Here is a 57,671-nt window from a genome sequence, read left to right as displayed (position 1 = left end):
CAATATGCTTAATGGTCACTATCAAGAAAATAATACGGACCGCTTACGTGATATTGCAGAGCAGTACGAACTTGCTGGTGGCGCGATTGCCAATGTGATCCGCTATGCCGCTATCTCTGCGGTGCAATCTGGTGAGCAGTGTATTGCTTTTGATGATCTCAGAACGGGCATCGACAAGGAGTTACGTAAAGAAGGAAGGACTATTTAATGAATATGGGTCACTTCCTTTATAGGTTTAATGGGTTATGTTTGCTGCCTCTAGTCATGACATTATTGCTGTTTTGTGGCCAGAGCGAGGCTGCATCTTCGAGTCAATCATGCCAGTCACAGATAGATAAAACCAAGCATGATCCTATATTAAAAAGCAGAATATTCGGCGATCTAGTGCAGGGTAACCTAGCTGTTATCTATAAAGAAAATACCTCCTATCAAGCTGACTATAAAAGCCCAGGCGAGCTACTTTCTGATGGCAAAGTGGGACGAATAACCGAGAAGTGGCTGAGGTATTTCTGTGAGGAGTTTAATCAAGCCAGCAAAGTGACCAGTAACAGTGACTTTGTCACTAATATGCTTAGTTCATTAGTCACTGTGGCGCAGCTCACCGAAAATTATCCATTATGGCGTCAAGCGTTAGTGAGTGATGTGTTTCAGTTATGGCTCTCACAGCAGGTCAAACTCAACATCATTCGTGAGCCAAGCTGTTCACTCTCGCCTGCCTGCTACGGTACACCGATTGAGCTACACAGTATATTCGATAAATACTATCTACAGCAGCAGGAACCAACACAAGTTATAGCTGAGCCGAGTTACTACACGCCTGCGGTAAAGATTGAGGACAACTATTATCTTTTGGATAGCAGTGATATTGAAGCCTTAACTTCTTGGAGTAAGCAGGGGAGCCTATTACAAGCTACGACCACAAAAAGCTATAAGACTGACAGTGAAATCGGTGCGGTACTTACGCCTATCGTAACGAGTTTAATTGGCGAGCTTGCCAGTGACAAGATGGAGAGTGAGCTAACTAAGCTGATCACAGTCACTCCAGCTCAATATAAAGTGACTGAAACAAAAGATAGTAGTGCCGCAGTTAAAGCTAATACGGCGACCTCCAAGAGCACTGAAGAGTCAGCTACTAAGACCTCAGCTAAAACAAAAGATAGTAGTGCCGCAGTTAAAGCTAATACGACGACTTCCAAGAGCACTGAAGAGTCAGCGACTAAGACCGTAGAAAACAAAGATGAAACCAAAGCTGCAGATAACAGTTCTGCTGAATCGTCGGTGCAACCTAGTAGCGTTACAACTAAACAGCTTGTGAAACCTGCCAGCTATGCTGTGACTAGTGAGGCCATTGCTCAGCTTTATCAGCGCTACTCAATCGTAAGCCTTTCATCTGATCAACTTAAGCTACTGACGCCACTTGCAGACCAGAGCTTTGCCGACCTTTATCTTTTTAAGGTTGCGCTAAAGGATCTTCTGCTAATTTATTCAGCCAGTAAACAGCTTAATAGCCAAGGGCTTAGCGACCTCTATCAACTCGCTCAAAAACCGGGAAAGGTGCCAACTGAGATTAACAACCCACTGCAATGGAATGCTACACCAGGCTGTGGTTGTGCCGAAAATATCTCATTAGAGGGGCTAAATACCCGTTTCTATTACGGGTTCTACCAATATTGGCAACAGAGTGAGTTAACGATTGATTACAGCAAGTTGACACGTCTAGCTTATTTTTCGGCATCGATTCAGGGTAATAAGGTGACGACTCCGCCAAACTGGCAAGCTGACAAGCCAAATTCACAATTTATTGTCAATGCCCATAACCACAGAGTGAAGGTTGATCTGGTGTTCTCAAATGGTCAAGTATCGTCATCAGGGGAGGAGGCATTGATACTATTTAATGATGATCTTATCGAGCAGATTGTCGCTAGTGTTAAAACTCCGCTAAGGGGTTATGCCATCAATAAATTTAAACCCATCATGAGTTTAGGTGAGAGCCCAAAAAGAACCATGGCAGATGGCGTAACCTTGAACTTAGATCTGAGTTCACTTAAAACCGTGGCCGATTTTGAGCGGTTTATTGGCTTTATTAAAAAGTTAAAGCAGCAGCTGTACCTATCTGAAGCATCGGCAATGGCAGAAATTGAAGATCCTTACTATCTCAATATCTTGGTGCCTGCTTACGATCTCATCGATAACACTTCTGGCTTTTACACGATAGATAACCTTAATCGCATCGAACCCTATATCAATCTGTTTATCATGAACTTCGAGTCTTTAGCCGTTACAGAGCAGCAATCGGTTAACGAGCAGCTCCATGATAAACAGGTGTCTGTCGAGGCACAGCCTGAACCTGTATCTAACTCCGCTAATGTCGATAACCAAGTTTCAAGCTCTACCACCTATAAGGTCAGCCTGCTGAAAGCCCTAAGAACTCAGTTAGGTGATAAGCAATACTCTGATATTGCTGGGAAAATATTTATCAAGACGATCCCCTTGATCAATGTTGATGATAAATTTCAAGAGTTAGAGCAAGTTTTAAATTACAGCAAGTGGAGCTATCTCGGTGCCGCATTTTGGTCTTATCCACTCTCATCTGAGGTGTCTAAACTGATTAACAGCACTTACTTTGTCCCCGAAGAGATTGAGTTCTCGGCCTTAGTGCCTGCGGTAACACTAGCCACAAAAGTGTGTAATACCCTCTGCCCTTTACGTTGGCCATTACGAGTGGCTATTTATTGTCTTATCGGGTTAGTGCTTTTCTACGCGATAGCATCCATCTGGGCATTTAGGCTAAGGCAACTTTTTAGCCGTTGGTACTTCCTATTATTTATGTTGGCGAGTGCAATGTTCATCATGTTGGTATTTAGCTGTGACCCCTATTGGAAGGAGCAGCAACAGTTGTTTCTTTTTATTTTTATATTAATCGTCTTTGCGGCAAATGTGATTAGGCAAAGAGAGATAAGTAATCGCAGTAATTTACCCTAGGTATTTAAGCCATGTGAATGACTTTGAGCCATAGAGAGAGGCGTTTTAATGCACATAATCAAAGGCGAACAATCTAAGTCAAATAGCGATGTAAATAACTAGGCAAACAACTAGGCAAGCAGCCAGCTAAACCAGCTGTAAGTCGAATGATTAATAGAGGGAGTTTCTATGTCAGTAAAGCAAGGGGTAGAGCAAAAGCAAACTGAGCAAGCTAAAACATTGTCCCATAAGCAAGTGGACAGTAATCGGACCTTGCAAGCGAAAACTCGGCTGACTATGCAGGATAACCGTCACACTAGTCAGCAGATAAAGCAACTTAAGTCAGCGCTTGATGAGGAGGGGGTTTCCCAACATAAATCGGTAACAGCATCCCACTCAATCAATGCAACTAGCACTGAGACAACGCTGCAAGCCAAGAATAATACTGGCCTGCCCGATAATCTCAAATCGGGTATGGAAAACCTATCTGGTATGCCACTTGATGATGTAAAAGTACATCGCAATTCAAGTAAACCTGCACAGCTTCAAGCCCATGCATACGCGCAAGGAACCGATATTCACTTGGGACCAGGTCAGGAAAAACATTTGCCACATGAAGCTTGGCATGTGGTGCAACAGAAACAAGGACGAGTTTCCCCTACCAAACAACTTAAAGGTAAAGTGAACATCAATGATGACTCAGGTTTAGAGAAAGAGGCGGATGTGATGGGAGCTAAAGCTTTACAATTTGTGCTGAAAAATCCCAACGGAGATACAATTCAGAAAAAGAATATTCCGACATCAACTAAATCTATGAACACCATGGTTATTCAACGTAACCTTGACAACCATGTATTAGCCGGAAACGGGTCTGGTATGTTAGGGAATGTTTTTGGAACGAGTACATTCTCTAATATCCATAAAGCACTTGGTGTATACCAATCTATAGCTAGCTCCCAATCTCAAAAAAAAGAAGCGTTGTCTAAAATAAAAAACCTTGGAAGTAAGTGGATGTCAGACAATAGCAAAAAAGTTGATGTCAATTCAGTAACGAAAAGAACAAGTCTCAAACAACTTCTATCTCTAGTTGGAGATGAATTATCTAGAATAAATGACAATTCATTGTTACAGAAAGGGTCCATAAATTTTGAGAAAAACCTTGGGCTATACACTTTCAATGAGAATAGATCTAAAGCTGCGGCAACAGGGGCAATTAATAAAATGAAACAAGTAATGGGCGTTCAAGCGGACAGAACCATTGCTGGGGAAATATTTGGTGGAGATTCTTCTAAGTATGCAGGAGTTGTAGGTAAAGACGTTGATACTGTAATAGATGCCATTGATAATGGTAATTTAAGAGAAAAAATGACCGGTTTTTACAATGCTGCGTTGGGACCTTTTAAAAAGATGTTAGATGAACATATTAAATTAAAAGGAGCAATGAATGGTCATGACTGGACAGTGTCTAAAGCAAGTCTTGGAACAAAAGGTATTAACGCTACTGGAAGAGATGCAATAGAAGAACGTAAAAATCAAATTGAATCCTATGACAATACTAGCTCTACAGACATTATTTATAATGGAGCAAAGGCAACAGGTAAGATTGATAAATATAAGGATGTGTACATGGCTCCTTTAGATCCCATTTATAGGGATGGAGCAGATGCTTTAAAACAAGGGCAAAGGGGAGTCATTGCATCTGAAGGTAGAATGGATGCAATGGATGCAGCATTAAAATCTCCAGGTAGTTACCACTTCAATTGGGATTTAGTCAATTACGGTATCGCAGACCTAGAGGGTACAGCTAGTGGGATATTTGATAAAACAAGTACTTTTAAAACGGTTCAAACTGAGCTAGGAATATTTTTATCTGCCAATAGTCAGTCAAATGAAAAAATCATTTCATACAACAAACTTAAATCATCTACAGAAAAATGGTTAAAGGATAATGATTCTAAAACAGACCAAAACTCTCTAACCAAAAAAGCTAGTTTACAAAAGCTAGAAACAGAGCTGAAAAAAGTATATGGATCGAGTGATCGAGCTGATGCCGATTTAACTAACGGAACACATAGTGCCCACCTCAGCAATCGCGAAAAAGCCTTTATTGCCTCTCAACGAGTCGATTTAAGTAAGCAAGATGATAGTAATATAGCTACATTTAAAAGACTAATAGGAATGAATGTTCCAAATGTTTATGATCCAAGTAAAAATCTTCCTTGGGAAGAGGGAGGAACCCGATTCGCTCCTAACCCGGACAATGCTTGGGTTAATAAAGCCATTCATGAATTAAAAATGCCTGTTGTAGCAGGACCATCTGGAACCACAGATAGAATGTTGAGAGCTCTTAAATTTCTGGGGAATCCAGTATCACCAGTAAACTTCCGACTATCTCTTTTAGGTTGGATGCTTACCAGTAATGATCATAGTTTTCATGAGATTATGGCCGTATCAAAATCATTTGGATTATCTTATGACGAAGGAACTTACGCATACCATAATATAATGCCACTTTCTATTCCAGACTTAAGGCAGCATGTTTGTGACAACCGCATGTTTCCAGATGAGCTCGTTTATTATTCACATTTAAATGACTTTATTTTAATGCAAGACTCTATCGATCAACCATTATTAGGGGATTCTTTTGACCCTCAATCAAAATTTGCAACTCTTGGAGGAGGTTTAAATCAACAAATGAGTCCAGCTTCTTCTGCCTCAATAGCTTTGTATACAACAGCTTCTTATCTTATTCAAAATCCTGCAAAACAAAACTCTGAAATGGTAGCAGGAATAAAAATAGGCTCTCATTTAAAAAATAAAGATGAGCTAGCTACCTTAAAAGGGAAGCAAGATGCTAATCCTGAACAATTCTCTATTTCAAAGCTAATCGCGGAAGGTAAAGTGCATAATGCAGCTTTGGAAAATGCGTTAAAAGACTTACCTGATACAGCTCATAATCCAGTTTATAGAGGTCAGAATGATGGCATTCTATCAAGTTATAAAACGGGTCAAACTATTAGCTATAATAAATTTATGAGCACGTCGTTACAGATTGGTGTGGCAGATGGCTTTATGAATGCTCCAACTAAAACCAATACTCCAGTTCTTTTTAAAATTGATGTCAATAAAGGGAAGGATATAAGACCATTCTCTAAATACGCAGAAGGCGAAATTTTATTAATGCCTGGAACCAAATTAAATATAACTGCAATTTCACCAAGTCAACCAGCAGGAGGAGGTATTTCTAAGGTCCATACTAAGGTTGATTGTACTCAAGTATAATATTTAAAATATTTGATTGAGAGTGGGCTATCAATCTTGTTGTTTTTTTAAGTACTGCCTTCTAACAAAGCTAAAAATAATTAACATGTTTTTAGCTTTGAAGGTCGTGAGTTAATTGTCACTTCAAGGGGATGCTGTTTTCATGTAATGTATATGAAAATAATAATAAAAGTTACCAGATATTGAAATTATCTTGGTGCTGGCAAGGAACTGCTGTCCCATGAAATCCACCATTTGTGTCATTGCGTTTTCTCTTTTTAGTTGTCAGTTATTCGCAGCTGATTATGAGGGCAAGTCCAATGCTGAGCTTGCCCGAGAGCTAGCCAACCCGAATACGCCGCTTACTAGCCTTAAATTCAAGACTCAGTATCGAACTTACACGGGGGATCTTGATAGCGCTTCGGAGCAATCAGGCACCAGAGTTATATTTCAGCCGACCCTGCCATTTCCTATGGCCAGCGATAATACCCTCTATGTTAGGCCTGCTTTGCCGCTATTGATAAGCTCACCAACCTTGAATAGTAATGATTTAGGCTCGCCTTTTTCTAGTGAAACAGGCTTTGGCGATATCACTATCGATCTGCAATACGGCGATACAGAAGCCAGTGGTTTTCTCTGGTCTTATGGCGCCACGACCACTATGCCTACGGCAACGGAGGACAAGCTTGGCGCTGATAAGTGGACCTTAGGGCCAGGTTTTCAGTTAGGTAAGGTAAGTAAAAGTTATGTGGCAGGTGGTTTCTTTAATCATCAATGGAGCGTGGCTGGTTCTGGTGAGCAAGATATTAGCTTATCGACGTTACAGTTGTTTGGAGTCTATCTGCCGGGTGGCGGCTGGAGCGTGGCAACATCACCGATAATGACATACGATCATGAAGAAGGTGGCGCAACCATCCCAGTAAATTTTGCTGTTGGTAAAACCGTAAAGCTCAATGGTCGTCCATGGAAATTCGCCGTGGAAGTGAACTACTATGTCGAGCAAGCCGATCCCTTTGGGCCAGATTGGATGATAGGGGTGAATGTTGCGCCTGTAGTCAAGAATATGCTGGCTGAGTGGTTATAACGCTCTGGGTTATGAATCGACTCCATGTTCACTGTAGATTAAGAAGTTAGTATGAAAAAAACGAGAATGTCGGGCTTTACCCTTATTGAGCTTGTCGTGGTGATTATCATTTTAGGTATTTTGGCTGTAGTGGCAGCGCCTAAATTCATTAGTCTGACTAGCGACTCAAAAGCTGCAGTGCTTGAGGGCATAGGCGGTGCTATGGAGAGTGGCCTGGCTCTGGTATACAGCAAAGCTGCGATAGAGGGCCAAGAAAACGGTGATGGCCTGATAGATATTGCTGGTACTTCGGTGCCACTTTTTGATGGTCATCCGGCAGTTGATGGCAGTGATAGTTTTGATGAACTCAATGCACAAGTTCAAGCTTGGTTAGAGATAGACTCTGTATCGCTTACGGCAATTGAAGCAGATAATGATGCCGCGCCCTTTTTTATTGATAAATCGACCCGGCTAAATCGTATCTATATTTTCTTTGCTGAAGACCTGTCTCAAAAGAGCGTTCGCTTTAACTGTCATATTCGCTATACCAATTTAGAGTCAGCTACAGGTCCTGAGGTGATAGTCGAAACCGAAGACTGTTAACGCTGATAGAGTGTCAATGTTGGGGAAAAAAAGGAGAGCATAAGCTCTCCTTTTTGATCGTGCTAATTAGTACCTCACATCCACAAGGTGCGCTAATCTACCCAGTGCAATACATCACGTATGATTGACCAGCGAGGTTTCACCTCACTTGCGCCTTGTCCAAGCATCCAATAGTTATAGATCCGCTCTTGATGGCCATCAACCTTACGTAGCTTCTGCCAGTTGTTGACATAATTGAGCAGTGATTGATTGTTTTGAGCGACGGCATAAGCAACAGGGTAACGAGAGGTCGCTTCAGGTATCGCAATACCATATCCAGGGAAGAATAGCGTCCATGCAGAGCCTGCTTGGGCACTAATGACAACCGCATCATACTTAGGTTTCTTCTGCCTAAAGAAGTTTTTATAACCCGAAATTTTTACAAATTTAAGGTTAGGATACTTCTTCTGAGCCTCTTCGATAATATCCCCATGCTCCACATAGGCAACAGTGATATTTTCCATCTCTAAAATGCTCTCAGTCTCTTTAAACTGATTAACCATATGGTCACGAGTGGCGATGGCAAGGTTGAGTTCAAGTACAGGCTCGGCGTAACTGAGTTTGTCCATTTGCTCGATATCCATAGCCAGCCCAGACATGGCAATATCGAAAAATCCAGCTTTTAAAGATTGAGCTAACTGATCCTTTTTAAAGGGAATAAACTCAATTTTTAGCCCTAAATCCTCAGCCAGTTTAGAAGCCATAGCGCTATCAAACCCAACGAGCTGCCCAGCATTATTGTAATAGCTAAAAGGCACATTGCTGGGAATATAGCCCACTCGTAGCGTGCCACGGTCACGTATCATATCTAGACTTGCAATCGGCGTACTGGGCGTTACCCCAAGCTCAGGAAACTGCCTTTTCACCTTAGTGGGGACCTTATCGGCCACTTGCATATTGGCGATAACACCACTGGTTACCTCAGGGCTATGGATAAACATGCCCATGCCAACGCGCAGTACAATAATCGTTAATACGACACTGGCGCCGATACCCACTCCCATCTTGATAAGTCTAGGTGGACTTAGCTTAAGGCACTTGTGGAATAGAGCAGCGGTTAAAATTGTCAGTACAAACAGGTTCATCACAGCGGCGATAGAGTTAAATTTACCAGTGATAAAGCCAGACATCACAAACAGCTGGAAGAGATCTGAGGGGAGGTGAACCAGATCTAACATAAATGGAATGGCAACATAAACACTGCCAAATAGCGATAACAGACCACTTATTGATAGCGAGGGAATAGTGCTTAAATCAACAGGTGTGCCATTAAACCAGCCTGCAAAAAATACAAACAAGATAACGGTTAGCTTACCGATATTGGGGAAGGTAAAGGCGATTGGCACTAAGATCTCTATCAAGGTCGCGCCATCTTCGCTGAGCTTGTCATGCTCACGCATGATCTGTTTACACTCTTCGATAATCACTGGAATTACGATAAAGATATTACCAGTAGCAAAAGCGGTAACTAAGCTGGCTTTGGAGATACTTAATGCTTGGTGGAAAGTAATAGGTGTTAGTGATGCGACAATCCAAGGCAGTATCCAGAAGGTTAATAGCAGGCAAAGTACGAAATAGCTGATCAGATAGACCTGCATACTGGCAAACTCATCTACCCCCATGGTGCCAGCCGCAGAGGCCGACATGGCAAAAATGCCGATAGGTAGCACTTTCACTAAGCCACGAGTAATGCGTGAGAAAATCTCGCTGGTGGTGTGCATAAAGGTCAATATCTGCTGCTTATGCTCGCCCTCCATACCGATAAGGGCTAAGCCCATGGCGATACTGAATACCACCATGGCTGGCACGTAACCTGCTGCCATCGACTCGAACGGATTCGAGGGGATATAGAGTTTGAAATAATCTATGGCCGCCGAAGGCTCTATGCTGCTCGTGCTAAAGAAAGAGGCGGATTCAACAAAGGGAAATGATAATGGCATCAGGGCAATAACAACCAGTGCTAATAACCACAGCATTAACATGATCACCCCAGCTCGACTGAAAATGAGGGTTGCAGTGCTCTTTTGTAGCTTGCCAATACCGCCTATCAAGGAGACGAGAATATAGGGCAGTACCGTCATCTGCATCAGCAAGATAACCGCATTACCTATGGTGCTGAGCCAGCCAACAGATTCACCGAAGAAGATACCGACGCCAAAGCCGATAAACATGGCGACCAACATCTGCGAGGAGCTGGTCATAGAGATTAATTTTTTTACCACGAGCGACATCCATATACAAATTATACGACTACAGGGCCCATTAAAGTCTTTGGCAAGATTGGGCGAAAAGTACTGAGATTTAACAATGTTATTTGTAAATAACCCCAATATTCTAACATGTGTTTTATCTGTTTATTGAAATTAGTTTAGCAACATTTGGAGGAGTATTTAGTTGTTATATAGATAAAACATGGAGTGATTAGCAGAGTGATAGATAAGGGGAAAAGCGAGCCTAGGCTCGCTTTGTGAACAGCAAATGAATTATCCCTTAATCATCAATCTCGCAGTTATAAATGGTGCTGCCATCAAAATCGCAATCAGCTTCTACCCATTGGCCGTTATAGCTTGTAAGTGAGTTGTCACTCGCTCGATAGCCCCAAAGAGAGTTGTCGCTGACAGGGCCTTCAAGTTCAAGCTCATCATCTTTTTCTTCACGCTCAATCTCTTTAGCGATAAAGCGATGGTCAGCTTGTAGATAGTTCCCTTCAACCTCAACCCACACACCATGCATGTTATCCAGCGTTAAGCCATCGTCGAACTCAGTATTAGTATCAGTGCCTATGATGATGCCATTGATTGACAGTTCACTACCAACGACTGAAGCATAACCTTCAACCTCGAACTCTTTTCCTGTTGCGCCTTGGCCATCTTCAAACTCAATCTCATCGGCATAAAGGCCATTGTTGCGTTCAATGAGCTCCACTTCCACCCAGCGGCCAGAGGCTAAGTCCTCACGTTTACCGTCGTCAAATTCTGTCTTTTCGTCGACATCAAATTGAATACGGCCATTGAGTTCAACACGGGTAAAAGTGTTGTTGACCCAAGTGATCACGCCTTCAATCTCTGCCTCGTGATAGTCACCTTCATCTTCAATTTCAACTTTTTCCGCTTTGAGTTGCCCATTAGTGAATTGACCGAATGCTTCTACCCAAACTCCCTCTTCTAATACCTCACCGTTATCGGCATCGATAACAGCATTCGAGTAATCAATTAGCACATTACTGATTTTAAAATGGGTGCTGGTTAAATCGGTAACCTTGCCTTCAAGCTCTACAAAAGTGATCTCTGGCACTTTTTGCACAGAGGTCACTTCAACACTACCGTCGGCGTGATGGTAAGTGGTTACCATCACCCAATCACCGACAGATAAACCTTCAAGCCCAGCAGCAAAAGTCAGTTTCATGTTGTTAATGGTAAAATCATTGCCATTAATATGGGAGATCTCACCGGTAATAGAGGGGTCGAGTTCAATAGATGAAAATGCCTCACCTTGTGAACTTGCTTTGATGCGCATACCGGGCGCAATATCCGATAAGCCTAGTGTCTCGCCTTGATAACCAATAACCGCTTGTTCAGCCGATGCGGTATAGCCATTAACCGAAATGGTTTGCTGACTATCGGAAACACTCTGAACCTGACCGCTTAATTTAGCGGGAAGGTTAACTGGATTGCTGTTATCGCTGTCACTACTACTACCGCCACAGCCGATTAAAAACAGTGCGACCGAACTTGCTACTAATGTTTTCTTCATGTGTAGACCCACCTAATAATTATTTACTCTTTTCCCATGCTAAGAGACATGGCTTAGAGTCATTTTTGTGAGTGGGATAATCAGTGCTGAATCTTAATTTAGCCTTAAGTTTTTATCAAAAAACCTAAAAGTGGCCTGTAAATGCCTTAATGTTAACTAGGCTTCATCTGCTGGAAAGGTGTTCAACAGTTAAATCGATAAAAGCCCGCACCTTAGGGGATAAGTGCTTACGACTTGGGTACACCACAAAGACATCGATATCTGATGCAGGAAGCTCATCGAAAAGGACCTCTAGCTGACCAGATGCAATAGCTCTTTCGCTATAAAAGCTTGGAAGGCGGCATATTCCATGACCAGCTATCGCCATATCGAGTTTCATCTCACCACTATTACAGAGCACCTTTTGTCGAACATCGACAGTAAAGGGCTTCCCCTTTTTGTCGGTATACTCCCAGCGGTTTGGATGTTTTAAATTGGAGTAACATAAGCAGTGATGCTTGCTCAGCTCCATCGGGTGGTGGGGGCTACCATGGCGCTCTAGGTAGGCTTTGGATGCCACGGTATAAGCCTTGCTCGTGTATATTTTACGGCAAATAAGGCTAGACTCATCCAACTGTTGAGAGGCACGAATCGCTAAGTCAAACCCTTCAGATATCACATCTGCTCGACGGTCATTCATATCTAAATCTAGGGTGACATTTGGGTAAAGTGACATATATTCACATAATATGGGTTTTAGATAGAGGTTGGCAAAACCCACAGGGCAACTGATCTTCAACTCACCTTTTGGGGCTAGATCTTTATGCGTTATGAGGTTTACAGCAAGTTCTGCACTGCCTATCAATTGCTGACATTCAAGATGAAAAGCCTTGCCCTCAGGGGTTAAACCGATAGAGCGAGTCGTACGATTTAGCAATCTGACACCAAGTCTTGCCTCCAGTTTATTCACCTCTTTACTGATAAACGAGGTGGAGTGCCCCAGTGCTTCAGCCGCTGCTGAGAAGCCACCACTTTTAATTACTTGATCAAAAATGATCAAACCGTCAAAAAGTTTATTCGAAGTCATATGGAAACAATCTTTGTCATTTTAGGTTATTAATCTTTATATGGGTTAAATATACACTGGTTGTCATTGAAATACAGCGTGCTTGTAATACAAAGCATCAGATTAAACCAGATATGGAGATAGACCATGAAACTATTAGCCTTTGCAGCAAGTAACAGCACAAAATCGATCAATAAGCAGCTTGCCACTTATGCAGCATCACTGGTGGAAGGGGCTGATGTCGAGATACTCGATATTAATGACTACGAGATGCCTATCTTCAGCCAAGACAGAGAAGAGGAGCTAGGTCAGCCAGAGCTCGCGCAGAAGTTCTTTGCCAAGCTAGGCGAAGCCGATGGCATCATCATCTCATTTGCCGAGCATAATGGTTCATACACAGCGGCTTATAAGAACCTGTTTGATTGGACTTCACGCATCGACATGAAGGTGTTCCAGAACAAGCCGATGGTGCTGCTTGCTACCTCTCCTGGACCTGGAGGCGCACAAACGGTACTAGGTGCAGCCACTGGGTCGGCGCCTTACTTCGCTGCAGATGTGAAGGCGAGCCTCTCTATCCCAAGCTTCTTTGACAACTTCGATATGGAAACGGGCAAGTTGAGTAATGAGGAGTTAAAGCAAGCGCTTACTGAAGCGGTATTTAAACTTCATGAAGCATAACTATTGCCCTAGTGTTTAGGTTCTAGCTTCTATTTCATAGGCGCTAGAACCTCAACGTCACTCATCTTTCGGGAAAGGCTTACCGGGCTCCCAATCGATATAGACACTGTCTTTGACCTCGCTGTAGGGCGCCTTGATAAATACTGATTTGAATGATTTATCACTCTCGTTTCTAAATAGGTGCGACTCGCCAGGCTCACAGCGTAGGTAGTCGCCCTCTTTGATAACAACGGGCTCGCCATCAACATACACAGTACACTCCCCCTCAAGCACCAAAAAAGACTCCTCTTGCGTGACATGTTTGTGGCAAGGGTGGGTTTCACCAGGTGTTATCACCACAATGCCAAAATCGACTCTTGGTCCATTAGTGAGGTATTTAGGTCCATACTCGCCAAAACGATATTCATGTTCAGATTGATTAGTTAAATACATAGCGGTTCCTGTTTTTGTATTATTTGCTACGAGCTACGAGCTACGAGCTAGATGTACTATCTCGAAACTCGAGACTTTCTTTGCTCTGTCTTGCGCTCGCAACGTCTTTAAAGCCCTGGCGCTTGCCACATTGAGCTTGTTAATCCTTTATCGACCAGTTTGAGTTGCTGCTCGTAAACCTGTATCCAGCGTGCTTTTAAGCTTTGGTAGTGCTGGTAGTTTTCCATATTGGGCTGATACTCTTTTTCCCAACGTACAATTGAGTCAGCGGCTTCTTTGATGTTGGCAAAGATGCCCACACCAACGCCAGCAGCCATGGCGCAACCTAAAGAGGTGGCTTCTTTAACTTGAGGTATCTTCACTCTTTTTCCTGTGACATCAGCAAGGATTTGTGGCCAGAGAAAACCTTTACTTGCACCGCCAGCAAATACAATCGTCTGCTCATTACTCTTTTGGCTAGCGCTCTCTTGGCTAGCGCGACCGTCTTTGAAAGTGCGACTTTCTGGTTGGCTAAATGCCTGAATACTTTCAAGGTTAATCGCCGAAACAATACAAGCATTCTCCTGTAAGCTACGAAATAGGCAAGCGGGGTTGCTCTTTTCTGCGTCCAGAGACAGGTTGATAAATGAGGGCGCGGCGTGATACCAGTGGTCGTAATGCATCGCATCAGAAAATATTGGCAAGATATCATAGCTACCAACTGGAACCTGTTGAGCTAACTCCTCCATATAAGCATAAGGGTCAATCCCTGACTCTATGGCGAGTTGCTTTTCGAGATGACAAAACGCGTCGACAAACCAGTGCATCACTAAGCCACTAAAAAAGGTGATCCCCTCGGCTTGAGACAGCCCTGTAATTACATGGGGATTTACTCGGATCGACATATCTTCAGGTGGTGGGGTTTGTGCGTCGATATTGACCACTTGTTGCCAAAAGGTGCCGCCTAAGACCGCGATATCGCCAAGGTTGACCACGCCAAGGCCTGCTGCGCCAAGTTGCACATCACCGCCCCCCATCACAACCGCAGTACCAGCACTTAGACCTGAGTCTCTTGCTGCTTGCGCTGTGACTTCACCTATTTTTGTACCGGTTTCAACCACGGGAGGAAAGATAGCAGGATTAAGGCCGACCTCCTTTGCCATCTCAGGTGCCCAGTTGCGTGAAGCCAGAGAGAATATACCTGTGGTGCCAGCATTAGAGGGGTCGGTGGCAATCACGCCGCTGAGTTTAGCTAGTACCCAATCGCTCAGCATGGCAACCGATGCCACTTGGTCATACAATTCAGGGTGATGCTCTTTAAGCCATAACAAGCGGGGCAGAGCACCAAGAGCAAAGGTTTGCCCAGACTGTTGATAATCTCGATATTCAATATCGGGGGAGGACGCTTTTAAGGCGGTGACCTGTTTAGATGCGCGGGCATCGACATTGGCAACCGCCCAGATCTCATTACCATTTTTATCGAAGACCACAATGCCTTCACGCATACTGGTCGCTGATACTGAGATAATTTGTTGAGGGGTTACCTCAGCGTTATTGATCGCTTGTTTGATACAGCGACATAACAGCGGCCAGTCGTTATCAAAATCAAAGCCCATAGAGTTATCAACGCCTGCCTCGGCTAAGTGTTGCCACTCCTCTTGCCCCACTGAAATTTGCTTTCCTTGCAGATCAAACAGCACTGCACGGCCACTGCCCGTGCCTGCATCTATGGCTAACAGATACTCTTCCATTATCACTCCTTGATTAAGAAATTAAACTGCTGTTATCTCTACTGTGGGCCCTGAAACACGTTCAGGGTGACAGATTACTTTTTCTGTTCAGTTTTGTTCTGTTGCTCTCGGCTCTTGAGTTGTCTTTACCTATCTTTTTCTCGTAACTCGCAACTTTCTCAGCTTTTTCTCGCTGCCCACTATTCGAGACTGTGTTTGATGCGCTTGTAGCACTAAGCATTAGACACTAAGCTGTAAGTGATGAGTAAGTGCAGGAAGATATCAACGCTGTACTTACAACTTTTGACTCACCACTTATTTCTAAAATTTCTCAGCCCTTAAACCGTCACTCCCTCTTCATGGGGGACATAGTCTGTCGATAGCAACATAGTGATAGCGCTGAGTAGATTAAATACGCCAGTTTGCGGGTGCTCACCATTGGTCTTTTGCGTGGCTAACATTGGGCTAGCTGAGCAGTTTAGATGCAGTACTTTAATACTGTCATCACTCATAATGGGCAAAGCACCGTGGTTTACGCATAATACTGTGGGATTGATACCATGAATTAAAAAGGGCTCACAGGCTTTGAGTAACATCAGGTTAGCGGGGTCATCACCAAGGCATAGCACCATATCGAGCCCGCCATAATCTATGATGGCGGTTTCGGCGGCTTCCTGACACTTATCTAAGCTATCAAATTCCAAGCAGTCAAACGCCAAGTGCTCGCCTAGCTCAACGACATTGGCGCCTAGGGTTTCTAAATGGCTCACCACGGCCTGGCCAACGTGAGTTGAGGCTGTGGTAACCATGGCCACTTTGCCCAGTAGCGGTTTATGGTCTAAGCTCGCACCTTTTTTCAGCTTGGCTTGCTCAAGCTCCCAATATTCCACGGAAAATATCTCCGCGGGGCTCAAGGCTTGGTAGCCCCCAAGTGCTTCTGCGGTCAATATTGCATCGAAAGTGTGGCTGGTGATATCTTCGATAATCAAGGCCTGATCGACGGTTTTTCCGAATGAGATAGCTGCTCGGTTCTGCCAGATAGCGAAGTTAGGGGCGTAGTTAAGCATGGTTTGGCCGCTTTGAAATTTTTCAAAATACTCAATATACGCTTGAGCATAACGACCAAGCTCATTATCGAAATCTTCATGTAAAATTGCGGGAATACGTTTAGTACGAATAACGTGATCGGGAGTGAGTGGCCCGCGACAAGCTATGCTGTTTAATTGAGGGTGTGAGGCGATATGGCATGAGCCCTTACTACTGTTTAGCAGTGCTATGTGCGCCGCGCCTTTTTGCGATGAAACTAGCTTGCGGATCTGAGCCAGCTCAATCAAATCAATACTGACCTCATCATCAGAGTACTCAATTGCTTGCTGATCATCCTCCTCTCTTGTTTCAGCATTAATGCACAGGTTTGCTTCGATAAACTCTTCAGCTTGAGTGACCAGTTTAATGGTGTTTTCGTATGCGGTTTTAGCATCATCACTGAAGGTGAACAGGCCATGGTTCATTAACACCAAACCCTCTATCGAGTGCCAGTCGATAGCTTGGGTCAACTCATAGACGAGTTTTGCCAGTGCAAATCCGGGCATCACATAGGGGATCACTAATACACGTTTACCGAAAAGTTGCTCAATATAGGCTTCGCCTTCGGGCGTATTGGTTAGGGTAACTATGGTATCGGCATGGGTATGGTCGACAAAAGCAAACGGGATAATCGCGTGCAAAATGGCTTCAACAGAGGGATTCGGTGCGTTTGGGTCTATCATGGCGGCGCGCTGATACTTGACCATATCACTGTCAGTCAGTTCAGGTAACTTGGCCATATTCAGTAAAACGTCCATCTTAACCGGCGCAAAGCCCGCCGCTTCGATTGTTTCTAAATCCCAACCACTGCCCTTAACAAATAGTATCTCTTCGCTATCTCCAAACAGGTTGTTAACTTGGGTTTTTACTGAGGTGTTGCCGCCACCGTGAAGAACCAGCGAGGGCGCTTGGCCGAGCAAGCGTGAGGTATAGACACGCAGATCAACTGCAGTAGTGAATTGACTGGCGGTTTGTTCATCCCACAAGCTTTGCATAGACATTCCTTTTTAGTTTTAAAAAGGCCCTCAAGCTCAAAGCTATTAATATAAAGCTAAAAATCTAAATGCTTCGTACTTGAAACCATACTTAAAATTTAGCACCTGCAGCATAAAACTGCGCTTGGTGTGTTAGCTGCCAGTAAATAGCGGCAGGTCAGCCTGGGATGTTGCTGAGGTCATCCCTGTATTTGTACTTGGATCTGCATCCTCTGGCTTTGAGTAAACAGTAATGCGGTTACGGCCGTTGTGTTTAGACTGATACATCGCTTCATCAGCATCGGCAATCAAGCTCTCTAAGGAGTAGCTCGAACGCATTGTATCGGTAACGCCAAAGCTGGCGCTAACACTAAAGTCAAAACCTGAGCCTGAAGAGTCGATACGCTCAATGACCTTGCGGTACTCCTCTGCAATCTTAGTCGCTGTGAGTAGGTCACAGCTTGGTAGCACGACGCAAAACTCCTCACCGCCAAGCCTTGCAAAGATATCATTATTGCGTCCCTGTGCTTTACACACCTCTGCGACCCGTTTCAGTACCCAATCACCACAGGCATGACCATAGCTATCATTGATGTTTTTGAACTTATCCAAGTCAAACAAGATACAGCACAGATACATATCGGTATTAGCACAATATTGAAGGGCACTTTCGGCGACTTGAGTAAAATGGCCACGGTTTAAAATGCCTGTCAGTGCATCATATTCAGCCAACTGTTTAAGACGTTTTTGGGTCATCCACGACTTATAGGCCCAAAACAGCAGCAAGGTGATGATTGCAATTAACATGGCAATAAATAGACGATTATTCTCAGCCTCTGTGGCCGACAGTTTCTGTTCAACTTTAAGCAGGTTGTTCTGCTTATCTAACAGCTCGATGCGGCTCTTCTGCTCAGTGGTCTGATGCTCTGCTAACTGGAAGGCTAAATGCTTAGTCTTGATATCATCCAGATAAGCTCTATCGGCCTCGGCATACTTCTTATGATATTCAAGTGCCTGCTGATGTTCACCACGGGATTCAGCTATTTGATAGAGGACTTTGTAGGCGATGACTGTGGGCTTATTACTACCGATATTTTGAGATTTTTCTAAAGTCTCTATTGCATATCGCTCAGCTTGAAAGCTATTGCTATCTTGTAGATATGCATCTGCAAGTAATGAGTAATACCTTGCAAGTGCTGGTACGTAACGAGTCTGTTCGATAGCCGATAATTGTTCGTTTAAGGTTAAAATCGCTTTCTGAGGGTTATTGTTCTTAAGGTGAAGCTCGGCCAGGTAACTATAGATGGCGCTTTCCATCACCACTTCATTGCTCTGCTGGCAGGCTCGTATCCCCTCAAGGATCTGCGGATCATCTTCTTTAAGTAGCCCAAGCTCGAATTGAGATTCTAGTTTTAGGTTGTGGGCTACACAAAGTGTTCGACCTTCAATAGGTTCATGCAGAAGTTTATTTGCGAAAGATAGAGCGAGTTGATATTGACCAAGTTGGTTATAAAAAAGAGCTGCTGAAGCAATGCCTAACTGTCTAACAGCATCATCTTTTATTGTTGGTGTTAGCTCTATTATAGTGGATAAACGGTTTAGACCTACACTCCAACTCTTAGAAATAGCATAAATGTTAACAGTAGATATAGTAGCTTTATATTTTAATAAGTTAGTACTTTTATGAGATTGAATAATTTTATCATAAGCACTGATTGCTTTTTCAAACTCTCCTTTAAAAGATAGCTGGTACCCAAGTAAATATTCTAGATGTAGCTTCTGTGTTGGTGAAAAAGGTAGATTTTCATTACTCAGCTCAACTAAGAGCTTATTAAATTCAGCTGGCGAAGAACTCTTTATGCTTTCAGCATAAATTAGAGTTTTATTTATATCTAAGTTATCAGCCGCAACAGTACTGCTGATATCAACAATTAGGCATACTACAATTATATTGAGTATGCCTTTGTTAATATATTTATACACTTGATGTGATATTCTTAAGCTGCTTTGTTAGTCGATTTGTCATCGACTTTATCCGCTTCTTCACTATCCTCTTTTTCCTTTTCTTCATCTTCAGCTGGTAGCATAATACAAACAACATCAGGACAAACATCGAGTTCGCGTTTAAGATTAATTTCATCTCGGTTTAGTAGAGATTGTTTGAGCTCACTAGTGAGTGCAGACTCTTGAATCGCTTGCTCAAAGCTCTGCTCTGTTTGAAGCTCTGAATCTTGTCCCATACGCTCTAGCAGTTGAATAATGTTCGACATTTTCTATTTCCTTTTTTAGTTGTGCTTTTTACAAGTGCCGCTCAGGGCTGGCTTTTTATTAGTGCAGCTCAAGGCTGTTTACAAGAGCCGCTCAGGGCTGTCTTTTTATTAGTGCAGCTCAAGGCTGTTTACAAGAGCCGCTCAAGGGCTGTCTTTTTATTAGTGCAGCTCAAGGCTGTTTACAAGAGCCGCTCAGGGCTGACTTTTTATTAGTGCAGCTCAAGGCTGTTTACAAGAGCCGCTCAGGGCTGTATTTTTATTAGTGCAGCTCAAGGCTGGCTCTTTACAAGTGCCGCTCAGGGCTGTTTACAAGAACCGCTCAAGGCTGACTCTTTATACGCTCAGGGCTGACTTTTTATAAAATCCGCTCAGGGCTGACTCTTTATACGCTCTGCGCTGTTAGGCCACGATGCTCAAAGGGCTGCTCTCTACATCGGTGCTGTCATCTTCATCTTCTTCGTGCGCAACAAAGACACAGTAAATATCTGGGCATACATCTAACTGCTTCTCGAGTGAGATTATATCTTTATTGATTAAGCTCTGCTTGAGCTCATTGTCTAAAGTTGATTCATTAACGATCTGCTCAAATTCGGCTGTTGCTTGCAGGCTGGCATCTTGCCCCATACGTTCTAGCAGCTGAATAATGTTTGATGATTTCTGTCTGTTCACAATTTGTTCCCTCAAAGTTATGTGTCTTATTGTTCTGGTTAAAGTCCGTTATTATTAGCTACGAGCTACGAGCTACGAGCTACGAGCTATGAGCTTTTCGAAGCTCGTGACTCGCAGCTTTCTTTGCTTTAGTTCTTAGCAAGTTCGCTTTCAGCTTCTAGCTCTTTTTCAATTTGTGCCAACCTGTCTAATACAGCTTGGTTGGGCTGCATCTTCTGGCTTGGCGGAATAACTAGGGTGGTATGCATATAGATATCAGCATCGGCCAGTTCAGCCAGAGTCAGTGTCTGTTTACGTACTGTGTCTATTGGCAGTACCGCCGCTTCATATAAGATCACCTGATGATCGAGCGGATATTCAGTAGATAGCAGCTCTATTAATACTTGGCGGTGAGCGGCGCCTGTCGCAAACTTGGCCATACTCTTATCGCCTGCAAGTCCTATCTGCCATAGCACTAGATAACTCGATGGATCGAAGCGGCGCTGATAAAACATAAACTGGCTGGCTTCAAACTGCTGACAGCCATATTTGCCAGGGTCGATACCAAGATCGGCAATGAGGCAGTCTTCGGCAGAGATGCCAGGTACCATGACGGCATCAAAACCTTCGGCTTTAGCAAGTTCTATTGATTTGTGCGGGGCGTGGGCGAAAACCCCCGGATGACCATAAAATGCGCCGACCACTTTTTTGCCAGCGCGCACCTCAGTTAAGATGGCGTCAACCATCTCACGATAAGTAATATGGCGGGATTTACCCTCTTTGTAGTAGACCTGCAGTGAGCGTACATCGCTGTGCATCTCCTGTAGCCATAGCTCGACAATACCATTTGAGACACCTGAAAAGACCACATCGGCTTGTTCGATATAGCTCTTAGCGAGCGGGCAGATATGTGCCCCCAATGTCATCCCTATACCCACACAAGCTAAACTACCAGCCATTTTCAGTCCTTTGTAATTGTTTTTGTTGGACGATCTCTTTTTACGCTTTTTCCTTCAATACCTGCTAAGTCACTCAGTATAATGAGGTTTAAGCTAATCAAGGCGAACATTCACGAAGATAACAGTTATCTTGTCATTTTAAAATGGGGGTGTTGCCTTAATGTTGTATAAATGTGTCTTTGTATTGGGTTTTAAGCATGTAGCAGCTTGCTTGACCTGTATTTGGCAGTAAGTTGTCCATATCTATCTTGTAATTGAGCTTTTGCGCGATTCTTAGTATTGCTTTGTTTTCAGGTAAAAAGTTGGAGTACATCTTGACTAAATTAAGGTGTTTTAAACCGTATTCAGTGAGAGCGCCAATTGACTCAAAGGCGACATGTTTCCGATAGCTGCTCGGCACTAACATGATGCCGAACTCGGCTTGCTGTAAGTTACTTTTATCTCGACTGATATTTTGAATCCCCAAGGTTTCACCGCTATTTTTATCGGTGATCACCCAGACATATAAAATCGGTTCGGGTTTGTTGGTCATCTTTAAGCAGGTAGCGAAGCACTTCTCAGCTTTCTCTTGTGTCAGTGCTTTGCCGATATTTCTCATGACCACATCGTCTGTATAAAGTGCGCAATATAAAGTTTTATCTTGGACGTCTATGGGTCGCATCGACAGGCGCTTAGTTTCAAATCTATGCATCTATTTCCTCTTTCCTTGCTGTTCTTCTATTCTTGTTCGCAACTCGCAACTCGCAACTCGCAACTCGCAACTCGCAACTGCTTCTACTTGCGTTTAGCAAAGCGGATAACCCCTGTTTCATGGGCAGAGCGATCGAAAACAACAAAGTAATCGTTCATCAATGGTAAACCCAGCAGCGACTGATTAGGCCATCCGGGAAGCTGGGAGAGAATTTTAAAGCAGGCTTTGCCTTCGCTTGGGGTGTTAGTTTGCCAGTAGTGTTCGGGCTTGATAGTGATGTTTACCTTTTTATACAAGCCGCCGCAGGCGCTTTCATTAGAGTCTGGATTGCGGTGTGTTTCGCCGAGGAAGCTGAAGGTGAGTGTGGGCCACTCGCTTAAGTCGAGTTGGCTCTGGTCTATGCCCTTATATTGCTGTGCTATCTGTTTAAATGGTGCGATTAACTCGGCAAATTTAGGGTTGATAGCGTTGAAGCTTTCGAGCATGGCGTTGTAGAGGTATTTAGTTAATACGATACCTGATACGCCTGTATCGACAATGGCATTACTGCGGCCGCGCATCTCTTTGTTCATGCCGATGGCAGTGAGTAGTGCATGATCGTGCAGATCCTCCTCTTTAGATCTGTTGTGCTCCTGCTTTGACTCTTGATTTAGCGCGAGCTCCTGCTCTAACTGGTCGGTGAGTTGGCTGTCTACTTCGGGCTGGTCGCCGACTTGAATGGCGATAAGGTTTACGTTGTAGTATTTGTCTTCGACCACTGAGATGGTTTGAAACTCGCCTTGATAGAGCTCGGTATGCTCCTCGCCGCCACCTAGTATCAGCCAGCCTTGGTTGAGTGGGTCTTGCGCTAACTTTTCAAACTGCTTAAGGGGTTCAGACTGTTTAATCGGTTCAGACTGCTCAAACGTGTTTTTACGCTCGCTGCTTTCTTGCTGCTGAGCGTCACCGCTAGCACTAGTTGGCGTTTCAATAGCTGAGCTGGATACATGAACGCTTGAGCGGCGACTATAAAAGGCAAACTTATTGGCGGTGAGGCCTTGTTGAGTCAGGTCGGTAAAGTAGGGCACGATATCTTGGGTCGGTTGCTGTTTAAGAAACTTTTTAAACTTGCTTAGATCGTGGCTGGTAAAGCGATCATTACAGGAGTTGCTCGACTCTTTATTAGTGCCGCTCAGGGCTGTTTCACTAGAATCGCTCAAGGCTGATTCATCAGAACCGCTCAGGGCTGGTTCGTGAATTGTGGGTTGATAGCTGGTTTCGCAGATACTGATCTCATCATCAAAGGGCCACGGGTAGGTGAGGGCAGGAGTGATATCATACTGCTCAAAATAGCCCTTAAGATCGTAACTCTTATTCAGTTGATGATACGCCAATCCTAGAATTCCGTCGGCATCGAGAAAGGTACCTTCCTGTGCAATAGAAGAGACAATTGCTACGGGGCAACTCTCAAGCACGATAGGCTGATTTGATGTAGCAAGCGTTTCTAGTTGGCTATCTTTTTCCAACTCTTCACGGATCCCCACTCGGGTATGAATAACTGGGCCATCCCAGCCGCCAGCGCCATAGAGTACCTCTTGAGCGAAGCTCGTGGCGACTAAGGCACTGTCATCCTCCTCAACATAGTCACTACTGCTCACGACTAAGGTACTGCTGCCAGTATCAAGAATAAGGTTTACTGGTTCCTTGTTGGCACCGATACGCAGCTGGGCACAATAGCCGCCCATGGCATATACATTGGTGATTGGCACTTTTAGGGTACGGGGCAGAGGTTTAGTTAAGTCTTGCTGCTGACTGCTTTTCGGATCTTGCATAGTGCTATCTTGTTGAACGTCACTGATCATGGACTTCCCTGCTGACCTTTATAAATTATACTTATTGTTTTCTGCTATTTACCTAGACCTCAATCATGGGAACCTAAGGTGCTGAAATAGGCTTAGTGTTAATATTTTTAAAGCATCAAGACCTGATTGGCAATGGATTTTTATTACCTATCCTTTGGGCGGAAAGTCAGAGATTATTTACAGATTTACAGATTTTTCCTGCTTTATCATCTGGTTTGTTACTGCCGAGCGCTTGTAGTTACTCGGAATTTTTGGCAGGTTATCAGACTCATTTCAATATTCATTCTGAAAATGGTGAAAGTTATTCATCATTGGATCTATATTCGAGGAAGTTTCGATGACTAATAATAAGAATAATAAGCTAGCTCTGGGAGTTGCCTGTGCATTCTCTGTGTGTGCGTCGTTGTCTAGTGCGCCGCTAATGGCGGCCTCTTTCACGGTGATTCATGCCGGAGAGCTGTTAACTGTTCCGGGTAACAAGCCATTGACTGAGCAGACATTAGTCATTGCTGAGGGCGGCAAGATAAGCCAAGTGAAGAGTGGCTATTTAGATCCTAAATCATTTGGCAGTGATGTGGATTATATCGACCTGAAGAACCGCTTCGTGATGCCAGGAATGATGGATATGCATGTGCATCTACAAGGTGAATTAGGCCCGAAGAATGACAGCGAAAAGCTGCGTATGTCTGATGCCGATGTGGCTATTCGCAGTGCCCACTTTGCCAAGTTGACCTTGCTAGCAGGTTTTACCACAGTGCGAGATTTAGGGGCTAAACCTGAGCAGATTTATGCACTGCGAGACGGTATTGCTAAAGGTTGGGTCGATGGGCCGCGTATTATCGCCTCTGGCGGGGTGTCGGTGACAGGCGGTCATGGTGATGTTGATGGTATGAGTCCAGACTTACTGGATAAATACACGGCTAAGACTATCTGTGATGGCCCTTATGATTGTCGCAGCGCGACTCGCCGAGCCATTAAGTTTGGCGCCGATGTGATAAAAATTACCTCCACTGGCGGCGTGTTGTCAGATACCGATACTGGCACTGGCCAGCAGATGGCTAATGATGAGCTAAAAGAGATCATAGATACCGCTCATGCGCTGGGCCGTAAAGTGGCAAGTCATGCCCATGCTACTGAGGGGATTAACGCGGCACTGCGTGCAGGCGTTGACAGTATCGAGCATGGAAGCTACGCCGATAAAGAGAGTATCAAGCTGATGAAGAAGAACGGTACTTACCTCGTGCCGACGCTGCTTGCTGGCGATACTGTTGTTCAGATGGCCGATAATTCTGACTTTATGTCGGATGCGATAAAAGCCAAGGCTAGACGTGTCGGTGTTGATATGACTGATAACTTCAAGGCGGTGTATAAGGCTGGGGTTAAGATTGCCTACGGCACTGACAGCGGCGTGTCTCAACATGGCACTAATGCGCGCGAGGCGGTGTTAATGCATCAAGCGGGTATGAGCAATGCTGATATTTTAAAATCGGCCACGATTAACGGCGCTGATTTGATTGGTAAGTCAGATTCATTAGGCACGCTAGAGGTGGGTAAGTATGCCGATATTATTGCGACTGATATTAGCCCACTTAAAGAGATTGAAGCGCTTTTAGATATCGACTTTGTGATGAAAGGTGGCAAGGTTTATAAAAACAAATAAGCGATGAGTTCCTAGGATCGGTTATCTAGACTCTAGGAACTTTAAACTAGACTCTTATTTAATCACAAAGTTACCCTGCATGATGGCCCAGTGACCCGGGAATGAGCAGAAGAACTTGTAGGCTTCTGTCGCGCTCATGCCTTCGGTGCTAAAGGTGATTGAGGTAGAACTGCCGCCACCGACTACGTCGGTGTGGGCGATAACTCGAGTATCACCGTCTTTGACATAGTTTTTAGCAGCACCAGCTGCCATGCCGTCGTTGGCAACGCCCTGCATGTCTGCTGCAGTGGTGAGTACCCAGTTATGACCCATTGCCGCTTTAGGAAGTTGGCCTGCATGGTTAAGTGTTAAGGTGACCTCTTTACAACTGGCGGGGACGCTGAGCTCTTTGCTATCGAACTGCATCGCATCGTTGGCGCTGATACTAAGCGCACATTCATTGGCCATAGCCTGTGAGCTAAAACCAAATAGGCTGCTGAAACCGAGTAAAGCCACTGCGCTAATCGTCTTGAGACGACTCATTGAGATTTTCATTGTTGAAATCCTTTTTTTGATTATTAAGTGCGATACCGAGTGGTATTTGACACGGCGTTATCTTAATGAAATTAAATCTTAATGAGAATCGTTATCATGGGTTTTATTGTCTGTGCTCCTGTTTGGCTATTACAAATTTAAACATGATCACCTTAGGTATTTACAACAATATTAGTGACTTGAGAATAGATTTATGAGAAAGTTCGTTGAGTGATAATTTACAATTGCATGGAGGCAAAATGAAATCATTTACCACGCGTTTACCTTTCCCCTCTTTTTTCGCGTTACAAACCCCTTTGAAGTCATTGCGACGCAATCTTTCACTATTGTTTATAGCGAGCAGCTTGCTGGTCAATTTTACTGTATCTGCAGATGAAGATTCACGACGTAATGATGTTGAGCAACTCCTTATTGAGATGAAAACTGAGTCGATGATTGACACTATGTATGATCAGATGACTCAAATGATGTTAAGCATGAAACAGCAGCTTAACGTTAAAGAGTCTGAGGAGGAGATGTTTGAGAAATTTATGCTTAAGAGCACAGAGATCATGCGTCAAGAGCTTGGATGGGCTCAGTTGAAGCAGCCAATGATTGATCTTTATGCTAAACATTATTCAGAGCAAGAGCTTGCAGACATGCTAGCTTTTTACCGCAGTGATTCTGGTCGCTCTATGGTAGCGAAGATGCCCATTGTAATGCAGGAGTCTATGATGATGACTCAGGCTTTAGCTCAGCCTATGATATTAAGGATGCAGGAGCTGTCTGTGGAGTTTAATGAAGAGTTACAAGCAAAGAGAGAGGCTAACTCTAGCGAAGAGGTCGCTGACTAAATCTGGCAAGGCTGAGTCAAGTAAGACTGGTCTGATAGATAGGTCAAGTTAACAGCCAAAGCGATTAGATCGAATAATTAAAATCAGTGCTCATATTCTGAGCGCTGATTTTGTTTTAAAAAATGACACGAAAAGTGTCTACATTGGAACTAAGGAGTAACAAGGAAAAATATGGAATATTTTATTGGTGCATTAAAGAAATATGCTGATTTTACAGGTCGTGCACGTCGTAAAGAGTTTTGGATGTATATCCTGTTTTATATGATTTTTTATGTGTTAGCTGCGGTGATTGATGGAATCTTAGGAACGATGATTTTTTCATTAATACTCGCTCTGGGTCTATTTATCCCTTCAATTGCAATCTCTGCGCGTCGACTGCATGACACCGGGCGTTCAGGCTGGTGGCAGTTGATTGGTCTGGTTCCGCTTATTGGCGCTATCGTGTTGCTTATCTTCTATATTCAGGACAGCATTGGTGAGAATGAATACGGCTCTAACCCTAAGGCTGTAGAGGCTTAATAGGCGTTTAATCGATGTAAGGGAGGGTAGTGTGTTTATCCTTCCTAATCGCTTTACTGTTCAACCTTATTTATCACTTTTCTGCAGATACGGAAAAAGAGCTACGCGGCCCTTTTTCAAAAAGCTTACTCTTCAACCTCGTATTGGCTGAAAGTAGGCGGCTTGAACACTTGATTGTTTGTGGTTATTTGGCTGTTACCTTAATACGCTCCACATTGGTTGCTGGCTCATCAATAACGAAATCCAACTGAACCTTAGCACCTTTTGCGCCTTTTTTAGACTTCTTATAAACCCATTGCTTCAAGGCTTTAACTGCTGATTTGTCGAATACGCCCGTGGGAGAAGACTTAACCACTTTGATGTTAGAGACTTTGCCTTTCGTGCTGATATCAAATTTGAGCTGAACAAAACCATTTTGCTTTGCTTCTACAGCGGCTTTTGGGTATTTAGGCTCGACGCGAGTCAGTGGGTGAATATCTTGTTTCTGACTTTTCGTTGATTTTTCTGCTTGCTCATTTGATGAGCTTTGATGATCGCCTGCCAGTACTTGCTGGTTGAGCATTAAGCTTGCAAAGCTTAAACCGAGCGTCATAGCTATGATAGTTAACGTGCTCTTTCCATGTTGCTTTTTCATTTGCATTATCCTTTCCTTTAAGATGTTTTTATTTCCGTAGTGTGTGTGCAACATGCCAATATTGGCGTGCTGAGAGTAGGCCAATAACGCATGGCTATAGGCAATTTTGTCATTGGTATTCATCGATGAGGTGATTTGAGCATCGCAAGCTAGCTCCTGATCATCTCGAAATCGGCGGTAGGCGAGCCAGCAAAGCGGGTTGAACCAGAACATAGTGAGCAGTGCATAGGCTAATAAGTTAGTGATGATATCGCCGCGATCATGATGATAGCGCTCATGCTCCAGGACTGCTTCTTGTTGCGATGCAGACAACTTATGAAAGTCATCAGGCACAACTATGATGGGCTTAAGGACTCCCGTTAGCATAGGAGAGGTGATATCTGGGCTCTGTAATATAGGCAGTTTGTCTGCTTGCGTTTTGCTATATGGCTTACTTTTCTTTAAAAGTTGGTTTAAGTATCGTCTCTGTAGAAGTAGTAGGAGTGCCATAATAGCGATTCCTGATAGCCACAAGCCTACCAGCAATGGTGTTGATAATAGGGTGCCACTTTTTTTAACTGCCATTGATGCGAGCACTCGGTAGTGCTCAAATGTTTCAAGTTTAGATTCAGCGAGTAAGCTAGGCAGTAACTGCAATACCAAAGAGCCTAATAGCATTAGGGGGATAGCTAACCACAAGCTATAGATATGATGTGCGCCTAGCTGTTTCAGTAGAGGTTTATGGAAAATCAGCATAAAGGCACTGACTAGGCTGATGAGTATGCTCTGTTCCATGAGCCAGTTAATCATGACTTTGTCTCCTTGACGTTTGAGCCGATATTTACATCAATATGCGTAGTATTACCCTGTTCAGTGCCACTGTGTTTAGCATCATCGTCTTGCCAGTTATCGATTAAGGTTTTCAATTCTGCAACATCTTCAGCGCTGAGTTTATTCTCTTTGGCAAAGCCTGCAACCAGGGGAGCGACACGGCCTGAAAACATCCGTTCGACGAATGATTGGCTCTCCTTAATTTGGTACTCACTTTGGTTGATAAGCGGTGAGTAGAGGTAGCCACGCCCCTTTTTTTGAAACCCGATCGCCTGTTTTTTTACTAATCGGTTTAGTAAGGTTTTGACTGTTTTTTCGTGCCATTCGTTAGCATTTGCCAGTTTTTCCACCACTTCACCTGAGCTGATCGGTGATGATTCCCATAGAATATTGAGTACGGCAAGTTCTGAATTACTGATCTCTTTCATTGGTTATTCCGTTTATCAAAGTGGTGATTACTCACAATCTTTCGCAGCAATAATTTGGATTACAGATGTAATCTCTAAAATTAAGATTACATTTGTAATCATATATGGCAAGTAATTTTGTTAATTTAATGATTTAAAAGTTGTAAGCTTGTTTAGTTGACAGGCTGAGGTTTTGTTTTGTCATTATTAATCAGTGTTTTATGTGTTGTCTTGGTCAATGTGTCGCTCACTCTTTTACTAGGAAGACGCATTAGGTGGCTAAGGTTAGACTTTTAGGTAAGCAGAATGTCATTCAAAAGTTAGACATTTATACGTATAGACGTCTATAATGCGGCGGATCGTCACTCAGCATTTATCAAGGTACTGAATCAAGGTACTGAATAGAGTACTGAAAAATGAGGTACACACTGGGTGCGTTCTTGGAACTAAATATTTTAGTCAATCTTTTGTGGTGCCTAAACCTGTATTGTTTGTTAGTTGCTGACTAAGCGCTAGACACTCTAGGTAAGGGATAATCGGGAAGTCAGTGAAAATCTGACACTGCCCCCGCAACGGTAAATGGTAAGAATCAGGCGCGTCTATCTATCTTTATAGCAATATAGAGCAAGAAGGGAGCGTTTAAAAAGCCTGAATTCGCGCAGTGTTATATGACTTATAGCCACTGCAGAGCCTAAGTCCGGAGACCGGCCCATTAGATGATTTTGAGATTTCGGCGGGCAGATCTCGAGATGCGTTATCAGCTGTAGCTATATCACCCGATATAGGCTCTATGGCTTTATATCGTGACATTTTTGCCCCGTTTTCCTTTCAGGAGTTAAAGGTAAAATGGGTACTTTCTCATATAACAAGTCAAACAAACTATCTAAAATTGCTGTGCTAGTCAGCAGTGTTATCGGCTTTTCAGCCTTTTCAACGGTTGCGGCTGAAGTTGCATCAAGTGCAGATGTGGCCGATGAAACCATTACTGTGACAGGTTCTCGCTTTGATAGAACGGCAGACCAGCAACTAACCGTTATCAATACTATCGAGCGCGAAGAGATTGCTCGCCTTAATCCTAAGTCTGTGGCGGACGTGTTAGAAACACTGCCAGGCGTGAGCGTAACGCGTAATGGTGGTGCAGGTCAGTCAACATCTATCAGTGTGCGTGGCAGCAATTCTAATCATGTATTAGTGCTTGTTGATGGCGTTAAAGTAGGTTCAGCCACTTTAGGTACGGTAAGTTTTAACACCTTGTCGCCTGAAAATATCGAACGTATCGAAGTGCTTAAAGGTCCAAGAGCGTCGGTTTGGGGCAGCGATGCTATTGGTGGTGTGATTCAAATCTTTACTCGCCAGCTTAAAGGCGGCGAATGGTTTGCTGGTGCTGAGTATGGTAGCAATGACTATATTCGTGGTTCATTTGGCGCTGGTATGACACATGGTGAGGGCAGCAGCACGCTTTCTGTTAACCATGAACGGTCAGAAGGTTATGATGTTTATAACGGAGCCGAAGTCGAGAACGATGACGATGGTTACAAGCGTAGTGCGATTTCATTAAAGGGCTCTCAGCAGATCAATTCGAACTGGCAGGCATTATGGAATGGTCAGTACGATAAAGGTAACACTCAATACGATGATATCTACGCCTCTGGTTCGGCTGATGAATCTGACTATGAGAACTACCTTTGGAATCTTGCGACTCAATATAGCAATGAGCAATTTACCAGTAAGCTAGCAATAAGCCAGTCTCGCGATTACAACGAAAACTTCCGTGGTGACGATGCGAGTGTGCCTGTCTCTATATTTGAAACTAAGCGTGACCAAGTTAACTGGAGCAATCAGTATTTAGCTGCAAACTCCCTGACGTTCACGGGCGGTATTGACTGGTCAAACGAATCTGTTCATGGCGATTATGCACAAGATGAGCGTGATATTTTTGGTGCCTATGTCTTGGTTCAAAAGCAGTGGAGCAAGCTACTTGCTGAAGTTGCAGTACGCTATGATGATGTAGAAAATATCGATAGTGAAGTATCGTATAATGCCAGCCTAGCCTATCAGTTCAATGACCAATGGCGTCTGTCTGCGACAACAGGGACAGCGTTCAAAGCCCCCACCTTTAATGATCTATATTGGCCAGGTTCAGGGAATCCAGATCTTATCTCTGAAACAGCTGAGAGCTATGATTTAACCTTGAATTATGCCGCTAAAGATATTCGTGCTTATATCAGCATATTTCAAAACAAGATTGATAACCTGATTGCTTGGGCACCAACGGGTGAAAAAGATGATTATGGTTGGGATATCTGGAAACCTGCTAACATCAATGAAGCTGAAATTCGAGGTGTGGAGCTGTCGGCAAATTATCAGCTATTTAGCCTAGATCATCAGCTGGGTTATACTTACCTAGATGCAGAAAATGTGCAAACGGGTGAGCAGCTTGTAGGTCGCAGTGAAAATGAGTTTAACTATATGTTGAGCTATGGCTGGGAGCGGTTTGACCTGCTTGCTAGTTACCATTACCAAGGTAAGCGTTATGCAGGTAATGATAACTTTTTAGATGCCACTCATAAAGTTGACCTAAGTGTTGGGTATCAGCTTGATGATGCGTGGAGCCTACGTTTAAAAGCGAACAATCTGTTTGATGAAGAGATCATCTCTGCGCACAACTACTTCAGCCCAGGTAGGGAGTATTTCCTTAGCGTGAGCTACCAAGCTTTTTAATGACTTAGTTTTATCATTGTTATTTGATTGAAATTAAAGCCAGGCCTTGTGTCTGGCTTTTTTATTTTATACCAATTCTATCAAATGTATGATCTATTCAGAGCTTTCTCAGAGCTTTAAATTCAAGGCGCATTGCTGAAGAAATGGTTATTCCCTTTAAAGGCAGTGGAACGCAGAAGTAAAAGTTCTGAGAAGCTCACGTAGTGCGGGTTTAAAAGCGCTTTATGCCGCGTAAGTGGCTCTCGATATAGAATAACTATTAACTTCAATCCCCTTACTTGCCTACAGCACTTTTAATTCCCGCTGAATGAACACTTATTTAATAGAACTGGTATTATTAATTGGCAACTCTTATATGTTTGAGGTTCATTGATGAAACGTCAGTTGATGTGTCGTATTGCGACTCAAATGCTAGTACTTGTGTCGCTGTTATTGCTGCAAGCTTGCTCTAAAGTTAGCATGCCTGCGTTATCAGATAATGCTCAGATATTAGCTTTTGGCGATAGCCTTACCTATGGCAAAGGGGCGAGGGATGGGGGTGATTATCCAGCGGTATTGTCTGAGCTGACAGGCATGAGGGTGATTAATGCTGGGGTGTCAGGTGAAACGACAACACAAGGCTTAACGAGACTCACGGCATTGTTAGCACAAGAGGAGCCGGAACTACTGATTTTGCTAGAGGGGGGGAATGATTTTTTGCGTAACCATGATCTTGCTAAAACCAAAGCTAACTTGGCTGCAATGATTGAACAGGCGCAAGTGCGATCAATCCCGGTCTTGCTGCTTGCAGTGCCTCAAAAGAGTATTTTTCTTTCACCTGCAGAGATCTACAGTGAGTTGGCTGAGGAGTATGAGCTGGTCTTTATGGAGGAAACGTTAACCGACCTACTGAAAACGCCTTCGATGAAGTCCGACACGATTCATTTAAACAATCAAGGTTACCAGGCCTTAGCCACTGCGATCCATGACAAGTTAATGCAAGCTGGGGCACTTTAGGCAGGTTTGTTTCTCTATTCGCGACTCATTGTCACTTTCTGGGTTTACAGGGGCGAGCGTACTTCATAGCAACCTAGATACGTTATGATTATTAAAGGGGGATTAAAGATGGTTGATAACGCTTCATTATTGAAGGAACTTGGTGATTTTCTCCCTATTTTCAGACCTTCTGCAGATAATTTGAGTTAAAGTATTCATTTAAGCGAAATCAACTTGACCATAGCACTTGTTTTATGGGTAAATTCCCTGATAACAGATGGCATAATGTCAAAAATAGAAACCTAGGTAACAAACTCCCCATGACAGATCTTGAGCATCAGGTGTTCACTCAAGTACGTGCAATTATAGGCAATGAAGAACAGGTCATTGGTCGTCGCGGTATATTGATCCCATTAAAGAAAGCTATCATTGCCGATGGCGATATTCGTAACGTTATCGATATTGTTTCGTCGGATCCTGCATTAGCGGCCCACATGCTTTGGCGAAGTAATACGGCGATCAGTGGTGCTAGAGCTTCGACTAAGAACCGCTCATTGAAAGATGCTTTAGTGCGTTTAGGTCAGGTAAATATTTATCGATATGCTTTTACCTTCTATTTGAAAGAGCGTCTCGATGAGCTACCTCAGCCTTATAAGAAGCTAGTACAAGGTTACTGGAACTTAACAGAGAGCATAGCGACTGATGCTGTCGATAGCTTGCATAATATGGAAGGGGTAGATATTAGCCCTGATGAAGTGCAAACTTTAGCCCTGTTCAGTGTATTTGGTGAGATTATCGCATTGACTGCGTTTGCTTACCTGAATGCAGATTCAGAGGAGTCTTTCCCACTGAGCATTATTAAGTCATTGATTGATAATCAAAAGCAGACGCTTACCATAGAGGCGTTTGAGTCACTAGGCTTAGATGAAGAGCTAAAAGATGAGTTTATGGTCGCCCATAACCTACGTCAGACGAGAAACCCAGATTCACCGGGCTTAGTCCTTAGACGCGTATTGTCTATGAGAAACCAACTGCTGAAGCCATTGTAAAAGAAGGTTCGAGTATCGAGACGCGAGTTAAGAGCATCAGGCTGTAGCTCGCAGCTTTCTTAGTCCTGTCTGTATAGCTAGATCCTAGCAACTTTTTACTAGAACCTAGGTTCTGGTTACCGCTTTTTTAATTCAACTTATGTTGTTTCGCTAATCCCTCTTTTGCGACTAATTTCAGCCATTGCTGTGCCAGTCGAGAGGTTGAGCTATCTTTGCGATAAGCGCCAAACAGTGGGCGCTTTAAGCCCTCTGCACCTAGCTTAACCGAGGTGAGGTTTAAACCGTAGGATTCGCTAATTGACCAAGTGGGTAGGGCGGCAACTCCATCTTTGCAGGCGATACGCTGTAGTAACATCATAGTGAGATCGCAGCTGATCTGCTCGCCAGCTTCAACCCCTGCAGGCTCAAGAAAATGACGGTAGAGATCTAAACGCTGCAAAGGCACTGGATAGCTGATGATAGAACACTTTTCTAGTTGCTTAGGCGTGACAAACTCTTGCTGCGCCAATGGATGATCGTTGGCGACAACGAGCTTAACCTCGAAATCAAAAAGGTGTTGATAGGCGATAGACTGACCTGGCACTGGATCTGAGGTGAGTACCACATCGAGTTCGCCCATCTCCAAGGCATTGAGTGAATCAAACAGGTGGCGACTTGATAGGTCTAGATTGACACCTGGGTAGGCATTTCTAAACTGCTCCATTACAGGCATTAGCCAGCGAAAGCAGCTATGACACTCTATGCCTACTCCAAGCTGGTTAAGCTCGTCATTGAGCCCCTGTTTGAGGTCAAATTCAGTTTCTACCACCTTAGGTAAGATCTCTTCAGCGAGATTAAGTAATCGTGCTCCCTCCTGTGTAAAAGAGAGTGGTTTACTTTTTCTGACAAAGATTGATGAGTTAATTCGGGTTTCTAACTCCTTAATCTGATGAGAAAGCGCAGACTGAGTGACGAATCGCTTTTTGGCTGCACCAGCAAGACTTCCTGTCTCTTTTAAGGCTACTAGTGTACGTAAGTGTCTAAGCTCAATCATAATATACCTACTTTATCTCAACATGAATTTTGCTCATGTTGCGCTTGAAATCAATTCGTTTGTCAGAAGCAAGCCTATCACAATAAACTTCTAGACGTCCAGACGCCCAAATGTGTATTTACATCAAAGGATGCTAAATCACGATGAGTCGCTGATAACACAAATGGCGCGTTTACTCTGAATTCTGCTCATATTAAAGCAAAAAGGTATACAATATGCAAACTTCTCAAGCGATACAGATAGCGAACTTAGGTTTTCCAAGAATTGGTCGTCAGCGTGAGCTTAAATTTGCTCAAGAGAAATATTGGCGCGGTGAGATCACTAAAGCTGAATTAAAGCTGGTGGCAGCAGAGCTACGTAAAACGCACTGGGAATGGCAAGCACAGGCTGGCGTATCTTTACTACCTGTTGGGGATTTTGCTTTTTACGATCAAGTGCTGACATTGAGTGCCACCTTGAATGCCATCCCTGAGCGTCATCGCAATGAAGGCGCAGAGAGCAACAAGGTGGATTTAGACACACTATTTAGGGTTGCGCGTGGACGAGCGCCGTCGGGTAAAGATGCACCGGCTGGCGAAATGACTAAGTACTTTAATACCAACTATCACTACATCGTGCCTGAGCTAACCGCAGATCAAGAGTTTAGCTTAGCCTATGAGCAGTTCTTTGAAGAGGTTTCAGAGGCTCAATCTCTGGGTTATGCCGCTAAACCTGTGCTACTGGGGCCGGTTTCTTACCTGTTCTTATCTAAAGCTGTAGGCAGTGAATTTGATAAGCTATCACTTCTGCCTAAGCTGATTAACACTTATGCGGCACTCTTGGCTCGTTTCAGCGATCAAGGTGTAGACTGGGTGCAACTCGAAGAACCCATTTTAGCCTTGGAGCTGGACAGCGATTGGCAGTCTGCGATTACATCGACCTATGAAGCGTTGAAAGAGACTCAGGTCAATGTGCTGTTGGCGAGTTATTACGGCACCATCGCCCATCATCAGGCATTAGTATCGGCCCTGCCTGTTGCTGGTTTGCACTTAGATTTAGTTACCGCACCAGAGCAACTTGCTGTATTTGCTGAAAACCTTCAGCCTCAGCAGGTGCTCTCGTTAGGGGTTATCAATGGCCGTAATGTTTGGGCTGCTGATATCGATTTGATTGCTGAGCGTATCAGCTCTGTGGTTAACGATCTTCAAGGGCGAGTCTGGATTGCACCATCTTGTTCTTTGCTACATAGCCCAGTTGATCTTGATGTAGAAGCTAAGCTGACACCTGAGCTTAAACAACAGCTGTCTTTTGCTAAGCAGAAACTGTCTGAATTGACCCAGCTAAAAGCCTTGCTTTCTACACCTGCTGACAGTGCAGAGAAAGGCTTGATTGATACCACAATTGCAAGCTGTGTTGCACGTCGTAATGCCAGAGATGCCGCTGCTGATAGGCAAGTGATTGAGCGAGTCGCTGCACTTAATAGTGATGATTATGAGCGCGACACAGCATTTGCTAATCGTCAGACGATTCAGCAACAAAAATACCAGCTCCCTCTGTTACCAACGACAACCATAGGCTCATTTCCACAGACTCCAGCTATTCGTGGTTTACGTAGTCGCTGGCGTAAGGGTGAGATCACCGAAGATTTTTACAATGACCAATTACGTCAAGTAACCAAAGATACGGTTGACCGTCAGCTAAAGCTAGGCATAGATGTGCTGGTTCATGGTGAAGCGGAGCGTAACGACATGGTTGAGTATTTTGGCGAGCAGTTACAAGGTTTTGCCTTTACCCAGTTTGGTTGGGTGCAAAGTTATGGCTCACGCTGTGTTAAGCCCCCATTGATTTTCGGCGATGTATCACGCCCAGTTGCCATGACTGTTGAGTGGGCAGAGTTTGCACAGAGCCTGACTGAAAAACCAGTAAAAGGCATGCTAACAGGCCCGGTGACTATTTTGCATTGGTCATTTGCCCGTGAAGATATTAGCCGAGAGCAGATAGCGACTCAAATTGGCTTAGCTATCCGTGATGAGGTGGTCGATCTGCAAAATGCGGGTATAGGTATTATTCAAATCGATGAGCCAGCTTTCCGCGAAGGTCTACCGCTGAAGAAGAGTGACTGGGAGGCTTACCTTAAGTGGGCGGTCGATGCCTTTAAGCTCAGTGCTGCAGGTGTCACCGATGAGACGCAGATCCATACCCATATGTGTTATAGCGAATTTAACGAAACTATCGCGGCTATCGCTGCCATGGACGCCGATGTGATCACTATCGAGACCTCACGTTCTCGCATGGAGTTATTGACCGCCTTTGAGGATTTTGAGTACCCAAATGAGATAGGTCCAGGTGTTTATGATATTCATACGCCGAACATACCAACGGTCGATGAGATGGTTGAGTTAATCGAAAAAGCCGCCGACAAGATTGCCGTTCGTCAGCTTTGGGTTAACCCAGATTGTGGCCTGAAAACCCGCACATGGGATGAAGTTGAACCCGCCCTGAAAAACCTAGTACAAGCGACTAAAGTACTCAGAAGAAGGTTGGGATAAGACAGCCATAAGCGAAAGACAGAGCTAAGAAAGCTGTAAGCGATAATAGGGCTGAGAAGTGAAGCGTTCCTAGGCTATAGCGCCAAGGAACGCTTAGTTTTCTCTAATCCAGCGGCGTAAAGCCCGCATACCTGATACCTGAAAGGTGTGCCATCTCTCTGTGCCAGGTGGCGAGATCATCTCGGTTAAAGTCACTTAACTTATGGTGACCACAAGCACGTGCCATTACCTGCATCAGCTCCACAGACGCGTTGAAGAAATTGGCTAACTGCTGTGATGATTTATCGACATTGAGTCGTTGACGCAGATCGGCATTTTGAGTGGCGATACCTGCGGGGCAATTATTGGTGTTACACATTCTTGCCGCAACACAGCCGATGGATTGCATCGCACTATTTGATATAGCAACACCATCAGCACCAAGTGCCATGGCTTTAACAAAGTCCATGGGCACGCGTATTCCGCCTGTGATGATTAAGGTGACTTTTCCACTTGCCCCTTTTTCATCTAAATAGTGACGAGCACGCGCTAATGCTGGAATTGTGGGTACACTGATATGGTCGCGAAACATCTCAGGTGCCGCACCCGTTCCGCCACCACGGCCGTCGAGAATGATGTAATCTGCAGTGGCATCCAAGGCAAATTGGATATCCCGTTCGATATGATTGGCACTGAGTTTAAAGCCAACAGGCACACCACCACTGACTTCACGAACGCGATCGGCAAAGCGTTTAAAGTCACAGGAATTATTAAGTGCTTGGAAGGTCGGTGGAGAGATGGCTGGTTCACCTTCGGGGATGCCGCGCACTTGAGATATTTTGCCTTGATTTTTTATACCTGGAAGGTGGCCACCTGTCCCGGTTTTTGCGCCTTGCCCTCCCTTAAAGTGAAAGGCTTGAATATCGTGGAGCAACTCCTCTTTATAACCAAATTGCGCACTGGCGAGCTCATAAAAATAGCGGCTGTTTTGTGCTTGCTCTTCAGGCAGCATACCGCCTTCACCCGAACATATGCTTGTTCCTGCCAGCTCTGCTCCCTTGGCTAGCGCCGTTTTAGCTTCTTCCGAGAGGGCGCCAAAACTCATATCAGAGACAAACAGCGGGATCTTAAGTTTGAGTGGCTTACGGGCTTCAGGCCCTATGATGAGCTCTGTTTTTACCGCTTGATCTTCAAGTAAGGGCTTAGTAGCCATCTGGGCTGTCATGATTTGGATATCATCCCAATGGGGCAGTTGATGCCGTGGTACGCCCATAGAGGTCATTGGGCCATGGTGACCAAGCTTAGAGAGGCCATCGCGGGCGAGCTGGTGGATAAACTCAACTGTAGGTTCTTCAATGGTGGCTTTAGCGGTAGGCATAGCATTTGAGTGACTGCTTTTAGTGACTCCCGGCCCTTCTTTGCCCACTTGCTTAGCGGTGAACTGCTTGTGGCTACCGTCGCAAAATGGTGCATTGGCTGTGTGTTTACAGGCGCATAAAAAGGCATCGCCATCTTGCTCTGCCGTAAAGGCCTGAGGTTTAAATGAGGTGCCAGCATGTGAGCCATCGCAGAAGGGTTGCTTCTTTGATTGGCCGCAAGCGCAGAAGTAATATTCTTGCCCTTTGCTGAGTTCAACTTTCTTAGGTTTATTGTCCGCTATAATCGGTTTGCTCATACCTTCTCCTCGAAAACTATCAGGGTGCTTGATGAACGACTTTTACAGATTGGTATTAGATGGTAATGATTGGCTGTTCTACGACTGAAGCACGCATGTAGCAAAATTGCTGTTAATTAATCTTATCGTTTGATGTTTTTTTAACCTTATAAAGATAACTTAGATTAAGCGCTTTTGTTATGCAATAGATTGTTTTTTATTCACTTAATGAGAATGAAAATTGCTTGAGAAAATATTTTAATTTTTTATGAACTATTTTTAGCTTTGTCCGGTCTTATCCACCATGTAGCTGCGCACATCTGTTGTCAGATGCGATGCATAGCCGAACTATTTTTAAGACATCTAGTATAAGAAAGGGCGTCAATCATCAATAAGTTTTTTGCTAATCAAACCGGAGATCGTTGGACAGTATTGGTTTTTGCCATACTGACACTTTTCTGTTTGACCCAAAATAGTGGAATACTTAACTTGGTACTCAAACAGCAGAGTACACAAGCGATAACGGCTACCTCGGCTATTGTTCAAACCAGTGCTGAAGCTGCAGAGCTTACTCAAGGCGCTGAGATTAAAGGGTTTGAATTTAAAACCTGTGAACTATCAGAAAAGTCCGTGCGTGTTTGTATGGATGCGCCTTCAAGTAGCGCCCCTTTATTAATATTGCTATTTTTACTGCCATTACTTCCCCTCGCTTATCGTGTCGTGACACGATCACCTGAGCCCTGTTATCAAGCTAAGCCCAGGCGAATACACCTCAACTTGTGTCGCTTTCAAGAGTAAAACTCAACCCTTCTCATATCATTTGATATAAGAGCTAGGTCGTGCAAAAACGTCGGTTTATTACTGCTCGTTCACCTTAAGGTTCACTGTATCTAGTGCTGTGGCTTTCATTAACCAATAGTGCGAGATCTTCAGTGTTTAGCTATTACAGCCTTAATTGACGAGTTCACTGAGCTTTACGTTATTACTTGCGGCTTACCTCTACATACGTTGTCTTTGCTGCGTATTTTCATCCTGTAGATATTTTTACTGCATAAGCACTCATTAGCTATGAGGCTTTAGCAGGTTAGCTCGTCGTTGACGGGAGTTGAGGTTGTTTTGAAATTAGAAAAAGTGTTGTTAGCTGGCACATGTATTCTGGCGCCAGTTGTGGCTACGTCTCTGGTCTTTACTGAAAAAGTCTACGCTGATGCAGCTGGAAGTCAGCCGCAAGGAGTCAATGCAGTTGGTGTCACCGCGAGCAGAGTAAAAGCCTTTGAGCATCACCATAACTTTAAGATCAAGGGGCGGGTAGCGGCCAAAGAGGATGTTGCTTTGCAGGCACAAGCGACAGGTTACTTGGTCGATAAGCACTTTAAAGAAGGGGATATGGTTGCTCAAGGAGAGCTGTTGTTCTCCCTTGATGACAGTCGATATCTGGCAAAGCTCTCTCAGGCTAAGTCACTACTTGTCAGCGCCGAGGCAAAATTAAATGTGGCAAAGCTAGAGCACAAACGGGGCCTATCTTTACTCCCTACGTCCTCAATTAGCGAAGCGGAAGTCGATCGATTATTAGCAGAGGAGCAGTTAGCTCGAGCTCAGATAAAGTCGGCTAAAGCGCAGATACAGCTAGCCAAAACTGAGTTGGGTTATACCCAAATTAGGGTGCCGTTTTCAGGGCGGATCAGCAACAGTAAAGTGGCACTCGGTGAGTTAGTTTCGCCTTCGAGTTATGCGCTAGCCGATCTTGTCACTGTATCGCCAATCGATGTGAGCTTTCAGGTGAGCGAGACGGTTTTTCATCAAACTAAGATGAAGATGCTGGCAACGGGATCTGAGCTGCCATCGGTTTCTCTATTTTTCAATTCAGGTGACCCGTTTAGTGAAGTGGGAGCGATCACTTACTTTGGTAACCGAGTCGATAAGGCTAGCGGGACGGTAGCGGTTCGAGCAGAGTTTAATAACGAGGCGCAGCTGCTCTTGCCGGGCCAATATGTAGAGTTGACTGTCACCGATAGCCAATCGACACCGGTTTTACTGCTGCCTCAGCGGGCATTAATGCAGGACTTATCCGGATTTTATGTTTTTGTGGTTAACGGCAATAACGAGGTAGAGCGTAAAGATATCGATGTTGGCGAGCAGGTGGGGATGAATATCATAGTCAACAGTGGAGTGAGGGCTGATGATGTCGTGATAACCCATGGGCTGCAGCAAGTTGTGACTGGCTCAAAAGTGAAAGCGACACTCGTTGATAGTGCTCACTCCCACTTGATGGTGGCAGGCGCATGATCAGTCAGTTCTTTCTCGACAGGCCCAAATTCGCCATTGTTTTGAGTTTGATCATTACCTTGGCTGGCGTCATTGCAATACCTAACCTTGCAGTGTCTCAGTTCCCCGTTATTACTCCGCCACAGATCCAGGTGACGGCGTCGATGCGCGGGGCAAGTGCGTCAGTGGTAGAGGAGACCATTGCTAGGCCTATCGAAGATGCCATTAATGGCGTTGAAGATATGATCTATATGAGCTCCAAAAGCAGTAACGATGGTACCTACCGTCTATCTGTGACTTTTGAGGTGGGGACCGATCCCAGTATTGCACAGGTAAATCTGCAAAATAGATTGGCACTGGCAGAGCCGATGTTACCCGCAGAGGTCTTGGCCAATGGCTTAAGCGTTAAAAAATACTCACCTGATATCCTTATCATGATCGACTTTACATCGACTGAAGGTCAGATTAGTGAGCAGGTATTGTCGAGTTTTGTCGCCTTGCAAGTTACCGATAAGCTGACTCGCATAAAAGGGATCTCTGAGTCGATATTATATGGTAATCGATTCCTTAGCATGCGCATGTGGCTGAACCCAGATAAGATGGCTCACCTGAATATTACCGCTTCTGATATCCAGCAGGCGCTCATTGAGCAAAATATTCAGGCCCCATTAGGAAGCGTAGGCGCAAGACCGAATGATAAGCCGTTAGAGGTGCAATACGCCTTGCTGACCCAAGGCAGGTTGTCAAAGGTTGAAGAGTTTGAAAATGTCATCTTGCGTGCAGATAAAGCAGGAAACACGGTTTACCTGAAAGATGTTGCCAGGGTGGAGTTAGGTCAGGAAGATTATGTTGGTGCAGGGATCAGTGACGGTAAGCCTTCGGCACAAATTCAGGTCACCACGTTGCCGGGGGCAAACGCTATTGAAGTGGCTGATGCGGTAAAGTCGGCCTTAAAAGAGATGGAAGCTTTGATGCCTGAAGGGATGATATATAACACTCAGGTTGATACCACCTTGTTCGTGACAGAGTCAATCAAGGGGATGTTATGGACATTGGTGCTCGCGGTGGTTTTAGTGGTACTGGTGACCTATCTATTTTTGGGATCGATGAGAGCGACATTGGTGCCATTAATCGCGATTCCAGTTTCGATAGTGGGCAGTTTTGCATTAATGCTTGCCGCTGGTTTTGGTATCAATACCGTGACCTTGTTTGGGCTCATTTTAGCCATTGGTATTGTGGTCGATAATGCCATCTTGGTGATTGAAAATGTCGAAGCTAACTTGGCTCAAGACCGAACTCTTAGTGCAAAAGCTGCAACACAGATGGCGATGAAGCAAGTTACTGGGCCGATCATTACCTCCACACTGGTGCTGTTGGCTGTGTTTATTCCTGTGACCTTGCTGCCAGGGGTTACCGGGATCATGTATCAGCAGTTTGCTATGACCTTGATATTCTCCCTGATATTGTCAGCGATTGTGGCGTTAAGCTTAAGCCCTGTCTTGTGCTCATTGCTGTTAAAGCCTGGCCAGCAAGATTACCCCAACTGGTATATCCGTTTTAACCGATTTTTTGATAGTGTCACCGCGCGTTACAGTCAGACCGCCGCGGTGTTAATCAGAAAGCGTGTGGTTTTAGTCGTAATGTCGCTGGGCGCTGTCGCGGGTTTGGTTTATCTGGTTCAGTCGACCTCGACAAGCTTTGTGCCGAAAGAGGATAAAGGGATTTTCTTCGTTAATGCTATCTTGCCTGACGGAGCCAGTTTAAGCCGTACAGAGCATGTGATCAGTAAGGTTGAAGCTTTTCTAAAGTCGGAGCCTAGCGTGCTCAATATCGCTTCATCGTCGGGTTACTCTGGCTTATCGGGGTCAATGCAATCTAACGCAGCTAGCATGTTTGTTAGTTTAGCCCACTGGGATGAACGCGCAGCGATGGAAGGTCTGCATGGGGTTGAGGATATTATCGCTAGGGTTGACGAGTGGGCGAAAGAGACATTGCCTGAAGCTAAGATAATCAGCTATGGTCCGCCGACAATTCCGGGGATAGGGTCTGGAACCGGGTTTGAGTTTGCGCTGCAGGACACATTAGGTCGTGATAAGGCTGAGCTGGGCGCTGTGATGCAAAGGCTCATTGAGCGTGCTAACCAACAGAGTGAGTTACGGGGCGTGTTCAGTGCCTTTAGGGCCAATGTTCCGCACTACTACTTAGATATCGATAGGCTTAAAGCTAAGCAGTTAGGTGTGCCACTCTCTGAGCTGTTTTTAACGCTACAGGTGAACTTAGGCTCTTTGTATATCAATGACTTCACTCAGTTCGGTAAGTCTTTTAAGGTGACCTTACAGGCCGATGGTGCCTTTAGGGAGACGGTAAAAGATATCGCCAGATATCAAGTGAGGAGCCAGAGCGGCGAGATGATCCCATTGAGCACATTAGTCTCAGTTGAGCCTACGTTAGCGCCAGATATTATCTGGCGCTATAACAAGTACGGCGGAGCAATCATTCAAGGTCAGGCTGCGGCTGGTTTCTCGACAGGCGATGCGATGCAGGCCATGGAGCGAGTGGCGGCTCAGGTGTTACCTCAAGGGTATACCTATGAGTGGAGCGGCCTGTCATACCAAGAGCAACTCGCAGGTAATATGGCCATCTATGCCTTTGGACTGGCCCTGATATTTATCTACCTGTTACTGGTGGCTCAATATGAGAGTTGGACCTTACCTTTTGCCATCATCTTAGTGGTGCCAACAGCGATTTTAGGCGGCATGCTTGCACTCAAGTTGAGCGGCTTCTCATTGAGCTTATATGCCCAGATAGGTCTGGTTTTACTTATTGCGATGGCGGCTAAAAATGCCATCTTGATCGTCGAGTTTGCTAAGCAGAAACGTGAAGCAGGTTTGTCGATTATCGATGCGGCAAAGCAAGGCGGAGCATTGCGTTTTAGAGCGGTAAACATGACCTCTTGGTCTTTTATCTTAGGTATCGCCCCACTGCTTTTCGCATCAGGTGCGGGCGCTGTGGGCTTACAAAATATTGGCTTTACCTTAGTGGGTGGCTTATTGAGTGTATTACTGATTGGCTCCTTTTTTGTGCCAGGGTATTACGCATTAATTCAGACGGCAAAAGAAGCAGCTGTTAGGCGGTTATCAAAGTGATTATCAGTATGAAATTAGAACGAAATTTTAGGTTTTTACAGCAAGTATTATTTTTAATTAGGAGAGTCAATTGAAGTCTTTAAAATCAATGTTTATGGCTTTGTGTGTCTTACTTACGATAAGCACCAGCCAGATTGCCATTGCCGCTTCCACCGGTTGGCTAACTAATGATAACCACCCTCCGGTGACGTTGAGGTTTATGTTAACCGGAGAGTTAGATCCTGTGACGAAAACCATGCCTGCCGTACTAGAGGTAAAACTCGAGGGCGACTGGAAAACCTATTGGCGTAGTCCGGGTGAAGGAGGCATCGCGCCGAGCATTAAGTGGGATAACTCGACCAACTTAGCGAATGTGGATTGGTCGTGGCCTTCACCTGACAAGTTCTCTTTACTTGGGATGCAAACCTACGGTTATCATGGGGAGGTGGTATTTCCTCTGTTGCTGACCCTTGATGATGCTGAAGCGGCGACCAAGCTCCATGGTAAGTTTACTTTGTCATCATGTACGACTATCTGTGTACTGACGGATTATGAGTTTAATTTAGATGTTAATCCGAGCGACCTTCGCGCCGACACTGAGGCCATGTTTGCCTATAATAAGGCGATATCTAAGGTGCCACAGAAGATTAGCCAATCTCAATCTGCTGACTCAGTTCAACTAGGTTGGGACAGCGGCAAGTCGCAGCTTGAAGTGACGTTAGATGGTAAGCAGTGGCAAAGGCCTGAGATTATTCTCGATGGTGAGCCTGACACTATTTTTAAGTTAGCCAGTACCAGCATGGTTGATCATGAAGATGGCAGCCAACAACTTGTCGCCATTTTCGATGGCGAGAGCTGGCTAGGCGCCCCTGAGTTACTGGGCAAAGCGCTTAATGTCACTGTGGTCGATAGCAATCGAGCACTTGAATATACTGCCCCTGTCAACGCCACCCAAATTGTTGATTCTGCTAGCTCGCTACTGACTATTTTACTGTTTGCCTTAATCGGCGGCTTGATTCTAAATGTGATGCCTTGCGTACTGCCTGTATTGGGAATGAAGCTTAGCTCAGTGGTCGCAGCGCCAGATCTAAAGCGTAATCAAATTCGTCAGCAGTTTATCGCCTCAGCATTAGGCATTTTAGTCTCATTCTGGTTGTTAGCTGGCTTTATCTTAGTGCTTAAACTTACTGGGCAGGCTATCGGCTGGGGTGTGCAGTTCCAGAACCCTTGGTTTATCGGCTTTATGGCTCTAGTGACCTCAGTCTTTGCACTGAACATGCTAGGGGCATTTGAGATTAATCTGCCTTCAAGCTTGCAGACTAAGTTAGCCACCATAGGTGGCAATAACAATCGCGGACACTTCTTGCAGGGGATGTTTGCCACTTTACTTGCCACACCTTGTAGTGCGCCATTTTTAGGGACCGCAGTCGCGTTCGCCCTAGGCGCTGATACCTTAAGCCTGTTTGTGATATTTACCGCATTAGCGGTTGGCATGGCACTGCCTTGGTTAGTGGTTGCTGCATTCCCACAGGTGGCGAGTTACTTCCCTAAACCTGGGCGCTGGATGAATGTGGTTAAGGTTATCTTCTCAGTGCTGTTGCTGATCACTAGCTTGTGGTTGATAAGCTTACTCAGCAGTTTCATTGATGTGAGCTATCTGTTTGTTGCTGCAGGTCTGCTTCTGCTCACCTTCTTTATATTTATGGCTAAAACCGTAGGGTTAGCGGCAGTTATCTCCACCTTTAGTGTCGCCTTGATGCTCGCCGCTGTGAGTGCATTTATGACCTCTGATGAGTGGGCTCAGCCTCTGCCGACAGATCTTGATTGGACGCCATTAAGTGAAACCTTGATCCAGGAGCAGGTTGCACAGGGGAAAACCGTATTTGTCGATGTGACCGCTGATTGGTGTATTACCTGTAAGGCCAATAAGGTCGGGGTGATACTGCAAGACCCTGTTTACAGTGCTCTGAAGCAGGACAATATGTCTTTAATGATAGGCGATTGGACCACACCATCACAAAAGATCACTAGCTACTTACAGAGCCATAATCGTTTTGGTGTGCCATTTAATGTGGTCTATGGACCTAATGCCCCTAATGGAATTGAGTTGCCGGTTATCTTGTCTTCAACGGATGTATTAGCCGCCATAGATAGGGCTTCAGCAAAATAATGGCTTAATGAGAATCGATAGATATCTATTGAATAAATTAACACCTGATTGAGAGTGATGCTAATTAATACACTGATTTTAGATCTAGTCACGCTCGAACAGATAAATTGAATAAGCGCTGTGCCTCAATCATCGGTGAGTCACAGCCAACTTGGAGTATGAAGATGTTACTTTCAAACAAAACAGATGCACAAAAACAGCACCAAGCAAATTCGTGGGTAAACCGTTTTTTTCAGTCTCGTAAGTTACAGTTTTTTGCAATGTCGGGAATAGCAGCATCCGTTGTGCTTATCTCATCCCAGCTGTCTTTTATTTCACCAGCCCATGCAGAGGTAACGAGTTTAACCCTTGAGCAGCAACAAGATGTGAGAAGCATTATTAAAGATGCCTTGATTAATGACCCAGAGCTTTTAAAAGAGGCGATTATTGCTTTGCAGACTCGAGAGCAGCAAGGTACTGAGTCTGCGAGACAAAATGCGTTGAGCGATAATCATAAAGCTATGTATGAAACTCAAAGCGATCCATGGAAAGGGGCTGAAAACCCAGAGATCACTATGGTTTACTTTACCGATTTTAACTGCCCTTATTGTAAGAAAATCGAACCTTCTCTCAATAAACTTATTGAGGAGTTTCCTCAACTAAAAATTATCGTCAAGATGGTACCGCTTCAAGGAGAGGGCTCTAAGATGGCGGTAGAGTTGGCGCAAACCGTATGGCTCAATGAGCCTGAGAAATATGCCAAGCTGAAAAATATGTTGATGTCGAGTCCTCGCCGTCTCGATTCAGCCTCTATCGCTAAGGTTGCTAAGCTCACTGATACCGAACAATGGCTAGGCAAAACCGATGAGCGTGTTGATGAGATGGTGCATGACAATATTAAGCTGATGAGAAACCTAGGTATAGGCGGTACGCCAAGCATGATTTTTGGCGATAAAGTCATTCCAGGCTTAGTGCCTTATGATGTGCTTAAAGAGCAGCTAGAGGAAGTGATAGAGGCTAAAGGTTAATGGAGAGTAAACAGAGCAGCGATGATGAGCGACAGGGTGATAAAGGCACTCAACTCACACCGATGAAAAGGGCTTTTGGCTGGGTTAAACAGTTAGCGCTGTTTATCGTATTTGCCATCGTCGTTACCGGCGTGATGGATATCTGGCGTGGTAAAGATATTCCACGAGATAACTTGCCTGATATCAAAGGTGTGACACTTGCTGGAAGTGATATTGACATTAAGACGATGAGCCAAGATCAGGCTGTTTTAGTCTATTTTTGGGGAACTTGGTGTCCAGTTTGTAACTTTGTTAGTCCGGCAGTGGATACGATGTCTGGCATGTATCCTGTTGTGAGCGTGGCGATGAATTCAGGTCCGGATGACAAGATGGTTAAGTATCTTGCTCATAAAGGCTATGAGTTCGATACCATCAATGACAGTAATAATGAGATTGCACGGGATTGGTCTGTGCTGCTTACGCCGACCTTGATGGTGTTAAAGGACGGTGAGCTTAAGCACTACACCACAGGCTTTACCAGCTTGCCTGGTATGTGGTGGCGCATGCTGCTGTCTTAACTCAGGTTAGAAATAAAGGTTAACAACAATAGAATAGCGCTTAGTTTTAAGCGCTAATCTATACAGTGATCGATATCTATGATTGCATCAACCTCTATCTCAATCAGCCATTTAGGGTTAATAAAACCACTGACCTCAACCACAGTCGATGCAGGCCTGATGTGTTTAAAATATTCACCATGAACTTTGGCTACAGCCTCCCAGTCTTTGATATTGGTCAGCATGATGCGAGTACGAACAACACTCTCTAAACCCACTCCAACAGCTTCTAGAGCATGAGTTACCGTTGCCATACATTGATGTAGCTGCTTAGCTGGATCGTTCAGACCTACGGTGTTTCCCTTATGATCTATGGGAGCTGTGCCGCCTACACTGATGTGATTGCCAACTCTAACGGCACGGGAAAAACCCACAATAGGTGCATAGGGGCTAGTGCTGGGAACTAAAGAACGAGACATGCTGACTCCAAATTGATCGTGTTTTCATAAGTATGGAGTGATTTAGGAATTTTGCCGTTTTTGTTATCAACTCTGTGCAAGCGCTAAGGTAGAAGTGTAGGAAGTAGAGAAGTATGAGTTGAAGTCGCAATGATCACTCGCATGATATTAATTGATTAGTAGATAATTCTTGTGGCTACTTGTTCGTAAAGCTAATTCTATATTGCTCGTCTATGGTGAAGCTGAGTTTAGTGCCGAGTTGGGAAAAACCACCGGGTTCAAACTCATATTCAATATGACCTTGTGCCACTTTAGCACCGTTAATTGAGATAAGCTGATAGGTGACGATCCCTGTTTTTTCTTGTGGTGAAAAATAGAGGGTTTGCCGGCTTTTAGCTTTAATGGGTTCGAAGCTAAGTTGGTTATCGGGAAGGGTGAAGTTAACCTGGTAAAAACTTCTATCGGATTGATTCTTTACAAAAATTTGTGGCGATAAAAAATGATAAGCGATACCGCTCATAATGATGAGTAAACAGAAAATGAGTCCAATAGTGCGCTTCATATACCTATCTTTTAGTTTGCCCTTAATTTAGCTTACCCGAATAGTGCTTAAGCAGCAAAGCGCTGCTTAATACTCGGATAACAACAAGCTATCAAAGTATAAGAGGCTGATAATCCCAAATAGTTCCACGTGTTCGTTTGAAACCATTGCAATAGTGCTATCAAATGAGTGCGCAAAGCGATGAACTAAGTAAAACGATTAATCGCAAAGGGAGTCAGATCTACGCTTGGTTTGTCACCGTTAATGATCTCACTGACAAGCTTTCCAGTGATAGGGCCGAGACTTAAGCCCATCATGGCATGCCCCGTTGCTACGGTCAGGTTATCGATTGAAGGCGCTCTGCCGATAATCGGGAGCCCGTCGGGTGTGCAGGGACGAAAGCCAGACCAGAAACTGTCACGATCCACTTGCTGGGCATCGAATCTTGGCAGGTATCGGCTAGCGGATTCTAGTAGTCCGCAGATCCTATTTTGACTTAAGCCTCTGATAAGTTGATCTTCAAGTGGACCTAGCTCCATGGTGCCACCAAAGCGGATTTTACCGTTAAATGGGCTCACTGCGACTTTGGCTTCACTTAAAATAAAGGGCGTTTTACAGTTAAATACTGGCTTGCTAGCAGTGGCTGCGTGGTTGTCTAAGGTGATACTGATCCCTTTCCCCGCCAGTACAGGCAGATTGAGACCAAAAAGTTTAGCCTGTGCGCTGGACCAAGCGCCGGTCGCGAGTACAAATTCACCAGCTTCAATCACCCCTTTAGTGGTGTTAATTGTCTTGAGTGTTTGCTTAGTGCCTTGGGGTTGAGTATTAAAGCTGGTGACTTGGGTCTGGGTTAGAAACTCGACTCCCTGACTTTTCAGGTAGTGAGTCATATTTGCAATAAACTCAAAAGGTTCGATATGCGCATCTTCGGGATAAAATGCTGCCCCCACAAGGTCGAAGTTCATCTCAGGCTCTAATGCTTTAAGGGCTTCTTTATCTAAGATTTTAGCCTTGAGCCCCAGACTATTCGCTTGGGCCACCGTCTTGGCCTCCTCATCTAAGCCAGATTGGGTTTTAAACAGCATCAAGAGGCCGTTTTGATGAAATTGAAACTCGAGTTCCTCACATTTATGCAGGGATTGATAGAGCTCAAGAGATTTAAGGTTGAGATCTAAAATCGCTTGCTGGCTTTGCTGTGAATGCGCAGCAGTACACTTTTTAGCGAAAGCGAGTAGCCACTTGATAAAATCCAGATCGAGGCTTGGTCTGACAAAAAAAGGACTTTTAGGATTAAGCATCCATTTCAGCCCTTTTTGGATCATGCCCGGCGCGGCTAACGGAATGAAGTGGCTGGGGGTAATATAGCCAGCATTACCGAAAGAGCAGGCTTTACCTATCTCATCCTTCTCGATAAGCACCACCTTTTTACCCGCTTGATGCAGGTAGTAGGCTGTGCAAATTCCGATTATCCCACCGCCTATGATAGCGACATCCTTGTTACTCTTGATTGGGCTAAGCGTCATGGGAGTCCCTCTTATCAATTAGACCTTGATAATGTATTGAATGAATTTGGGTTAAAACTTGTTCTAAATCAATTAAACATGTGAAATGAAGTTAACCTGAATTATTTTATTGATGAAGGCGGTCTGCTTGTACATGTTGGTTTTCTGTACTTGTGTATCATTCAAAGGTTTAACAGGCTAGGTGAAGATGAATCAGGTTTTAACGTTTCTCAAGCAAACATTTTTTTCGCGTCCCATATTGGCAATAGTGATTGGGTTCGCTTGTGTAGGCCAAAGTTTATCTGCTCCTTTAGCGGTTGGTGAGTTAGCTCCTGATTTCAGTTTACAGCAGCTAGATGGCGAAGGGTTTAACCTAAGTGATTACCGCGGTAAACGTGCTGTTTATCTCATCTTTTGGAATACTTGGTGTGGCCCCTGTATGAAGAAGGCGTCTCATTTGGTCGATATTCAAAGTGAGTATGGTGAACAAGCTAAACTGTTAGCTGTTAATACTAGCTGGAGCGACTCGTTGGCTGAAATCGCCCAGTTTCAATCTCGCTTTTCAACTAATTATGCGATTGCTTTCGATGATAACGCTGAGGTGACTCACCGTTTTGGTGTCATGGGGACACCAACCAGTTTCTTAGTGGATATCAACGGCGTTATCAGGCAGGTTGATGGTATTACCGATACGTTAAGTGCCAATATTACTGAGTGGAATCGAGTCAATTCAAAGGTTGAGTCACTGGTCAACACAAGCTGTAGCAAGGAGCGCACATGTTAACTCAAAAGCCACAAAAAGCGGGGTCAAATAAGCCTGAACTTGTCAGTGCGTATGACTCTGGTTTAAATCGCCGCGCCTTTTTGAGGCAGTCCGGCGCTGCAGCAGTTTTACTGGGTTTGATTGGTGCAAAACCTGGTATTACTGTGGCAGGTGAAGTAGATAAAACAGATACCACTGATAACACAAGCAGCCCAGAGTCTGAGTTTAGCCCTCATGATCAAGCCGTTGTCGAAGCGGTGCAGATGCAGCTGTTTCCCGATGATGGGGATGGTCCATCGGCTAAAGCGCTAAATGCGTTTCGGTATCTGACATGGGCGCTTGAAGATCCTGATAACAAGGCTGACGGCGATAAAGGGTTTATTTTGAAAGGCGTCGGCTGGCTTGAAGCGCTGGCTAAATCCACTCAGGGTGATAGCTTTATCGAGTTAACGCTTAGCAAGCAAGATGCGGTGCTACAGCAGATATCGAAAAGCCGAGCAGGGGAGAATTGGCTGTCACTGCTGCTCTATTATCTACTCGAATCTTTGACTTTAGATCCTATTTACGGTGGAAATACAGATGGCATTGGCTGGCAGTGGCTTGAGCATCAGCCGGGCTTTCCACGTCCCATTGAAGGTAAGACCTATCTGGATTTTAACTCACTACATAGTGCAGAGGATAAAGTATGAGTCAGCAAGATTTCGATGTCTGCATTATTGGTAGTGGGGCTGGGGCTGGGCCGATTGCTTATGAGTTAGCAAAAGCGGGATTTAAGGTCGGCGTGCTTGAGAAGGGGCGCTGGTTTAAAGAGAGTGACTTTTTTAAAGATGAGCAATTAGGCCGCCATAGTGTGTTTCGCTCGAAATTTAGCGATGAGCGCCATCTGCTTGAGGAGCCTAATGGTGATGGCAGCTGGTCATCGGATACAACCTCGCAGTTCTGGGGCGGTAACATTGTTGGCGGCGCGACCAACTTTATGAGCGCGTACTTTCATCGTCTTAAGCCGCAGGACTTTAGGTTGGTTTCTGAGTATGGTGATATTGAGGGGGCTAATAATGTCGACTGGCCCATCAGTTATGATGAGTTAGAGCCATACTACACAAAGGTTGAGCAGGTGATTGGGGTTTCTGGCAAGGTGGTAAAACACCCACAATTAGAGCCTCGTTCAAGCAAAGACTTCCCCTTTCCTCCTACTGCTGAGCACCCAGTTGCCCAACGTTTTGATCGTGCTTGTAAGGCGTTAAAGCTGCATCCACTTCCTATGGCGAGAGGGATCTTATCTACTCCTTTCAATGGGCGCTTAAGTTGTGAGTATTCAGGCTATTGCGGCAGTTATGGTTGCCACTCAGGTGCCAAGGCTAGCTCGCGCGCCGCGTTGTTAGATGCCGCCGTGAAAACGGGGAACTGTGAGCTTGTTACTCAGGCTAAGGTTTATCGCCTTATTACCGATGACTCAGGCCAAATGAGCTCAGCGGATTACTTTGACCTGTCTGATAATGACAAAAGTAAATCTGTGACGGCTCAGCTTTTTGTGGTGGCGTGTTACTCCATCGAAAGTGCGCGCTTGCTATTAAGCAGCACAGGTAAAATGCATCCCAATGGTATAGGTAACCGCTATCAGCAGGTAGGTAAAAATCTTCACTGCTGCGCGGGGGGCACTGGTCATGGTGTGTTTGAGATGGATAAGTTAAAGGAGTTTGAAGCCAAGCAGCTAAAGGTTCGTGGGCCCTTTTTTAATAGAGCGCTGCAAGACTGGTATGAGATTGATGATAAGTCAGTTACAGATAAACCGATAAAGGGCGGCACGCTGGACTTTGTGTTCGACCCGCCTTCGCCGACAGGTGAAACTGCAGGCCTAAAGTGGCAAGGAGATAACTTGTTATGGGGCACTGCCCTTAAGCAAAAAATTAAATCGCACTTTACTCAATCGAAGGATTTCAAGTTTGAAGTGTTCTGTGACTGGCTCACCAATGATGACTGCTACGTGAGTTTAGCTGAAAATGAGAAAGACAGCTGGGGGCAAAGGGTGGCTAAGGTTAAGGCAGGCTTTCATCCCCATGATGAAAAGGTCGCTCAATATCTGGTTGATCGTGGTGTGGAGGTGATGAAAGCCATGGGGGCCCATGAGGCGTGGGGCAATGTGTTTACTCAGCCCACCTCTAACTTAGTGGCTGGTGGTTGCCGTTTTGGTGATGATCCTAAAACCTCGGTATTAGACAAAAATTGCCAAGTACATGATTGTAGCAACCTCTATGTTACCGATGGCTCTTTCATGCCTAATGGCGGCTCTGTCACCCCAACATTTACTATCTACGCCAATGCGTTTCGTGTCGCGGATCGGATTCTAGAAAGGTTGAGTGTGTCATCCTGAACTTGTTTCAGGATCCAGCTTTTAGTATTAACGCTAGCTAGGTTATAGCATAAGCGGTAAGCAAGTTCCTAGGCTCTAGAGCCTAGGAACTTTTTAGCTGCTATTTATGGAGTGACGACATTAAACCAGAAGTTAAAGTCATCTAGCATGCCAAGAAACTCCTTAAACAGCTTTTTATCACCACTAATTTTCACTGAGCCATCTTTAATTGCCTCATCAAAAGTGAGCTCTTTTAGCTGAATACTGTTCATGGTTTTCATTGACATTACGAGTGCTACATCGGGCTTGTCGACTTGATTCTTGCTGTGGTGTAGTACTGCGTTTTCTAGCGTTAGGGTGTACTGACTCTTAAGGTCGGTAAAGTCGATACTAATATTGACTAACTTTCCTTCAGCCTTGCTTGAGTCAAGTCTCACGGCTAAGAAATCAAATAGCATCTCTGGAGTCATGGCGCGAATCGTATCTGGAGTGGCAGTTTGAGTGCCGCCAGCTGATGGGACACCGTTTCTTAGCTCATAGGCACCTTGCAGATAAACTGAGCGCCATGGACCAGACTCTGCCTGATAACCTAACTGCTCAAAGGCATCGGCTAACAACTCTTTAGCTGCTTTGCTCTTAGGGTTAGCAAAGACAGCATGTTTCATTACTTCAGCAACCCAGCGGTATTCGCCCTTATCGAATGAGGCTTGGGCTTTTTTCAATACAGCCGCTTCGCCGCCCATAAACTCCATATATTTCTTGGCGACCATCTCAGGTGGCAGGTTATTGAGATTAGCAGGGTTACCGTTATACCAGCCCATATATCTTTGATATACGGCGCGGCTATTATGGCGAAGGGTGCCGTAGTAACCTCGTGTTGGCCAGTTTTGTTCAAGCTCAGCGGGTAGGGTGATCATCTCTGAGATCTCCTCACCGGTATAGCCTTGGTTCATCAGGCGTACGGACTGGTCATGGGTAAACTTGTAAATATCACGCTGTTTCTTAAAGTAGGGGATGATGTTCTCACTGTCCCAAACCGGCCAGTGATGACTTTGAAACTTCACTTTTGCCTGACTGCCCCAGGTATCTATGGTTTCATCGAGAAAGCTTGACCAGATCAAGGCATCACGTACTTGCGCACCACGTAAGGTCAGGATGTTATGCATGGTGTTGGTTGAGTTTTCTGCCATCCAGAGGGCTTTCATATCCGGAAACCAAGTATTCATCTCTGCGGGGGCTTCACTGCCTGGGGTGAGCTGAAACTCCATATTAACCCCATCAATAGTGAGTTTCTCTCCGGTTTTGGTGATCTCGTGGCTTGGTAGTAATAAACCTGCTAGCCCCGTTGATACCGTCATCCCCAGGCCACCATTAACGCCCCCCTTAGCATTGCGTGGCAGCATAGCGCCATACATGTAAACCGCGCGGCGCCCCATGGCGTTACCGGCAATGACGTTTTCAGAAACCGCATGTTCGGTAAAGTGTTCAGGTGCGATAATCTGTACCTTGCCTGCAGCAACCTGCTCTGCGGTTGCAATGCCTGTTGCACCGCCGTAATGGTCAATGTGGCTGTGGCTATAGATGATTGCAACAACAGGGCGCTCACCGAGCTGCTGATTGATAAAGTCGAGTGCCGCTTTGGCAGTTTCAGGTGATATGAGTGGATCAAAAATAATCCAGCCTGTTTTGCCTTTGATGAAAGTGATATTGGTGAGATCGAAACCTCGAATTTGGTAGATACCCTCGGTGACTTCAAACAGACCGTGCTGCATGACCAGTTGTGAGTTTCGCCATAAACTCGGGTTAACTGTGTCGGGGGCCTCTTTATCGATACTTATGTAGGTTTTGTACTGCTCTAGATCCCAGACTACGTTTCCCTGAGCATCTTTGATAGTGACGGTATCTGGTTTAGCGATAAATCCCCTTTGAGCATTTTCAAAGTCTTTCCTGTCTTTAAAGGGGAGGGCATTTAACACAGCATCATTAGCATCTTTAGTGAATGTTGTGGCGGGTTTTGATTGCGTGGCTGCAATACTGGATTGAGCGAGTGTAAGAGAAAGTGCTGCTAACAGTACGCGCTTAGTTCTATTCATTACAAATTCCTTTTATAACGGAGAGCGAAAAGCTGGTGTGACTCTCGAACCTAGAGGAAAGTGTCTGATTTATCAACAGTCAAAGGAATAATGAAACAAGATTTACATCGCTAGTGTTTATTGGGGAAAGGTGCACAACTCTCAGTTAAAGCACTCTTAGAGCAAGTTCCCAAGTATAGACCGAAGGGACCTTGCGCTAAGCCGATTTAAATCGTATCTAAGCTAGCGTCCAAATATTAAAAAGCCCAGTGATTAACTGGGCTTTTGTAATGGGAGTGAATAAGCGCTTACTTTTCCTGGCTCATGAGCCAGTGGCTGAGCAGACGCACACCATGTCCGGTGCCGCCAGCTGGGGTGATCCCTTTATCTTTTGCGGCTAGCGCACTACCTGCGATATCCAAGTGAGCCCATTTAGTTTCACCGGTAAACTGCTGTAAGAATACCGCCGCAGTCGTTGCGCCAGGCCCGCCGAAGCCTGCATTTTTAAGGTCGGCAATCGGGCTCTTGAGTAAGTCATCATAGGCTAACGGTAGACGCCATACTTTCTCATCGACAGCTAAGCCTGAAACCGTAAGTTCACTAACTAAGGCATCATCATCACTGAATAATCCAGTGTAGCGTTTACCCAGGGCGCGCACCTTTGAGCCCGTTAAGGTTGCCACATCAATCATCACCTCTGGCTTGTAGAACTCACGGGCATACCAGAGTCCATCGGCTAATACTAAGCGACCTTCGGCGTCAGTATTGAGCACTTCGACGCTTAAGCCTTCGGCAGTCATTACCACATCACCGGGAGCAAAAGCGGTTTCTGATACCATGTTCGCAGCCATTGCCATCACGGCCACTACATTGACATCGGCTTTTTGCATCGCCATAGCTTTAACGGTACCAAGTACAGCTGCAGCGCCTGCCATATCAGATTTCATTCGTGATATTGAGTCACCAGTTGCCTTGATGTTGTAACCGCCCGAGTCAAAGGTGATCCCTTTACCGACTAAGGCGATAGGGGCATCATCATTGCCTTGCCAGTGAGCGATAACCAGACGTGCTCCTTCATCAGAACCACGGCCAACCGCATGCAGTGCGCCCATACCTAACTTCTTAATCTTCTTAGGTTCAAGGACTGTCACTTTTACGCCGAGTTTTTTCAGTGACTTAGCGGCATCAGCAAAATGCACTGGCGTCATCTCTGTGGGCACTTCAGAGGTGAGGTCCCGCGCTAGGAATACCCCTTGCTCGATTGCTGCAAGTTGCTGATAGCTGTCTGAAGCTTTAGCAGGGTTATTCACCTGTATCTTGTAGTGCTTCTCGGCAGGTTTTTTCTCTGATAAATACTTGTCGAACTTATAGGCGCGCAGGTTAATTCCGTGAGCTAGTTCAGATGCAAAACTTGCATTGCTGTCGGCGTCGCTGATCCCAGCTGTTATGATCTGAATATTATCTGCAGCGTGTTCACTCAAGTGAGCGGTAACTGATGCGCCTAAGGCGTTGACCTGACCTGGTGTCATCTCG

General features: G+C 44.7%; 44 protein-coding genes and 1 riboswitch (2 of these 45 cut by a window edge). Of the genes, 22 read left to right on the top strand and 22 right to left on the bottom strand.

All coding sequences use genetic code 11. The features are described from left to right. The 5 genes from BM736_RS17775 to BM736_RS17750 form a co-directional block, all read left to right on the top strand. A protein-coding gene (locus BM736_RS17775) for an ATP-binding protein (protein WP_083700326.1) crosses the window boundary here: on the top strand, nucleotides 1-208 show its 3' portion. It extends 1,196 nt beyond the left edge of the window; only the last 208 of its 1,404 coding nucleotides appear in the window; its start codon lies beyond the left edge, outside the window; its stop codon occupies nucleotides 206-208. Beyond that, nucleotides 208-2,982, top strand: coding sequence for a hypothetical protein (locus BM736_RS17770; protein WP_076414619.1), 2,775 nt, complete (start codon nucleotides 208-210; stop codon nucleotides 2,980-2,982). The genes BM736_RS17775 and BM736_RS17770 overlap by 1 nt, the downstream gene beginning before the upstream one ends. Nucleotides 2,983-3,150: 168 nt before the next feature. Then, entirely contained in the window at nucleotides 3,151-6,243 is a 3,093-nt protein-coding gene (locus BM736_RS24895; RefSeq protein ID WP_083700323.1) for a DUF4157 domain-containing protein, read from the top strand. A 220-nt stretch (nucleotides 6,244-6,463) separates the two neighbouring features. After that, the gene (locus tag BM736_RS17755) at nucleotides 6,464-7,306 is read left to right on the top strand and encodes a transporter (protein WP_076414617.1); all 843 of its coding nucleotides are present in this window, start codon (nucleotides 6,464-6,466) and stop codon (nucleotides 7,304-7,306) included. 51 nt (nucleotides 7,307-7,357) lie between these two features. Next, complete coding sequence (locus BM736_RS17750) at nucleotides 7,358-7,888, top strand: type II secretion system protein (RefSeq protein ID WP_076414615.1); 531 nt, start codon at nucleotides 7,358-7,360, stop codon at nucleotides 7,886-7,888. Nucleotides 7,889-7,980: 92 nt separating this feature from the next. Here the strand turns inward: BM736_RS17750 and BM736_RS17745 are convergent, their stop codons facing one another. The 3 genes from BM736_RS17745 to BM736_RS17735 all read right to left on the bottom strand — a co-directional run bounded on the left by BM736_RS17745 (nucleotide 7,981) and on the right by BM736_RS17735 (nucleotide 12,746). Next, nucleotides 7,981-10,158: a cation:dicarboxylate symporter family transporter gene (locus tag BM736_RS17745; RefSeq protein ID WP_076414613.1), complete on the bottom strand. Its 2,178-nt coding sequence runs from the start codon at nucleotides 10,156-10,158 to the stop codon at nucleotides 7,981-7,983. 259 nt (nucleotides 10,159-10,417) lie between these two features. After that, complete coding sequence (locus BM736_RS17740) at nucleotides 10,418-11,680, bottom strand: DUF5666 domain-containing protein (protein ID WP_076414611.1); 1,263 nt, start codon at nucleotides 11,678-11,680, stop codon at nucleotides 10,418-10,420. A gap of 163 nt (nucleotides 11,681-11,843) precedes the next feature. Next, nucleotides 11,844-12,746, bottom strand: coding sequence for a LysR family transcriptional regulator (locus tag BM736_RS17735; protein WP_076414609.1), 903 nt, complete (start codon nucleotides 12,744-12,746; stop codon nucleotides 11,844-11,846). 126 nt (nucleotides 12,747-12,872) lie between these two features. Here BM736_RS17735 and BM736_RS17730 point away from each other — a divergent pair, with 126 nt between their 5' ends. Next, entirely contained in the window at nucleotides 12,873-13,403 is a 531-nt protein-coding gene (locus tag BM736_RS17730; RefSeq protein ID WP_076414607.1) for an NADPH-dependent FMN reductase, read from the top strand. A 57-nt stretch (nucleotides 13,404-13,460) separates the two neighbouring features. On the opposite strand, the gene BM736_RS17725 is transcribed toward BM736_RS17730, so the two are convergent. From BM736_RS17725 to BM736_RS17680, 9 genes are all read right to left on the bottom strand, one after another. After that, nucleotides 13,461-13,835, bottom strand: a complete 375-nt coding sequence (locus BM736_RS17725) for a cupin domain-containing protein (RefSeq protein ID WP_076414605.1) — start codon at nucleotides 13,833-13,835, stop codon at nucleotides 13,461-13,463. Nucleotides 13,836-13,942: 107 nt separating this feature from the next. Next, a complete protein-coding gene (gene lsrK / locus BM736_RS17720; protein WP_076414603.1) occupies nucleotides 13,943-15,565 on the bottom strand; it encodes an autoinducer-2 kinase in 1,623 nt (540 codons plus the stop codon). Nucleotides 15,566-15,882: 317 nt separating this feature from the next. Beyond that, the gene (locus BM736_RS17715; protein ID WP_076414601.1) at nucleotides 15,883-17,625 is read right to left on the bottom strand and encodes a bifunctional aldolase/short-chain dehydrogenase; all 1,743 of its coding nucleotides are present in this window, start codon (nucleotides 17,623-17,625) and stop codon (nucleotides 15,883-15,885) included. 132 nt (nucleotides 17,626-17,757) lie between these two features. Then, nucleotides 17,758-19,587, bottom strand: coding sequence for a GGDEF domain-containing protein (locus BM736_RS17710; protein WP_076414599.1), 1,830 nt, complete (start codon nucleotides 19,585-19,587; stop codon nucleotides 17,758-17,760). A gap of 14 nt (nucleotides 19,588-19,601) precedes the next feature. Continuing rightward, the gene (locus tag BM736_RS17705) at nucleotides 19,602-19,874 is read right to left on the bottom strand and encodes a hypothetical protein (RefSeq protein ID WP_076414597.1); all 273 of its coding nucleotides are present in this window, start codon (nucleotides 19,872-19,874) and stop codon (nucleotides 19,602-19,604) included. 399 nt (nucleotides 19,875-20,273) lie between these two features. Beyond that, the gene (locus BM736_RS17695; RefSeq protein ID WP_076414593.1) at nucleotides 20,274-20,543 is read right to left on the bottom strand and encodes a hypothetical protein; all 270 of its coding nucleotides are present in this window, start codon (nucleotides 20,541-20,543) and stop codon (nucleotides 20,274-20,276) included. A gap of 128 nt (nucleotides 20,544-20,671) precedes the next feature. Further along, on the bottom strand, nucleotides 20,672-21,481 hold the full coding sequence (locus tag BM736_RS17690; protein WP_143562426.1) for an SAM-dependent methyltransferase: 810 nt from the start codon (nucleotides 21,479-21,481) through the stop codon (nucleotides 20,672-20,674). Between the two features lie 157 nt (nucleotides 21,482-21,638). Then, nucleotides 21,639-22,172, bottom strand: a complete 534-nt coding sequence (locus BM736_RS17685; RefSeq protein ID WP_076414591.1) for a GNAT family N-acetyltransferase — start codon at nucleotides 22,170-22,172, stop codon at nucleotides 21,639-21,641. Nucleotides 22,173-22,255: 83 nt separating this feature from the next. After that, on the bottom strand, nucleotides 22,256-24,013 hold the full coding sequence (locus BM736_RS17680) for a pepsin-like aspartyl protease (protein WP_076414589.1): 1,758 nt from the start codon (nucleotides 24,011-24,013) through the stop codon (nucleotides 22,256-22,258). Between the two features lie 337 nt (nucleotides 24,014-24,350). On the opposite strand from BM736_RS17680, the gene BM736_RS17675 reads away from it, so the two are divergent. After that, nucleotides 24,351-25,673 (top strand): amidohydrolase family protein, encoded by a 1,323-nt coding sequence (locus tag BM736_RS17675; RefSeq protein ID WP_076414587.1) that lies wholly within the window; start codon nucleotides 24,351-24,353, stop codon nucleotides 25,671-25,673. Between the two features lie 54 nt (nucleotides 25,674-25,727). On the opposite strand, the gene azu is transcribed toward BM736_RS17675, so the two are convergent. Continuing rightward, complete coding sequence (azu, locus tag BM736_RS17670; RefSeq protein ID WP_372828707.1) at nucleotides 25,728-26,195, bottom strand: azurin; 468 nt, start codon at nucleotides 26,193-26,195, stop codon at nucleotides 25,728-25,730. A gap of 251 nt (nucleotides 26,196-26,446) precedes the next feature. Between azu and BM736_RS17665 the strand changes: the two genes are divergently transcribed. Then, a complete protein-coding gene (locus BM736_RS17665; RefSeq protein ID WP_083700317.1) occupies nucleotides 26,447-27,040 on the top strand; it encodes a DUF2059 domain-containing protein in 594 nt (197 codons plus the stop codon). A gap of 171 nt (nucleotides 27,041-27,211) precedes the next feature. Continuing rightward, nucleotides 27,212-27,559: a DUF805 domain-containing protein gene (locus BM736_RS17660; protein WP_076414583.1), complete on the top strand. Its 348-nt coding sequence runs from the start codon at nucleotides 27,212-27,214 to the stop codon at nucleotides 27,557-27,559. Between the two features lie 184 nt (nucleotides 27,560-27,743). Here BM736_RS17660 and BM736_RS17655 read toward each other — a convergent pair whose 3' ends face one another. Continuing rightward, complete coding sequence (locus BM736_RS17655; protein ID WP_076414581.1) at nucleotides 27,744-28,982, bottom strand: TonB family protein; 1,239 nt, start codon at nucleotides 28,980-28,982, stop codon at nucleotides 27,744-27,746. Then, nucleotides 28,979-29,431, bottom strand: coding sequence for a BlaI/MecI/CopY family transcriptional regulator (locus BM736_RS17650; RefSeq protein ID WP_083700314.1), 453 nt, complete (start codon nucleotides 29,429-29,431; stop codon nucleotides 28,979-28,981). Before BM736_RS17650 ends, BM736_RS17655 begins: the two co-directional genes overlap by 4 nt. 469 nt (nucleotides 29,432-29,900) lie before the next feature. After that, nucleotides 29,901-30,138, top strand: a riboswitch (cobalamin riboswitch). A gap of 118 nt (nucleotides 30,139-30,256) precedes the next feature. Here BM736_RS17650 and BM736_RS17645 point away from each other — a divergent pair. From BM736_RS17645 to BM736_RS17635, 3 genes are all read left to right on the top strand, one after another. Next, entirely contained in the window at nucleotides 30,257-32,131 is a 1,875-nt protein-coding gene (locus tag BM736_RS17645; RefSeq protein WP_076414580.1) for a TonB-dependent receptor domain-containing protein, read from the top strand. A gap of 372 nt (nucleotides 32,132-32,503) precedes the next feature. Beyond that, nucleotides 32,504-33,127, top strand: coding sequence for a GDSL-type esterase/lipase family protein (locus BM736_RS17640; RefSeq protein WP_076414578.1), 624 nt, complete (start codon nucleotides 32,504-32,506; stop codon nucleotides 33,125-33,127). Nucleotides 33,128-33,426: 299 nt separating this feature from the next. Continuing rightward, entirely contained in the window at nucleotides 33,427-34,155 is a 729-nt protein-coding gene (locus tag BM736_RS17635; protein ID WP_076414674.1) for an HDOD domain-containing protein, read from the top strand. Between the two features lie 127 nt (nucleotides 34,156-34,282). Here the strand turns inward: BM736_RS17635 and BM736_RS17630 are convergent, their stop codons facing one another. Continuing rightward, complete coding sequence (locus tag BM736_RS17630) at nucleotides 34,283-35,188, bottom strand: LysR family transcriptional regulator (RefSeq protein ID WP_076414576.1); 906 nt, start codon at nucleotides 35,186-35,188, stop codon at nucleotides 34,283-34,285. Nucleotides 35,189-35,421: 233 nt separating this feature from the next. On the opposite strand from BM736_RS17630, the gene metE reads away from it, so the two are divergent. Continuing rightward, on the top strand, nucleotides 35,422-37,716 hold the full coding sequence (gene metE / locus BM736_RS17625; protein ID WP_179079074.1) for a 5-methyltetrahydropteroyltriglutamate--homocysteine S-methyltransferase: 2,295 nt from the start codon (nucleotides 35,422-35,424) through the stop codon (nucleotides 37,714-37,716). Between the two features lie 103 nt (nucleotides 37,717-37,819). On the opposite strand, the gene BM736_RS17620 is transcribed toward metE, so the two are convergent. After that, the gene (locus BM736_RS17620; protein ID WP_076414572.1) at nucleotides 37,820-39,370 is read right to left on the bottom strand and encodes a glutamate synthase-related protein; all 1,551 of its coding nucleotides are present in this window, start codon (nucleotides 39,368-39,370) and stop codon (nucleotides 37,820-37,822) included. A 411-nt stretch (nucleotides 39,371-39,781) separates the two neighbouring features. Here BM736_RS17620 and BM736_RS17615 point away from each other — a divergent pair, with 411 nt between their 5' ends. From BM736_RS17615 to BM736_RS17590, 6 genes are all read left to right on the top strand, one after another. Continuing rightward, a complete protein-coding gene (locus tag BM736_RS17615) occupies nucleotides 39,782-40,147 on the top strand; it encodes a hypothetical protein (RefSeq protein ID WP_076414571.1) in 366 nt (121 codons plus the stop codon). Between the two features lie 318 nt (nucleotides 40,148-40,465). Next, on the top strand, nucleotides 40,466-41,635 hold the full coding sequence (locus BM736_RS17610; RefSeq protein WP_179079071.1) for an efflux RND transporter periplasmic adaptor subunit: 1,170 nt from the start codon (nucleotides 40,466-40,468) through the stop codon (nucleotides 41,633-41,635). Continuing rightward, the gene (locus BM736_RS17605; RefSeq protein WP_076414569.1) at nucleotides 41,632-44,760 is read left to right on the top strand and encodes an efflux RND transporter permease subunit; all 3,129 of its coding nucleotides are present in this window, start codon (nucleotides 41,632-41,634) and stop codon (nucleotides 44,758-44,760) included. The genes BM736_RS17610 and BM736_RS17605 overlap by 4 nt, the downstream gene beginning before the upstream one ends. 70 nt (nucleotides 44,761-44,830) lie before the next feature. After that, nucleotides 44,831-46,909 (top strand): protein-disulfide reductase DsbD domain-containing protein, encoded by a 2,079-nt coding sequence (locus tag BM736_RS17600; protein WP_076414567.1) that lies wholly within the window; start codon nucleotides 44,831-44,833, stop codon nucleotides 46,907-46,909. Nucleotides 46,910-47,073: 164 nt separating this feature from the next. Then, on the top strand, nucleotides 47,074-47,916 hold the full coding sequence (locus BM736_RS17595; protein WP_372828706.1) for a DsbA family protein: 843 nt from the start codon (nucleotides 47,074-47,076) through the stop codon (nucleotides 47,914-47,916). Between the two features lie 62 nt (nucleotides 47,917-47,978). Further along, a complete protein-coding gene (locus BM736_RS17590; RefSeq protein WP_076414670.1) occupies nucleotides 47,979-48,473 on the top strand; it encodes a protein disulfide oxidoreductase in 495 nt (164 codons plus the stop codon). 53 nt (nucleotides 48,474-48,526) lie between these two features. Here the strand turns inward: BM736_RS17590 and BM736_RS17585 are convergent, their stop codons facing one another. The 3 genes from BM736_RS17585 to BM736_RS17575 all read right to left on the bottom strand — a co-directional run bounded on the left by BM736_RS17585 (nucleotide 48,527) and on the right by BM736_RS17575 (nucleotide 50,974). Beyond that, nucleotides 48,527-48,931: a RidA family protein gene (locus BM736_RS17585; RefSeq protein ID WP_076414563.1), complete on the bottom strand. Its 405-nt coding sequence runs from the start codon at nucleotides 48,929-48,931 to the stop codon at nucleotides 48,527-48,529. Between the two features lie 175 nt (nucleotides 48,932-49,106). Then, nucleotides 49,107-49,472 (bottom strand): hypothetical protein, encoded by a 366-nt coding sequence (locus BM736_RS17580; protein ID WP_076414561.1) that lies wholly within the window; start codon nucleotides 49,470-49,472, stop codon nucleotides 49,107-49,109. 185 nt (nucleotides 49,473-49,657) lie between these two features. Next, nucleotides 49,658-50,974 carry an FAD-binding oxidoreductase gene (locus tag BM736_RS17575; protein WP_076414559.1) on the bottom strand — a complete coding sequence of 439 codons (1,317 nt, stop codon included), beginning with the start codon at nucleotides 50,972-50,974 and terminating at the stop codon, nucleotides 49,658-49,660. Nucleotides 50,975-51,161: 187 nt separating this feature from the next. Here BM736_RS17575 and BM736_RS17570 point away from each other — a divergent pair, with 187 nt between their 5' ends. Genes BM736_RS17570 through BM736_RS17560 form a run of 3 tightly spaced genes read left to right on the top strand, consistent with a single transcriptional unit; the run spans nucleotide 51,162 to nucleotide 54,087 of the window. Continuing rightward, a complete protein-coding gene (locus BM736_RS17570) occupies nucleotides 51,162-51,737 on the top strand; it encodes a peroxiredoxin (protein ID WP_076414558.1) in 576 nt (191 codons plus the stop codon). Continuing rightward, nucleotides 51,731-52,405: a gluconate 2-dehydrogenase subunit 3 family protein gene (locus BM736_RS17565; protein ID WP_076414556.1), complete on the top strand. Its 675-nt coding sequence runs from the start codon at nucleotides 51,731-51,733 to the stop codon at nucleotides 52,403-52,405. The genes BM736_RS17570 and BM736_RS17565 overlap by 7 nt, the downstream gene beginning before the upstream one ends. Continuing rightward, nucleotides 52,402-54,087, top strand: coding sequence for a GMC family oxidoreductase (locus BM736_RS17560; protein WP_076414554.1), 1,686 nt, complete (start codon nucleotides 52,402-52,404; stop codon nucleotides 54,085-54,087). The genes BM736_RS17565 and BM736_RS17560 overlap by 4 nt, the downstream gene beginning before the upstream one ends. 104 nt (nucleotides 54,088-54,191) lie before the next feature. On the opposite strand, the gene BM736_RS17555 is transcribed toward BM736_RS17560, so the two are convergent. Both BM736_RS17555 and BM736_RS17550 read right to left on the bottom strand, forming a co-directional pair. Beyond that, nucleotides 54,192-56,159 (bottom strand): alkyl/aryl-sulfatase, encoded by a 1,968-nt coding sequence (locus BM736_RS17555; RefSeq protein ID WP_083700308.1) that lies wholly within the window; start codon nucleotides 56,157-56,159, stop codon nucleotides 54,192-54,194. Between the two features lie 287 nt (nucleotides 56,160-56,446). Beyond that, nucleotides 56,447-57,671, bottom strand: partial view of a leucyl aminopeptidase gene (locus tag BM736_RS17550; protein WP_076414552.1) — the 3' portion only. 323 nt of this gene lie beyond the right edge of the window; 1,225 of the gene's 1,548 nt are visible here — the last part of the coding sequence; its start codon lies off the right edge, out of view; its stop codon occupies nucleotides 56,447-56,449.

Source organism: Shewanella sp. UCD-KL12 (genome assembly GCF_001957125.1).
In the GTDB taxonomy this organism is placed as follows: domain Bacteria; phylum Pseudomonadota; class Gammaproteobacteria; order Enterobacterales; family Shewanellaceae; genus Shewanella.
Note: the sequence above shows the minus strand (reverse complement) of the source record. Positions and strands in the feature narration are given on the sequence as shown.

What these genes read in the sequence shown, in the direction of transcription:
- BM736_RS17655 (WP_076414581.1), bottom strand. Translation starts at nt 28,982, where the DNA reads ATGATTAACTGGCTCATGGAACAGAGCATACTCATCAGCCTAGTCAGT.
- BM736_RS17580 (WP_076414561.1), bottom strand. Translation starts at nt 49,472, where the DNA reads ATGAAGCGCACTATTGGACTCATTTTCTGTTTACTCATCATTATGAGC.
- BM736_RS17755 (WP_076414617.1), top strand. Translation starts at nt 6,464, where the DNA reads ATGAAATCCACCATTTGTGTCATTGCGTTTTCTCTTTTTAGTTGTCAG.
- lsrK (WP_076414603.1), bottom strand. Translation starts at nt 15,565, where the DNA reads ATGGAAGAGTATCTGTTAGCCATAGATGCAGGCACGGGCAGTGGCCGT.
- BM736_RS17715 (WP_076414601.1), bottom strand. Translation starts at nt 17,625, where the DNA reads ATGCAAAGCTTGTGGGATGAACAAACCGCCAGTCAATTCACTACTGCA.
- BM736_RS17635 (WP_076414674.1), top strand. Translation starts at nt 33,427, where the DNA reads ATGACAGATCTTGAGCATCAGGTGTTCACTCAAGTACGTGCAATTATA.
- BM736_RS17735 (WP_076414609.1), bottom strand. Translation starts at nt 12,746, where the DNA reads ATGACTTCGAATAAACTTTTTGACGGTTTGATCATTTTTGATCAAGTA.
- BM736_RS17585 (WP_076414563.1), bottom strand. Translation starts at nt 48,931, where the DNA reads ATGTCTCGTTCTTTAGTTCCCAGCACTAGCCCCTATGCACCTATTGTG.
- BM736_RS17650 (WP_083700314.1), bottom strand. Translation starts at nt 29,431, where the DNA reads ATGAAAGAGATCAGTAATTCAGAACTTGCCGTACTCAATATTCTATGG.
- BM736_RS17605 (WP_076414569.1), top strand. Translation starts at nt 41,632, where the DNA reads ATGATCAGTCAGTTCTTTCTCGACAGGCCCAAATTCGCCATTGTTTTG.
- BM736_RS17630 (WP_076414576.1), bottom strand. Translation starts at nt 35,188, where the DNA reads ATGATTGAGCTTAGACACTTACGTACACTAGTAGCCTTAAAAGAGACA.
- BM736_RS17570 (WP_076414558.1), top strand. Translation starts at nt 51,162, where the DNA reads ATGAATCAGGTTTTAACGTTTCTCAAGCAAACATTTTTTTCGCGTCCC.
- BM736_RS17690 (WP_143562426.1), bottom strand. Translation starts at nt 21,481, where the DNA reads ATGGCTGGTAGTTTAGCTTGTGTGGGTATAGGGATGACATTGGGGGCA.
- BM736_RS17620 (WP_076414572.1), bottom strand. Translation starts at nt 39,370, where the DNA reads ATGAGCAAACCGATTATAGCGGACAATAAACCTAAGAAAGTTGAACTC.
- BM736_RS17555 (WP_083700308.1), bottom strand. Translation starts at nt 56,159, where the DNA reads ATGAATAGAACTAAGCGCGTACTGTTAGCAGCACTTTCTCTTACACTC.
- BM736_RS17770 (WP_076414619.1), top strand. Translation starts at nt 208, where the DNA reads ATGAATATGGGTCACTTCCTTTATAGGTTTAATGGGTTATGTTTGCTG.
- BM736_RS17665 (WP_083700317.1), top strand. Translation starts at nt 26,447, where the DNA reads ATGAAATCATTTACCACGCGTTTACCTTTCCCCTCTTTTTTCGCGTTA.
- BM736_RS17705 (WP_076414597.1), bottom strand. Translation starts at nt 19,874, where the DNA reads ATGTCGAACATTATTCAACTGCTAGAGCGTATGGGACAAGATTCAGAG.
- BM736_RS17565 (WP_076414556.1), top strand. Translation starts at nt 51,731, where the DNA reads ATGTTAACTCAAAAGCCACAAAAAGCGGGGTCAAATAAGCCTGAACTT.
- BM736_RS17595 (WP_372828706.1), top strand. Translation starts at nt 47,074, where the DNA reads ATGTTACTTTCAAACAAAACAGATGCACAAAAACAGCACCAAGCAAAT.
- BM736_RS17645 (WP_076414580.1), top strand. Translation starts at nt 30,257, where the DNA reads ATGGGTACTTTCTCATATAACAAGTCAAACAAACTATCTAAAATTGCT.
- BM736_RS17575 (WP_076414559.1), bottom strand. Translation starts at nt 50,974, where the DNA reads ATGACGCTTAGCCCAATCAAGAGTAACAAGGATGTCGCTATCATAGGC.
- BM736_RS17590 (WP_076414670.1), top strand. Translation starts at nt 47,979, where the DNA reads ATGAAAAGGGCTTTTGGCTGGGTTAAACAGTTAGCGCTGTTTATCGTA.
- BM736_RS17680 (WP_076414589.1), bottom strand. Translation starts at nt 24,013, where the DNA reads ATGATCAGTGACGTTCAACAAGATAGCACTATGCAAGATCCGAAAAGC.
- BM736_RS17675 (WP_076414587.1), top strand. Translation starts at nt 24,351, where the DNA reads ATGACTAATAATAAGAATAATAAGCTAGCTCTGGGAGTTGCCTGTGCA.
- BM736_RS17725 (WP_076414605.1), bottom strand. Translation starts at nt 13,835, where the DNA reads ATGTATTTAACTAATCAATCTGAACATGAATATCGTTTTGGCGAGTAT.
- BM736_RS24895 (WP_083700323.1), top strand. Translation starts at nt 3,151, where the DNA reads ATGTCAGTAAAGCAAGGGGTAGAGCAAAAGCAAACTGAGCAAGCTAAA.
- BM736_RS17640 (WP_076414578.1), top strand. Translation starts at nt 32,504, where the DNA reads ATGAAACGTCAGTTGATGTGTCGTATTGCGACTCAAATGCTAGTACTT.
- BM736_RS17745 (WP_076414613.1), bottom strand. Translation starts at nt 10,158, where the DNA reads ATGTCGCTCGTGGTAAAAAAATTAATCTCTATGACCAGCTCCTCGCAG.
- BM736_RS17660 (WP_076414583.1), top strand. Translation starts at nt 27,212, where the DNA reads ATGGAATATTTTATTGGTGCATTAAAGAAATATGCTGATTTTACAGGT.
- BM736_RS17560 (WP_076414554.1), top strand. Translation starts at nt 52,402, where the DNA reads ATGAGTCAGCAAGATTTCGATGTCTGCATTATTGGTAGTGGGGCTGGG.
- azu (WP_372828707.1), bottom strand. Translation starts at nt 26,195, where the DNA reads ATGAGTCGTCTCAAGACGATTAGCGCAGTGGCTTTACTCGGTTTCAGC.
- BM736_RS17740 (WP_076414611.1), bottom strand. Translation starts at nt 11,680, where the DNA reads ATGAAGAAAACATTAGTAGCAAGTTCGGTCGCACTGTTTTTAATCGGC.
- BM736_RS17750 (WP_076414615.1), top strand. Translation starts at nt 7,358, where the DNA reads ATGAAAAAAACGAGAATGTCGGGCTTTACCCTTATTGAGCTTGTCGTG.
- BM736_RS17730 (WP_076414607.1), top strand. Translation starts at nt 12,873, where the DNA reads ATGAAACTATTAGCCTTTGCAGCAAGTAACAGCACAAAATCGATCAAT.
- BM736_RS17685 (WP_076414591.1), bottom strand. Translation starts at nt 22,172, where the DNA reads ATGCATAGATTTGAAACTAAGCGCCTGTCGATGCGACCCATAGACGTC.